The organism is Pseudoalteromonas sp. H103 (assembly GCF_001469205.1).
Taxonomy (GTDB): Bacteria; Pseudomonadota; Gammaproteobacteria; order Enterobacterales; family Alteromonadaceae; genus Pseudoalteromonas; species Pseudoalteromonas carrageenovora.
In genome coordinates this window covers 461,372-519,042 of record NZ_LOFG01000001.1, presented here as the reverse complement: position 1 = coordinate 519,042, position 57,671 = coordinate 461,372, and the positions used below count along the sequence as shown (strand labels likewise).

The following is a 57,671-nucleotide window of genomic DNA, read 5'->3' as shown; positions in this document are numbered from 1 at the left end:
CCTACTCTTTTTTACTAACGCTGTCTGATGATAACTATAATTATGTTTTAGGTATTTTGGGATTAACCTTTACCGCTATCATGATAGCTTCATCTTATAAGTCCGCCACATTTACACAAAGCGCAATAAAGTTAAAAAATCAAAATAGAGAATTACTCGATGAAATGGAGGATAAAGTAGAGCGAAGAACAGAGGAAATCTATCGTTTATCAAACACAGATCCACTTACAAATCTTTTAAACAGAACCGCATTTTTAAAAAATGCAAATAAGCGCTTATGCGAAAACCCAGACGAGCCATTTGCTTTATTATTTGTAGACTTAGACGGGTTTAAGCAAATAAATGATACTTTAGGACATAAAGTAGGTGATAAAGTTTTAAAAGAAGTCGCTCGTAGAATTAGTAACGTATGCGATCAGCAACTCTACAAATGCAGATGGGGTGGAGATGAATTTTTAATTTTGACTCAATACCAAGATACACCACAGTTAGTCGAATTTGCTAATAATGTACTTCAAAGCATTGGTGCCGAACATGAAAAATACAAATACCAAAAGTGGGTATCTGCAACAATTGGTATAGCTATGTACCCTGAACATGGCGATAGCCTCAATACTTTAATTCGTTCTGCTGATATTTCTATGTACCATCAAAAACGCATAGCAAAAGGTAGCGTCAATATATATAACGACTCCCTTAAACTCAAACAAGAACGAGAAAACCTATTAAGTTACCGATTAGCGAGTGCAATAAAAGAAAATAGTTTAAGGCTCGTTTTCCAACCCATTGTTGATAGTAGAACAAATAAAGTTACGTCATTTGAGTCGCTATTACGCTGGCAACTTGATGGAGAAAATATTTTTCCCGACGAGTTTATAGCAATTGCGGAACAATACGGTTTAATTACCGAACTAGGGCTTTGGGTAATACAGCAAGCATGTGTGCAGGCTCAAAAGTTTAACCACTTAGAACCTCACATTGCAGTGAGTGTCAATGTATCAGTCATTCAACTCCAAGACCCTGAATTTGTGACTAAAGTTGTTAATATAGTAAACATTTATGACGTAGAGCCTAAAAATTTACATATTGAAATTACTGAATCTGTATTTGCAGAAGACAAACTCACGTTTTTAACCGCTGTAAAAGCACTACAAAAGCAAGGTTTTTGTATCTCAATTGATGATTTTGGCACTGGGTATTCATCGCTTTCTAGCATGTTAGATATAGGTGTAGATATAGTAAAAATAGATAGAAGCTTTATTCAGAATATGGATAAACGTGGTTTGAGCATTATTCATGCGATAGTTCAGATGGCCTCTTCGCTCGATTTTATGGTGGTTGCAGAAGGCGTAGAAACAATAGAGCAATCCAATACGCTTACGGATATTGGCGTATCTCACTTACAAGGTTACTACTTTTCAAAGCCTATGGAGCAAGCATTTGTAAACTCATATTTAAATGAGCAAAATAAACTCTGTAGCTAGTTTTTTAAGATCCTGCCTCAAACCCTTACTTATAAACACATTTCATTAAACAAATTATTACAATTACTTACACTGAGGAAACCTTTTATAGCGTAGTCTAATTGCATCTTAATCATTACAGTTTAACTTATTTGTAGTGGTACTAATTTTTGTAAAAGGATTTAACATGCTAAAGCCTCTTTGTTACTCACTCGCCATTTTACTTACACCAGCAAGCGTTTTTGCACAAACAATGGTAATAAAAACAACAGATGAATTGATCACTACCGATTCCCCCACTCTATTCGCTTATAACAAAGAGTCAAAGCAACTAGAGGTAATTAATTTACTAACCTCAAAAAGTCATGAGCTAACTTTACCTAAAAATGCTTTTGGTTTTGATGTAGCCACTATTGCAAATACAACAGATAAACAGGCGCTAGTGTTAACTGAGAGCGGTGTTTATAAAAGTACAGCAGGAGAAGCTGAGCTTTTATTTAATTACAGTTCAGTGATTAGCCAATTGAAAGTAGATAAATTTGAAAAAATAAATTTTGTTTTTGATGCCAATAATGATGGCCTTAGCGATATTTTAATTCCCGACTTAACTAGTAGTACCTTGTATATTCAAAATAATGAGGGAGCATTCAAGCCAAATAGATTTGAACAAGCAGCTGAGTATAATGGACGATTTTCAGAAAAAGGGCTCACTCTTGAGGTTAATATAAACAACCAACCCGTTATTATTGATTTTAATAAAGACGGTGTAAGCGACTTAGTTTTTGCCAGCGACTTTGGTGCTAATGTATTGTTAGCGAATGCACAAGGTTATGCCGATGCCTTAACCCCTATTAATTTTAATATTGAACTAGGCGAACTAAGTAACGGCGAAACGCGAAAAATTAAGCAGCTCTTAGATGTAAACAACGATGGACTTTTAGATTTTACTACTAGGCAATTTAAACCAACACAAGGTATGGACTCACTAGACATTAAGATAGCCCATACTTTATATTTAGGAAATGAAGGCGGCTTTAGCGCAACGCCTATCAACTTATTTGAAACACAGGGCCCGAGCGAGTTATTGCTAAAAACAGACTTTAATAACGATGGCTTAATTGATTTACAAAAAATGGATTTAGATATTGGTTTAGGCACTATTGCATCAATGGCTATGGGCGGTGGTAGCACAGATGTTGATGTAGAGATGAATTTATACAAACAGCAAAGTGATGGCTCATTTGCAAGTAAGTCAGGCATAGAGCTCGATTTAGAAATGGAAGTAGGTATGAATGGAGGTGAGTCATCACCAGCGCTCTATTTAGGAGATATAAACGGCGATAGCCAAATAGACGCTGTGTACAAGTACAGTAAAAAAACACTGCATATTTATTATGGAGAACAAGGCTCTTTACTTAATAAAAAACGTAAAAAACTAAAATTAACACTTCCCAAAAATAATAAAGATATTTTGCTGGTTGATATAAACCAAGATGGTAAAAAAGATTTTGTATTTAAATTTACAGAAAAAGATGGCACCAGCAAAATCAAAACACAATTAAATTAAACATTTTAAAAAGCCAACAAAAAAAGCTCGGCAATGTTAAACACATTAACCGAGCTTTGGACTTAAGACCTAAGGATAAACAGTCAGCTTTACCTCAAGTTATAACACCTAAGCAGTTACATTCAGCAATGAATCGCCTTCACTTAAACCAAATTTTTCTTGTACTGAAGACAAGATAGACTCTTTATCTTCATCAGATAGCTGGCTTGAATATTCAGTAAGTAACTCATCTAAGTAACTTACTACTTCGTCAGTATCAACAGACTCTAATGAGTTTTGTGGCGGTGGCGGCGGGCGTTGCCCTTCAGGTCGTCCTGCATCACCAATGCTTTTAGCATCAAATTCAAGCTCACTCATTAAATCGGCAAGCTCTTTTGTAGGCGAAATACCTTGCTCTTCAAATGCAGCTTGAATACTTTGCGCATCTTCTGCACTTAAGTTTTCTGGATCAAACTCAGCAAGTGTTTCTTTTACAAAGTCAGTTTGTTTAGTGGTTAAAGCACTCACTTGGCTACTTTGTTGAGTCATAAAACTCGATGAACTACCAATACTGTTGATCATCTTAAATCTCCTTTAACGACTACGACGTGGTGGCTTATGTTCACTTAATTCTTGTTCGCTAATTTCGCCATTTCCATCAGCGTCTATTTCATCGAAAATAGTTTGCGCATCACCTTGTGGTGGCGCGCTTTCACTAAATTCAGCAAGGCTTATAACACCATCGCCATCTGTATCTATACTTGAAAAGTCAGGTTTAGGTGGTGGGTTATCACCGCCTCTAGCGGCCACATTGGCAGAAAAAGCCACTGATAATAATGTAACAGCTGCAAAGATTGAAAAATTCTTCATAGTGGTAACCTTGCGTAAAATATTAATTAGGGTGTATTTATATATTACGCTTGAAAATAGCAAACAATGTGCAAACAATAAGGAAGTGAAAATAAACTCGGTTTTTATCATGTTATTTTTACCTTAGTCATAATTTCGGTTATTGTGCACAGTATAAAAACAGCTAGCGTATACTGTTAATACACATTACAAATATTTAAGGACTCTTTAAATTACATGTTTAACCTTCCAATTTTTCTAGTAGTACAACTGTGAAAATACCTAAACGCCTACAACCTCTTGTTGATGATGGTTTAATCGACGAAGTGATCAGCCGCTTAATGAGTGGTAAAGAAGCCGATGTATTTGTAGTACGTAGTAGTGGTGAAATTCGCTGCGCTAAAGTTTACAAAGATGCTGTTAAGCGTAGCTTTAAAAAAGCAGCCCAATATCAAGAAGGCCGCAAAGTAAGAGGCGGACGGAAAGCTCGTGCAATGGGTAAACGTTCAAGCTATGGCCGTCAATTAGAAGAAGAGATTTGGCAAAATGCTGAGGTAGACGCCCTTTCACGTTTATCACGAGCTGGCGTAAGAGTTCCCGACACTTATTATTGTATTGATGGCGTACTGTTAATGGAGCTTGTGTGTGATGAAGATGGTGATGTAGCTCCGCAATTAGGTCATGTAACGCTTACCCAAGAGCAAGCTATAGAGCAATATAAAATGATGATTCATTACATCAAACTTATGCTCTGCACGGGTATTATTCATGGTGACTTATCTGAGTTTAACGTGCTTGTAGATACTAATGGACCAGTAATAATTGACCTACCTCAAGCCGTCAACGCTGCAGCTAATAACAGTGCTCAAGCTATGTTTACTCGCGATGTAAACAATATGCGCCGTTACTACGGTGAATTTGCGCCGAGTTTATTAAAAACGCAATACGCTAAAGAAATGTGGGCTTTATTTGAAGAAGCAAGCCTAACGCCAAATACAACCTTAAGTGGTGAATTTGAAGACAGCACCGAAGCTGCTGACGTAGATGCTATTCTTGATGAAATTCAAGCGGCCGAATATGAAGAGTTCGACCGTTTAGAGCGCATTAAAAACGCTGACGAAGAATAAAAACACCCAATACTTACCTATTGAGGATGTACAAAGCGATACCCCACCCCATAAACCGACTGAATCACACTGTCGGTTTGGGTTACTTCATCAAGCTTTTTGCGTAACTTTTTAATGTGGCTGTCTATAGTTCGATGACTCACAATACGTTGGTCTGCATACATAGTATCCATTAAGCTATCACGCGAAAAAATACGATTTGGGTTATTAAATAAAGGTTTAAATAACTGAAACTCAAAATTTGTAAGCTCTATACTGGTTGCTTTGTATTGAACACTGTAAGTACTTTCATCTAGCTTCATTGTTGATGAGCTAATATCTGTAATGCTTGTTAAGCGCCTTAAAATAGCTTTTACACGCGCCACCAGCTCAGCATAGCTAAACGGTTTGCATATATAGTCATCGGCTCCTAATTCTAGGCCGAGTAGACGATCTATTTCCTCTACTTTTGCCGATACCATAATAATAGGCACATTAGAGAACTTTCTTATCGCTTTACACAGCTCAATACCACTTTGCCCAGGTAACATTATATCGAGTAATATTAAGCTTGGTCGGTTGTGCTCAAGCCAAGGTAGCACCTCATTACCGTGATTAATGATGTGTGTTGCGTAATGATGACTTGTTAAAAAGTCGCTCATTAAGTGTGCTAACTTTATTTCATCTTCAACAATAAGTATTTGATCTTCCATACTGTCCTCTAAACCTTTACTAAAGGCAGGCGAATAATAATCGCTAAACCACCTAAACTTGCTTTTTCAGCCGCTATTTCACCCTGATGGCCTTTAACAATATGCTGGCAAATTGATAAGCCCAAACCAGAGCCACCTTCTTGTCGATTTCGAGCGCTGTCAACGCGGTATAAGTACTCAAATAAGTGCGATAAGTGCGTTTTATCAACCCCTACGCCATTGTCTTCTATCGTCATTTCTAAATAAAGCTTGTTTTTAATCTCCATATTACGAGCAGTTAAGGAGATAGTTGAGCACTGTGCGTAGTGCACTGCATTCATTAAAATATTATCAAGCAACTGTAATATACGTGTTTTATCTGCTTCAACAATGGCATGCTTGGAGCTATTTAATAAATAAAAATTTATTTTATGTTGCTCAAATAGTACTTGGTATTTTTGCTCAATAGAATTTAATAATAAACCAATATCAGTTGGTTGTTTGGTGTAGTGCATACCACCTAACTCAGCACTATTTAACATATGTAAATCGTCAATTAAGCGTTTTAAATGCAGCGCCTCGTCGTTCGCAGAACTTATATTTTTATTATTTGGTTCGCGTATTCCAAGTAACATAGCTTCAAGCTCACCAAGTAAAATACTCATTGGCGTTCTAAGTTCGTGAGAAATATTAGCAAGCCAACGTTTACGTACTTGCTCGTCTTTGGCAAGCGTAAAGGCAAGCGTATTAAAGTCTTCACTAAGCTGGCCTAATTCGTCTTTTCGCTCAAGCGAAAGCTTCGTACTGTATTGCCCCTTAGTAAGCTTGTGCATGCCATTAGCAATCTGCTTTACTGGGCCAACTAAATGCCTCGATAATAAAAAAGACAACAATAAAGTAAGTAGCCCAGCAGTAAGTGCTATAAGCCACAGGTAATTAGTTTGCTGCTTTAAAAAATCGAGTTCATAGCCATCCGCTAAGCTTTTTCTTTTTGATACACCTAAATAGGCGATTGTTTCGCCATTTAAAACAACAGGTGTATTTATATATCTTAAGTCGTCAAAAAGCTTACCAAAGATACGCTGCTTATTCTTATCAAGTAATACGTAATGCGCTGCATACTCTGGTGGTGGGCGATGATCTCTTTGCCCCATATGCTGAGATGGTCTAGGCCTTCGCTCTCCCCTGTTAGACTGCCTAGCAGGCATGTCTGGTAAACTGGGTAAAAACTGGCTTGATTGGAGTTGAGACTCAACCAGTCTTAAGAAGCGTTGATCGTCTCCTATTATTTTTTTCCATGAAGCATTACGTTCATATTGTTTTGCTAATTGCGCCGCAAGTGGCTCTAGTGCCTTTAGTTCTTTTGCATTAACAAAATCAATAACACCTTGGCCGATACTGTACTGAATAAGTACAACTAACCCCGCAATAATGCTAAAAGTAAAGCTAAATAATATTAAAAAAAGTTTATTATGGATTTTCATTAATGCGTGTTTTCAACCTTGCTGGGAAAGCTTTCAAATCGGTATGTTATAAAGTCTTTGGTTTGATCGTTAACATACAACGTAGCAACTATTTTTTTGCCTTTAGCGGTCCAGTACATATGACCATGATTATTCAAAGTAACAGATACTGTATTTATGCCACTTTTAAATAAGTTAGCAGGTAAATGCAATGCATGTCCGTATACTCGCTGTATTTTAACGCCATTGATATACAGATGGGCATGCCCTTGTAAAAAACCACTACTTGGGTTTGTAGTTGCGCTCATCATTTGTTGCATACTCATTGTATCAGCTGGCGGAACAGATAAATCATAACGCTGCGTGTTTAATACTAAGTTATAACCCGACATACTATCTTTTAATAACGTAAGGCTCAGCGCCGGTATAAGAGCATTATTTGGCACAGCTATAGGCATATGACTATGATCCATCATTTCCTGCTGCGCATAAAGCTTAACGCTAAATAGCATAGTAGAAATAAGGATCAATGCGTATTGAACATAAGGCATATCGACTCCTTAAACGCCTGGCGGCGGCCCCATCGTTTCGCCAGTATCACAGCGACCAATTGAATTATCTGCTAATTGCCCCTTAAAACGCGGCCCTATTTGATAAGGGAAAGCAGGCTGTAATTTACCATCGCTGTCTAGCGTGAGTGTTATATGGTAGTGATAACCCTTACCATCGTTAGTATCGTGGCCGTTATGCTCATCTAATTGAGCACCTGTTACTGTTTTTTGTGCATAGTAATAATCCTCAAAATAGTAACCATCATCAGCATTAAGAGTGTTCCCTGAAAGTGTCGTTACTTCTTCACCTATACCAGGGCCTGCTTCACTTACTTGAGTGCCTTGGCTAATGTCGTACTGGTCAACTAATATACAGCTACGTTCACCTTCACTACCACAGCCTCCTTCGCTTGTTGCAGCGCCATAGTCACGTATTTCCCAGCCACTCACAGCAAGTTGCCCATCACTTTCGTAAGGGCCATAAAGAGGATAGCCATCAGCAGCAAAACCATAAATAGGAGAATGTGCATCGCCATCATCTTCTAATAAACCAGCCAAGCAACTTGTGTAAAAATGATGATGGTATTCACCATTTGCGGCATGCCCACCACATATATCTACATCGTATTGCTCTGCAATTGGAGCCAGCGTATACCACACATTATCACCATAACTCATACCATCGCCCCAGTTAAATATACTGGTACCATTTACCATTAAGCCAACTGTGCCTAAGCCTGTTTCACATGTGTCGGTGCCTGACAAATCAGTAGGGGTAACCGGGAAATAGGCCTCTACACTTTGCTCTGTAGGGCAGCTCGGACCTGGCGGCCAGTAACCTGCGCCACCTGTATCATTACAGTTTTGAGTGCTACTTATATAACCGATGTCTTCACCGAATAAAACAGTTTGTCCAGCAACAGCTGAGGTAACCCCATTATAAAAGTCGCTTGTTGCGCGCGGGCGATTGTTTAATGCATCAACCTGTTCTTGTGTGAGGGTAATATCGTACTTTGGAATATCAGTTGTTTGCACGTACATGTATTCAACATCTGTGCTTTCTTGTGTAATAGTAACAAGTTCGGCCGACTGCACATCTTCAACCACAGCACCATTATTTTGTATGTAAGTAGACGTTGTATCGTTGTTAATTATCCAACTTGCAAGCTTTACATCTGTATTTGATAAAGCTACAGAGGATGCAACAACGTTAATTGTAACAGTGTCAATCACAGCGCTGTTTACGCTATCGTCAGCGCTTAATTCAAACACTAACGACTCGTCAGTTAGTACTTCTGGCGCTGTAAATTCGCTCGTTAATGTTGTACTTGATGTAAGCGTAACAGTGGTACCTGATGTTTGCGACCAAGTTACAGATACGTCGTCATCGTCTTCAACGCTTGCATTTAAATAAACGGTATCGCCTGCGTAAACTGTTTGATCAATACCCGCATCTACGCTTGGTACACTGTTACTAACAGTATCGCTGTCTGTGGTTGTATTTGTTGATTCGCTATTACATGCTGTTAATGCAATACACAGTGCACTTAAGCCAAATAATTTTGTGATGTTTGAGGTGTTTTTCTTATAAAGCGCTTTCACTATTTGAACCTTTTACATTTACGTTTAATAAATAAACTTAACAAGTAAAAGTGCAAACAATGTGCACAAATTATAAAATATTAAACGCCCATATTATGATGGACGTTTAAGAACAAATTTATCTCTTGTGGTTGCGTAATAATCTCCGCCCATACGACCTACTGAATCTAAATTAGTAGGATCTATATAGCCATCAACCAATGTTTCATCTTCAACGCAAATACCAACAATATCTAACAGTATCATTTGCCCGCCACCGGGTTCGCTTGAAAATGTAATCACTTCTCTAAGTTTACATTCGTAGCGTACTTTTGAATCGGCAACACCTGGGACGGCAACCATTTCACTCGCTACCTTAGTAATATTAGCCGCATCAAATTCACTCACATCACTGGCGTAGTTTGCGCAGCTTTGATTCATTTTTTCAACCTGAGCATGGCTTACAATATTAACTACACACTCTTTAGTAGCTAATACATTCGCTAAAGTATCTTTAATTGCTTTATCTCGAGGATTTACCTGCGTAACACTCAGTACTGGCGGGTTACAGCTCGCTACAGTAAAAAAAGAATATGGCGCCACGTTTGCCACTCCATCTTCATTTAATGTACTTACCCATGCAATAGGACGTGGACTAATCCCCCCCACTAGGTAAGAGTAAACATTCAAATCTTTATTTTTAGTTAAATCTAAAAACATATTTTTCCTTTTTAATATTTAAAGCTAAATCGTAATTTTAATATCTTGCGTATAAGTACTTACAAACTTTTGCTGGTTTAATTATTAATACTAAAGCTTAAGCTGATTTAACCACAGCATGAGTTAGAAACCTAGCAAACCTAAATTAGTAATGAGTTAATTTTATTATTTAAAGTTATAAGCAAATACATGCCTGAAAAAATAAACATAGTGTGGTTTAAACGCGATTTACGCTTATCAGATCACCTTCCACTAAAACATGCCTTTAATAGCGATATACCGACGCTACTTATTTATAACTTTGAGCCGCTTATGCTTGAGGATGCGCATTATAACGAGCGGCATTGGCGCTTTGTTTATCAATCAATCACACAAATAAACAGCCAACTAAAGCGCTTTAACGCAACGCTTTATATTTTTAGCCAAGACATGCTTACTCTTTTAAATGCGCTTAATCGAACGTATCAAATAATAAACTTATACAGCCATCAAGAAATTGGCTTAAATAATACCTTTGAGCGAGATAAAGCCGTTGCTGCGTGGTGTAAGGAGCAACAGGTACACTGGCAAGAATCACAAACGGGTGCTGTTATTCGTGGCAAAAAAAATCGAAGTAATTGGAACGAACGCTGGCAACAAACAATGCAGGCCCCTGTCGCTATTCCTAATTGGAAAAACATAAAAACCATTACACTTAATAACTACCAAACACCCAAATTGCCCAACAGCTACACGCAAAGCGATGACAACTTTCAAGTAGGCGGCTCATTACACGCCCATAGTGTATTACACAGTTTTTTTGCAGAGCGCGGTAAGGGGTATCAAAAAGGAATATCTAGCCCAAGTTTAAGCCGTACTCATTGCTCTAGGCTTTCACCTTATTTGGCGTGGGGAAATATTAGCCTTAAACAGGTGTACCAAATGGCTATTGATGAATACCATTCAAAACACCCTGATAAAAAAGGCTGGAAGCGCCCCCTTGCTGCTTTTGTATCGCGATTGCATTGGCATTGCCACTTTATGCAAAAATTTGAAAGTGAATGCACTATGGAGTTTAGCGCATTAAACCCAGGCTACCATGAGTTTCCCTACAGAGATGACGCTAATGTAAAAAGCGATATTGAGCGCTGGGCACAAGGCCAAACGGGTATTCCTATTATTGATGCCTGTATGCGCTGCTTAAAAGCAACGGGTTATGTTAATTTTAGAATGCGCGCTATGTTAGTAAGCTTTGTAACACATCATTTAAATATAAGTTGGCAGCAGGCAAGTTTGCCACTGGCAAATTACTTTTTAGATTTTGAACCTGGTATTCACTACCCGCAAATACAAATGCAGGCGTCGGTAACGGGTATTAATACCATTAGACATTACAACCCGATTAAGCAGTCTGAAGATCAAGACCCAACCGGCGTCTTTATAAAAAAATGGTGCCCCGAACTTGAAAAATTGCCAATAGAATATTTACACGAGCCTTGGCAACAAACACCAATGGAAGCATTATTTAACGACTTCAAATTAGGAGAAGATTATCCAGAACCCATGCTCAATTTAAGCGATGCTTCAAAGCAAGCTCGCGAACGCTTATGGCAATACCGCGAGCGAGCAGACGTTAAGCGTGCTATTCCTAATATATTAAAAAGACACGTAGGGCTTACTCGCACAGTAAAACAAAAAGCAAAGAGTGCTCAACATGGCGCATAAAAAGTTACATCTGCCACAAAAAATATGCCCTGTTTGTAATAAGCCATTTGTATGGCGTAAAAAATGGCAACGCGATTGGGATAACGTTATTTACTGCTCAGAGCGCTGCAAGCGAAATAAAAATTAAACCATAAAGGTTTGCTCGACTTTAACCCTATAGACATCAACGCGTGTGCCCTAACTCCCTATTTTGAGTAAAACAAGTCTCAGCTCCAAAAAGCCAATAAGTTCTAACTGGCGTTTATATTGCAGTGTTTAGCGTAACTCGGCTTTTAGCGCTTTATTTTAAGTGTTTTATGTAAATAACGCTTAATGAGCCTGAAAAGCTTACACGCAAAGCAAGGAGAAGACGATGACGATTAAAAAAACGGCAAACTCAACGTGGTCTGGTGATATTAAAACAGGCAAAGGCAGTATTTCTACGCAAAGTGGCGCACTTAATAAACAACCGTATGGCTTTAATACCCGCTTTGAAGATCAGCCAGGGTCAAACCCTGAGGAGTTAGTAGGTGCGGCGCACAGTGCCTGTTTTAGCATGGCGCTGTCGCTTTCATTAGGTGACGCTGGTTTTACAGCCGATAAAATTGATACCAAAGCAACAGTAAGCCTGGATGAAGTAGATGATGGCTTTGCTGTGACTCATATCGCTCTTGAGGTAAACGCACGTATTAAAGATATTGCTAACGAGCAATTTCAGGCATTGTGTGAGCAAACTAAGGAAGGCTGCCCTATTTCAAAGCTGCTTAATACAGAAATTTCACTTAACGCGACACTTGAGAGCGCCTCATAAACCGCTAATACTTAAACACTAAAATTAAGAAGCTTAAGCCAAGTAAATTATTACTTGGCTTAACATTCATTACCCACACCTTTTTGAACTGGTTAAATCTAACAAATCTTTAAGCAGCGCAATCCCCATACCCAACGCAGGCCATACTACCCATAAATTATTTGGCGATGTAATTAAGTTTATCGCGGTCAAAAATACCAAAGCCACAAAGTAACGTTTTAAATTATCAAAAAATGCTGGTGTATTCATGTTTGCTCTCCTCTTTAAATGTAAGGTTATTATTGCCTTAATTTTTAAGCCTGAAAGGTGCCATTTGTCATCAGTTAATATGACATTAGTCATCAATTTACACGTAAATTTGCAATCATTTATTACGTACATAAATATAAAAACCAATACTTTAATAGGTTTGTGTTAGGATCCTATCTCAACTAACCTTAAAGAAATTAATATAAGAGGATGTGCTAAATGAATGAAAAATCAAATGATTGCGAAAAAATCACATGTAGCAACTGTGCTGAAGCAAACAACCTAGAATTTGATTTTTCAATGGCTTTTCAACCTATTATAAATTGTAATACTAGCCTAGTTTATGGCTATGAGGCACTGGTTAGAGGTTTAAATGGTGAGTCTGCTTATTCTATTATCTCAAAGGTGAACGAAGAAAATAGATATGCATTCGATCAACTTTGTCGTATTAAAGCCATAAAACTTGCTTCAGAACTAGGCATAAATTCAATGCTTAGTATTAACTTTTTACCCAATGCTATTTATAAGCCAGAGCGATGTATACGTACCACTTTAGAAGCGGCTAAAAAATATAACTTTCCCATACAAAACATCATGTTTGAATTCACTGAGGTAGAAAAGATAGACGATACCGCGCATATTAAACGTGTGGTTGATTACTATCAGTCTCTTGGGTTTAAAACCGCAACTGATGACTTTGGTGCGGGTTACTCTGGCTTAAACTTACTTGCCGACTTTCAAACAGATATTATTAAGCTAGATATGGCGCTAATACGCGATATTAACCGCGATACAAAACGCCAATTAATAGTAACTCATTGCTTAAACATGTTTCGTGATTTAAATATTACAGCCCTAGCTGAAGGTATAGAAACAGTAGAAGAATACGTGTGGCTTAAACACGCGGGGGTTGAGCTGATGCAAGGCTATTTATTTGCAAAGCCTGGCTTTGAGTGCTTACCTAATGTGAATCTTGATTTTTAAGGTAGAGAATAATCGCACATCTTAAATTTATACTAAGCATGATTAATGTCGCTTATTGTAAAGCGACATTAACCATTAACTCTAACCTATTGCTTACCTGACCATGCCTGCACTAATTGAGTTAATTGCTGCTTTACATCATTACTAGTGATAGCCTGATTTAAGGTTTCAGATAAAACTTTAATTTCATCCTGATTACTATTTTGTGCAATAACCTCACCTAACTGCTGCCCAAGGATGGTAATTGTTTGATTAACATTATTAGCGCTAAGTGTTTTATTAAGTTCGCTTAACTGAGAATGTGCGCTACTTTTTTCAATTACACTAATTAGCTCTGCAACACTGCTCTTATCTGGCGCTTGGTGTAATAAACTTTGAAGTGTTTCATTAAGTACATTAAAGCTCTGACGGTTATCTAAATTGGCCAAGTTTTCGCCAACCGTGCCAATTGATGCATTGTAGTCATAACTTAAATTACTTTTACTAAGTTTATTTGCAATACCCTCTAAAGCCTCATGCAAATACCCCATTTGCTCAACAGCCATCATTACCGGGCTACCGGCACCATCAAGCTTATTTAATCTAACAAAGTCACCTTTAATTTGCTCATACCGCGCTTGCTCATGCTCTGTAGAAGTGCCTCGCAGTTGAGCTAATTTAAGTAGGTTCTCTTCAGAACCTTTACTGAGTGTTTGAGCCTCACCTCGGTAATGATCACAAATTAAGTTTTCGAGTTCTTCGTCATTCATAGCCGCAACGACTTTTTCAGCCATTTTATTCATATTACGGTAACTACCTTGCAGCTTGAACGGCGGCTCTGTACGGTAGTTGTTATCTTGAGCAGCTGAAGCAATATATTGCGCATTTACTTTTAATACGGTGTCTCTAATAGTAATCAGTTTATTAATTACTGCTTTAATTTCGTTGGCCTCAGCCTGTGAGTAGCCATATTCAAGCCCGTTTAACGGTATATCTTCACCTTGGCAAATACGCACAAATTTGTATAAGTCGTCCATATTTCTGTTTGCCAGCGGTGCAAGCACGGAGTTAGACGTAAGGGCGTTTTCTATAAAGCTCATTGCAAACTCTTGCTCGCACCCTGCCAACGTATCACCTAAGTTATAAATATCGGCCCTGTTAGCAAGCATATCTGGTATTTTAAAGCTCTCACCCGATTCGGTATAGGGGTTACCCGCCATAACCACAGCAAACTTTTTACCGCGTAAATCATACGTTTTACTTTTGCCATTCCACACACCATCAATTCGGCGCGAGCCATCACATAGCGAAATAAACTTTTGTAAAAACTCAGGGTTAGTATGCTGAATATCATCTAAATAAAGCATTACGTTATTGCCCATTTCAAAGCTTTGATTGATTTTAGCAATCTCTTTTTCGGCAGTTGCGTTAATGGCTTGAGATGGGTCTAGCGATACTTGGTCGTGCCCTATTGATGGGCAATTTACTTTTACAAATGTTAATCCTAGGCGGTTAGCTACATATTCTACAAGTGTTGTTTTACCATACCCTGGCGGTGATATAAGCAATAGCATACCCATTAAATCGGTACGTTTATTTTTACCCGCTGAGCCAATTTGTTTTGCTAAGTTATCGCCAATAATTGGAAAATACACTTTGTTAATAAGCTGGTTTCGTACAAATGAGCTCAAAGGCCGCGCTTTAAATTCATCTAATTGTAAGCGCTCTTTTTGCTCAGCTAAAATTTCACTACGTAGAGAATGGTATTGCTCAAAGGCGGGGACTTGTTCAGTAATATACTCTCGCGTGCGTGCATAAAACGACGCATAATCAACTTGAAGTGTTTGCTCACTTATTTGCTTATGCTGCCCCATTAATCCACTAACAGTGTTATCGGTATTTACATCTAAAACGCTGTATTTGAAAGAAGTAGAGGCTGTTAAATGAAGGTAATTCGCAGCTTCAGCTTGAACTTCAGCGCTAATATTACTGTGTTGTAAACAATAGGCATTTAGCCAACTTAAATAAAGTAGACCGCGCTCATCTGTGCTGTTTAGAGTGGTATTAGCTTGGGTCAGCTCTTTGCTAAACCCCTTACTATTTGCATCACTATTAAACTGCTCGGCGAGGTTTTTAGCTTGCTGAGATACTATAAACAGAGGTTCATCTGCACTTTTTTGCTGCGCCAATTGCTTAATTAAATATGCTGCGCTGAGCTCACTTGATAAATCACTAAAGTGCACAAGCATACGAGGTATCGTATTTAAAAACTCGCTGATATATTCACTCAGTTGAGATGTTAAAGCGCTAATAAAGTTAATTGCGCCAAAGTGCGTTTCCATCAACAATGCATTTTTTGCTTGGTGATAAAAAGTAGCTAACTGCTCTGCTGACAATTGCGCGCTGTAAAGCTGCGCAACTACCCTACAACTCACTGGGTAAATGAGTAAATCGAGGGTGCTTTTTTGATTAAGTAAAGACTCTATTATTGCACTAGCGTCATGATCGTGAATGCCCTTTTCGTAACCTTCTTGGTAACGGGGCTCTGCAAATTTTTGCACTACATTTAAAAGCGTACCGTTGTCTTTAGCTTGCTGTAATTGTATAAATGTAAGTGCATGCTCACTATTTTCGCAGGCTAATAAAATTTGCGCAGCTAAATATTCACCACGATAAATAGTGCTGTTTTCAGACACAAGCGCTTGCTGCCATAAGTGACGGCTTTGCGCTAATGTTTCAACACTTTTTGCATCGGTAATTGGCTCAAAATAATCGGTACCCGTTAAATGCAGCATTAGCTGCTCATCGCGAGGCAGTAGGGTTAAATCAAGTAATTGCTTATTAACACTAAATGCGTGTTTACCTATACTTACCGTATTACCGCCATCGGTAAATATATCTTGTTTATCACGTAATGAGCGAATGCCCTGATCTTTGCTTGCTTTTAGTTTTGACTGAATATCATCGGCACGTATTTCGTCGCCAATATCTTTTAACTCTTGCGTAAGTGCACGTAACTTACTGATCATCGGATCAGCTGCAAAGTAGGTGTTTAACGCATCTAACTCAGTGAAGCTTTGCGAACGTCGATTAACGCCTTGTAAAATACGCTCTGCGGCATTTGCTAAATTAAGCGCACGTCGCTGACGCGCATCAATTAAGCTTTGCTTATGTGCTTCAAAGCTTTCGTAGACGTCATCGCGCTTGGCTATTATTTCGCTGAGGTATTCATCAAAATCGCTAAATTGCGACTCGAGCTCTTCTAGCTGTATTAGCAAACGCGATAATTGATCGTCACACGCTTCTGGGGTTTTTGCATTATTTAATGCGTTAGTAATACTTTGTGAAAATAGTTTAAAACGAGCGGCAAACTCAGCTTTAGCCTCAACGCTGCCTAAGCTTTTTTGACGTATTTCTATGCCTGCTTTTGCCCTATTAACTAACGCATACACACCGCTAATATCTTCTAAAATTTGGGTGCGAATACGGCTATCGTCTATGTCTAAATCAAGCATAGTGTGGTTAAGTAAATCAAGTTCCACACTTTGTTTATCAAGCTCGGCAATATAGGTTTTAAGTTCGGTTACGCTTTCACTCTTAGCGCTTAGCTCTTCGAGTTCTTTTAATTTTTTATGATACGGCTCAAGTGCTGTTGATTGCTGTAAAAAAGCAGCAGTAGCTTGGCTTACACCGCTCAAATGCTCATCTACATCAGCTTGTAACTGGTTGAGCGCATCTGTGTCTATGTACTTAATATCTTCAAGGCTGATTATTTGCCCTTTTAGTACTTTTAACGCGTCTATTGCCGTAACAAATTCAGACACTGCTTTAAAGCTATCGGGGCGAACCTCTCGTGTTACTTCTGTGTACTGTTTAGTTATATCTGCAAGTGCTTGCTTAGCTTTGTTCTGTATTTCAGTTACTTTTTCAAATTCATCAAGTACTTGTTCTGCCGTTTCGTAAATACTGTGCAAGCTTTGCGCTATGTCAGCAAACTCACTTTCGTTGAGCCAATGGTAGCGATCAAATATATTTCGGCTCAGCGAAATCATATCTTCGTAGTGAAACAAACTTGGGCTTTGTTCGTTAATAGCTTTGCATACGCTATATAAATCTGAAATACCGCGTACTAAATCGGGGTTACCAATTTTTCCAAAAAAACTCGTTAAAGCAGGTACATTGGCGGCAAACTCAGCAGATACAAATGGGCTTTGCCATATTTGAATTGGGTGTACGCGCTCAGCTTGTTCGTTATCGGCTTTGAAGGTTAACGCTATACCATCGTTGTAAATACCATAACCGTGACAGTAAATTGGGTTTTGTAAGTTTTTATCAATAATGTTGTAGGCAAATAAAGCATAGCGTCCTTCGCTTGGCTCATAAAATACATACAATACATCTTCGCCATTAGGCGATTTAACTTGCCGATGAAATTCTAAATCATCAATTTGCTCTTCAAATGAGCGAGCCTGTCCCGACTGCAAATAGTAACCACCGGGGAAAATAATACCGTGGTCTTCGGGTAAGGTAACACAAGCGCTACCAATGGCATCTTGACGCGTAACCTGCACAGTGCGGCTGTTAAAAATAAAATAGCGCCACTGTTTTTCACGGTATGGCAAAACTTTAAGTAAAATCAAGTCACCCACTTGCGCGTATTCAACCTCGCTATCAGCAAGCGATTGGTTTTTATCTTCAACGGGTTCTTGATGAATGCCTTCGCCGGTTTCGGTGCTGTTTTCTATTTTTATGGTGAGCGTGCCACCAATAGTTTCAACAAATACGGTATCAGCAATATTTATATGACCGTGACGCCCTTCAACATGATCACTGCGGTCTGTTTGTTGCCATTCAAAATCATAATCGTGTGCGTGCTTAATATCACGCTCACCACGGTTATCTATATAATTAATGGTATTATCTGGGTGTATTTCCCACCTAAACACTCGCACATCAGAGAGCTTTTCACCAATCTGAAACAGCGCAAATAACTTACCGCTTTGCTGATATAGGTGCTGTAGCTTGGTTTGCTTGTAGTAAGTATAAAGCTCTTCAAAATCTCTAATAAAACGGGTATCGGTTAAAAATAAGGTTTTTTCTGGGTATGGCTCAATTTCAAAGTGATCCTCTTGCTGAACCAATTTGTGCACACTAAATACATCATCAATTGAGGTTTCTTTTTTCAGACCCAAAAACACGTTGTAAGCAAAAATAACTTTGTCGCCCACAATAACAATATCGCGTGGCGTACAGTTTTGCTCAGTTCGCGCACGCACGCGCCCTTTAACCTGAAGCTCGGTACTACCAAACTCGCTAATACGCTGCGTATTAACGTTATCTGTTTGTGTTTTGAGTGTTGCGCCAAAGTTATTTAAGCGACGCTTAATTAAATCGTACGATCCCTGCTCTAAAGCATGTTGTGTTGAGTCCGTCATTAAACCTTTCCTGCAGTTTTACTTTTTGTATGTGTGATCAAAAAAGCCGTAAAGTTAACTATTACGGCTATAGATTGAGAGGGAGTTAGTCTTGCGGGTTGAGTTTAATTTTTTCGTCAAGCGCGCTGCCCATATTGCCCCCTAGCATACTTAGTAACTGGCTTTTTTCTGCAGCTGTGGTGTTACTCAATTGCTTTAGTAATTTACTCATATTAAGGTTTTTCATGGTTTCAGCTGAGCCGTTAGCACCTGCCAATACCCCTTTTAAATCCTCAATTAAATTACGATCCCCATTTAAGTGATCTTTAAATACAGTTTGTACCGTTTTACTTTCATCCACCAAACCATCTATTGATTTGCCTAAGCTAATAGCACTCATAAACTGGTTAAAGAACTGACCATCGCCACCCATAATATTAATATCGGCATCGCCTAGTGCTTTACTCATCACTTGAGCTTGATGCTCGGCAATATCTTTACTTGCTGCAATTTTGGCCATTACTAGTTCTTTTTGTTGATTTAATTGCAGTGTAAAGCTCTCATAGTCACGCGCATCTTGATCCATCGCATTAAGTGCTTGGAGTTTTTCTTCAAGACCTTTGGCCTCGGCAAGCATTTTGCGCTCAAGGTTAATTGCTTCAGCTTCACCTTGTTTCTCATTCGCATCAGCCATGGCTGTTTGTACTTGTGCTTGAGATAGCCCTATTTCACGGTTACCTTGCGCTTCTGCTTCTAATTTTTGACGCAACACTTTAGCATCCACTTCACCTTGCATTGCGTTTGCTTGTGCTTTAGCAGTGATAACATCAGCTTCAGCTAAGCCCTGTGCAGCGGTTTCTACTTGGTGTGCCTGGGCAAGTATCTTTTTAGACTCAGCTTGCTGATTAGCAATGCGCAGCTCTGCATTAGCCATTGTTTCAAGTTCACGAGCTTTAAATTCAGCGGCTTGATCTTGCGCTTTAGCGGCTTCAATATCTTTAACTAATGCTTCTTCTGCTTCCGCTTTTGCACGAATAATAATGGCGTCTTTTTCACGTTCTGCACCCGCTAAAACCTGCACATCTTTAATACGTTCTTGCTCTTCAGCTACCGACTTTTCTACTATTACGCGATCGCGCACTACATCAGCAATTTCTTTACGTTCTATTTCAAGTGCTTTTTCTTTATTAATACGTAAAATTTCAGTTTCTCTTTCTCGTTCAATAACTTCTATTTCACGAGAGCGTAAAACTTTTTCTTCTTCAATACCCAGTACTCGCAGTCGGTTTTGCTCTGCAATATCAAGCTCACGTTGCTTGTTTTGCTCGCTAATTCCAATTGATTCTTCAGATTGAATTCGAGCCTGTTCTGATTTTAAACGCTCTTCGTGGCGTACTTTTTCAGCTTCTGCGTGTTCACGCGCTTTAACGGTTTCAATTTCACGAACTTGACGCGACATCGCATCTTGTTTTTGGCGTTCTATTTCAAGTGATTTCTCAGTGGCTTCTTGGTTTTGAATTTCTACTTTTGCGCGCTCATCACATTTTAATTGATTGGTTAATACATTTTGCGCTGCCGTCATTTCGGTAATACGACGGATCCCCTCGGCATCAAGAATATTTTGTGAATCAAGCTTTTCAATTGACGTTTGCTCTAGGTAATCAATGGCAACATCTTCAAGCGTGTAGCCAGATAAGTCTTGCCCTATCACTTCTTTAATGTTGTCTCTAAATTCGTTTCGGTGAGTAAATAACTCAACAAAATCCATTCGCTTACCAACCGTTTTAAGTGCTTCTGAAAACTTAGCTTCAAATAATTCTTGCAGCGTTTCATGCTCTGAAGCACGTGCACAACCCACATGTTTAGCTACACGCAAAATATCGTCTTTATTTTCGTTAACACGAATGTAAAAAGTGATTGCAATATCGGCGCGTATATTGTCTTTACAAATCAAGCCGCCCTTATCTTTACGCTCAAGTACCATGCGTTTAGTCGAGATATCCATTACTTCCATTTTATGGATAACAGGGTAAACAATGCCGCCTGTTGTGGTTACATCAGGCTCATTTTTCATTTTATTAATAATGAGTGCTTGGCCCTGTTCAACTTTGCGATAGAACTTGCCAATCATTAACAAAATAGCAAAAATGACCGCTATCGCTATACCTACAAACGTTAATATAGGTAGTAAGTTATCTAAAAATTCCATGTTATGTCCTAACGTAATTATCGATTTATTATGTGTTATTTACAGCAAAAAACGGCGTTGTGTTACCAAGGTTTAGCAGTAACAATATAACAATGCTGCTCTTTTATATGCTCAAGTAATACAACCGTATCGCCTGTGCTATAGGGGTGTTCGTCGTGTGATCTTATTTGAATTAATTGCTCAGTACCTTGAAAATTAATTCTTCCTTGCCCAAATGTAGGTGTCACTTTGCCAGTAACAACCGTGCATTCAAGACCCAATAAGTCGCTACTTCGGGAGGTTTCTACACTTGAAAAAAAGCCTTGTAATGGCTTTGAAATAATAATGGCGATAGGTAAAGCTATAATTACGCTTACTACTAACATCACTAAGCCAAAAATATAAAATAAAATGCCATCGCCAAGTAGGTAAGCAAAAAACTTGTGTGCATAAATATTAATTAACCAGCTCAGCATAACTACTAAGCTAATTGATACTGTGATAGGGATACTGCCAAAGCCAAAACTCGATAATAGCCCAGTGCTGTTTGTGTTTGATGAATTAGCTTCTACATCTAAATCAGACTCAAACATGTCGATATCAGCAAAACCCAGTAAGGTGATCGCCCAAAACAAGACAACAACTAAAAGCAAGGCCGTGAATATAATGGTAGGGAACGTAAACGCTAAATTTAAAAATTCCATATTACAGCTATCCATTTGTATTAATACATATATATACAATAAGATTTTTACCACTTTGAAGAGGGTTTGTTAAGTTTTTTATAACAATTACCCCCTGTTTTTATAAACAATTGTAAACAAACCATCTCCCACTTTACTACTTGTATTGAGTGATTAAGCATCAACACTTTCTTACAATCGTTTAATTGCCATGCAAAGTCCCCTCACTATAATACCTTTTCTGGATACAACTATTTAACTTTATAAGAAAGGATACTTATGCGCTACTTAATGCCACTCTCTTTGCTTGCACTTAGCTGTGCAGCATCAGTAAACGCTGAACAATCAGCGTCAAAGCAATGGTTTAATACAATTAACTACGCAAAAATTGATTCACGCTATTACAGCGATAATGTGTACGGATTATCTACGCATTATTATTTTGAAGAGCAACAAAGCTCGGGAGTGTGGGATGATTATGGCTACCTAGATACAGATAGTAACATAGGCTTAAATTACTTTAATTCAGATGGTTATAGCCAAAAAGGAATATTTGGAGAAGGCTTTTACGGTAATGCTTTTGCAACCATAGAGCTGCCTAATATTGGCGATACTGATACCTACTCACTTGGTTTAGGTTACTTATTTGCTGATTCGTTAAAGGTATCTGCACGCATGGTAGATTATGAATATGGTGATACGGTTTATCTATTTAAAGCGCAATATAATCATCAAATTAATGACACCGATTACATTGGCTTTACGGTTGAAACTGATGATGAAATAGAATCATGGGACTTATCATCACGTTACTTTGCTCACCTTTACGATGATAGCTACTTTACTATAAATATTGACTACCTAGATGCTGGCGATGACCCTTTCTTTAATGTGCTGGCAAATTATTACTTTAATAAACATGTAGCTGTGGGTATTGGCTTAAGCGACTCAGATTTAGTTGTTGAGGGTAAATACTTTATTAACGATAGCTACTATTTTAGCGCTAATTACACTGATAAAAATAGCTATGACATATACAACCTTAGTTTTGTAGCCCAGTTTTAATAAACACAAAAAAGCTGCCTTGCTGAAGTCACTTCAGTTAAACAAGGCGGCTTTTATATTAAAAAATCTTTAGCTTACATATTGCCTAGCTCAATCATCATCGCGGTATACATGCGTAAATTAAGCTCCAATTGCTCAAGTGTAATAAATTCATGCTCTGAGTGGCCTGTATAACGTTTACCCGGCATTGAAGGGCCAAACGATACGGCATTATCAAATAATTTTGCGTTAGTGCCTCCGCCAATTGATACAAAGTCAGCTTGTTCGTCACCTGTAAAATGTTTAAAAATATCGAGCAGCTTTTGTGCGTGCGGTGCGTTATCTAACAGCATAGGTGTACCAATAATGGTTTCAACTTTAGTAAGCGTTACGTTATTTGCAGTTTCCCATTCATTGATAGCGCTATTTATTTGTTGTTTAAGTACGCTTTCATCTTTACCAACTGGGCGGCGGGCGTTAATGGCTAATGTTAGTGCATTACCATCGCGTTCAATTACAGTAGGAGCTACGCTCATTGGGCCCATAAATTCGTGCTCGTAGGCAATATCACCAAATTGCTTACCATGAATATCTAAGCCAATTAACTGGTTTACAAATTTTATAAGCTGGCCATCGCTATTATTTTCAAGTGCGATGTCTTTAAATAACTCACTCAAGTGTGTAATAGCATTAACGCCCGACTCTGGCTCTGATGAATGCGCAGACATGCCTTTTACACTTATTATTAAGCCTTCACCTTGCTCTTCAAAATTAAACTCAACGTCACTAAGCGTTTTAGCTTTCGCTTTTAATGAATCAATTACAGCAGCGCTTGCATTGTGAAGTACTAAGCTTGCATCTTCTGGTATTTGGCTTTTAAACGCCCCACCAGCAACATCACTTACATAGACGCCTGTTTGTTTTGAAGTAGCGTTAAAGGTTGGTGCAATTAAGCTCCAGCCTTTTTCAGCAACAACCACGGGGTATGATGCATCAATGGTTACTGCATACTTTGGTTGCTCATAGGTTTTCATAAATTCAGTAAGTGGGCCCCAGTCAGACTCCTCGGCAAGGTAAATCATCAGCTCTATGCGGTTATCAAGCTCTATGCCTTTATCTTTAATTGCTTTCATGGCGTAAAGCGCAGTGACTATGGCACCTTTGTCGTCTTCGGTACCGCGCCCTACTAATTTGCCAGGCTCTGAGGTATCAATAATAAATGGGCTTTGCTTCCACTTACTCGCATTAGCTGGCTGAACATCACCGTGTGTTACTACTGTTACTTTGTCTGCTTGTTTACCCATACCAATAAGCACGGTATAACCTAGGTCTTGGTAATCAAACCCAAGCTCTGCGGCTTTCATTTTTAATACAGATTTAAAGTTAATAAAGTCTGGGTTTTGTGGTGCGGGTATTGAGTCTTTATTTACTGTAGGAAAAGCCACTAAGTTAGTTAGCGTATGTACTTGAGCATTTTGGTAGGTGTTTACAGCGTAATCAGCAACACTATCAATATTTTTATGTAACTGTGCATGCGCGCTAAACGCAAATAAAAGAGCACTGGCTAAAGCTAACTTTTTCAAAACTTATTCCATTTAATTAATAACTAAGAGCTTTAATTATAGCGCCCACACAGCATTTCAAACAGTGCTTTGCGATGGACTCACAACTTATAAGCGTAAAATATTTATATAGCGGGTTTAGTGTAGATAGCAGTATAATGCGCGACTTAAATTTATTTAGCTTAAAGGTTTTAGCTGTGAACCGTCGTAAAAAAATCGTCACTAAATTTCAAAAGAAAGATAAACGCGCTAATGCCAAATTACATAAAAGCGGCAAACCTGCTTATGTATCTAAAGCACAGCGCGAAAAGTTAGCTTTAGAAGCCGAGCAATCTCCTTGTGCCGATGAGCAAAGCACGACTACTGATTAATATTTAGCGTTAAGCCACAACACAGTGATGGCTTAACTGTTCAATAATTATTATATGTGCCTAAAAAGCATAACTTGCACTGATATTAAATGAGCGCCCCTGCCCAGCTAATTGAGTAAACCCCGTGCTACTGTCTTGTTTTAGTGCAGCAATACTTACTCCTCCTAATGGCAACTCGTAAAACTCATCAAATAAGTTAGTTACTTCAGCACTAAGCGTTAGTGCATTAAAGGTGGCTTTAGAGCTTAAATTCACTAAATTATAGCTGTGCGTTTGGTTTTCAAGGCGGTTAAAGTCAACACGTGATTTTGTATCTACCCACTCCCACGACAGCGCATTTTCAAATAATCCTATTTGCTGGCTTAATGTTAGCTTTGTATGCAATGGCTTAATTTGATATAGCGGCTGGTTAGTATCGTCGCGCTTACCACGGGTACTTGTAACGTTTGCTGTTAATACCCATTCGCCAAACGGTTTAGATTGATAAAGCGACTTACTTACATCGATTTTGGCACCATATAATGTGGCGTCAACATTACTAAACTGCAAAATGTTACGTGATGTGTTTGCTAACCCATAACTATTAAAACTACGTACAATATTTGCGTCAATGTAGTCGTTTACATCGGTGTACCACACATTAGCACTTACACGCCAAGCATCATCTTTAGCTGTTTTTGAATACGTTGCACTAATGGTATTTGCGGTTTCTACATCAAGCTCTGGGTTACCAATATAGCCATTTGCATCGCCGTACCAGCCAATCATAGTGGTGGCCATATTACTTACACCCCAGCTGTAGCGCTCATATAAATTGGGTGCACGGTTTTTGCGAGCAAGGCCTAATTGCAGCTCGTCATATAGTGTAATTTGGTAATTAGCTAATAAATTAACATCAATAATGGTGTCCGTTTTATTTCTATCGGCATTATTAAAGTCATTTGCCGCCATCGCATTATTAGCAGTGCTCATTGAGCTCATATTGCCCATATCCATCATACTCATGCCATCGTTATAGGCCTGTACTTCATCAACTTGCGTATTGACACGCTCAACCCTAACTCCAGTATTTAGCCACAGTTTTTTATTAATTTGGCTTTCATATTCTGCAAATAGAGCAATGCGCTCACGCTTACCATTATTGATGTTTACATAGTCATTTGGCCCCATCATGGTTGAGCCTTCAATAGCCGGCCACCAATCATCAATGCGGTAGTTATAGTATTCTTGACCAAGCAGTAATGTGCTATTTTTATCTAGATTAATGCGCCATTTAAGCTGCGTGCTTATATCTTGCGAGTCTGTTTCCATGGGCATCATGCCGGTTTTTTCTTTACTAAAAAAGCCCATTTCGTGTTTAACGCTGTGCCAGTTAACCTGCCCTTCAAACTCGCTATTTTCAAAACTGTGCTTATATTGGGCAATAGCGCCGTAACTGGTGTTATCAGTCATATCCATATACTGATTTGCAAACCCTTGGTACGGAATTTTTTGATGTGTAAGCTTTATAACTAATTGCTGTTTATCATCGCGCATAGCTGCGGTTAAACTGTGGTTTTGAGCACGGTACAATGTGTCAAGCACTACATCGCCGTTACCATTTTTATAACTATCTGCATCGCTAAAAGAGCCTTGGTAGTTAAAACTAAACGTATCACTTGCTAAACGTGCTCCCACGCCTAGCTTTCGGCCATTATCAATACTACTGTATTTTGCCGATACATAACCTGAGTGCCACGCTAAATCGCTACTTTCGCCGTACTGTGGTGAAATAGAATTAACGCTTATTACACCAGCAATGTTATCGCCACCTGCGCTTATTGGTGAAACTCCAGCAACAACCTTGTAAGACGTTATTTGATTTGCAGATATGTAAGAAAGAGGCGAGTTCATATGATTAGCGCACGCTGCTGTTACATCTGCGCCATCAACAAGTACTTTTACCCTATCGCCCATTAAACCATTTAAAATAGGCAAGTTAGAGACCCCGCCCGCAGCAGAAAAATCAACACCTAAATTACTAAGTAATGACTCTGAAGAGCCAAGTGATAAATGTTTATTTTGCGCATGCCCGTGCACTTCAATAACTTCTAAGTCGTTATCATCAGCGAGCACCGTAGGCGATAAAAAGCCGCTAATTAGTAGCGCTAAAGGAGAGAGTAAATAAGTAGATTGAATGTTTTTTTTGTGATTCATTTATAATTTATGCCACTGTTATGTATGGCATAAATTATATAATGCGAAAGCGCTATTAAAGCGCGACATAATGTCGCACTTTGTTAAGTAACCAGATGTAACTAACTATTAAGCTGTGCTACGGTTTGCGAAACAACTTCTGCACCGCGCTCAATTTCTTTAATCACCTCAGAAACATTAGAAATTAACTCTCTACCTTGTTCAGACGAGTCTGACACTGAGGTAATCTGCTTAGAAATATCGTTTGTTAGCTCTTGATTGTTTTTAACCACAGTCGCAATTTCGTTAGTTGATTTACTTGTACTTGCTGCAAGCTGCCTTACTTCGTCTGCAACCACAGCAAAGCCCCTACCATACTCACCTGCGCGAGCCGCTTCAATGGCGGCATTAAGTGCTAATAAATTGGTTTGATCGGCAATACTGCTAATGGTCGATACAATCGAGCCAATAACCGCTGATTGCTCATTTAGGTTTTTAATTAAATCTACCGACTTAAGCACTTGGCTTACAATTGCATCTGAGTTAGTAATGGCACTTTGTAGTATTTCAGAGCCTTGCTTAGCCGTTTCTACCGTTGCCACTGCAGACTCATGTGCAATTGCTGCTGCATCACTTACTGCAGTGTTGTCGTTTATACGGGCCGTTATATCAGACGCAAACTTAATAATTTTAACAACATTACCTTTGCTATCTAATATGGGGTTATAGGTTGCTTCTAGCCAAATTTCTGAACCATCAGAGGTAATGCGTTTAAATTTTCCAGACTTAAACTGACCTTGTGCTAGCTCGTTCCAAAACCGTGGGTTTTTCTCATAAAATAATGAGGTACAAAACATCTTATGATGCTGCCCTACAATATCCTTTAAGCTGTAGCCAATTGTTGATAAAAAGTTTTGATTGGCGGTTATAATATTTCCTTCGGGCGTAAATTCTATGGTTGCTAAAGCTTTATCAAGTGCCTTTGCTATCGCTTCTTGCGCCTGCCTTTGTATATAGTTTGCAGTAATATCTGAAGCTATTTTTATAACCTTTGTGACAACACCATTTTCTTCTACAGGAAAATATGTGGCTTCTAACCAAAGCTTATCGCCGTTGGCTTTAAAACGTAAAAAAGAACCGGAAGTCGATTTACCTTGTTGTAGGTTCTGCCAAAATTGACTGTATGCATTTGAGTTTGCATATTCAGGTTCACAAAACATTCTATGATGCTCACCTACAATCTGCTCTTTACTATAACCAATAGTCTCTAAAAATAGTTTATTAGCGTCTAAAATTATTCCTTCAGGTGAAAATTCAATATATGCAACGTGCTTGTTAATTGCTGACAAGATCGATTGCTTTTGAATTAATTGAAGCTCCAGCTCTTCAATTTTTGTATTCTTTTGAGAAATACCAAACATGTAAAAACCTTAAGAAATAAATTAAAAGTAATAAAGTGACATGCAAATGTAACTACATTGTAAATATAGGCTTAAAATAGATGATAACCTAATATTTAAAGTTCTTATAGCTTCATGCTTTATAAATAGTTTTTTTACTTTTAAGATTATTGGCAGTTATTTATTCTAATTAACATTTAAAAAACCCTGTAAAACCATTAACTTTATGCATGACTCAATACTCTTTTTAAATTAAAATACCCACCTCACTGAACATCTACTCTCACACCAAAATTTAAGTTTATACACGGCACTCCCCTATTCGAAGTTTGCTGTGCTGTTCTATTTTAAAATTATACCTAAGGGATCATTCATGAGCGCAGATGTCACGTCGCCACCTAGCCAATTAAACCGAACTGCTATTTTAGTGGTATTAGCATTAGGCACATTTATTTTAGGCTTATCAGAATTTTCAATGATGCCGATGCTGCCATTAATTAGCGAAACGTTTGGCTCTACACCTTCGCAAACTGGTTATGCTATTAGTGCCTACGCTATTGGTGTTGTTATCGGTGCTCCAATTTTAATGCTTACTACAGCTAATATGCGTAAACGAAAAGCACTGCTAATATTTTTAAGCTTAATGTGCATATCTAACGGTTTAAGCGCCCTTGCGACCTCTTTAGAACAATTAGTTATTTTTAGATTTTTAAGTGGCTTACCTCATGGAGCTTACTTTGGTGCTGCAATATTGCTAGCGTCTGATATTGCACCGCAAGGCAAACGTGCCAGCTTTATGTCTAAGGTATTTATGGGGTTAACTATCGCTACAATAGTCGGTGTGCCTATTGTTACTTTAGTTGGGCAAAACCTTAGCTGGCGCTATTGTTTAGCGGGTGCTGCTGTTTTAGCATTTATCGCCTTTATTTTTGTTTATAAAGTGGTGCCTAATATTGATAACGCTAAGCCTTCTAACTTATTAAACGAATTTGGCGTGCTAAAAAACAAACTTGTTTGGTCAATTTTAGGTATTGTTATTATTGGTTTTGGCGGTGTTTTTTGCATATATACTTACATTGCCGACACTATCTTAGATGTAACTAAAACAGCGCCTTACACTATATCTATCGCGATGGTAATGTTTGGTATTGGCTGTACATTAGGTAATTACATATTAGGTAAGGCCGCCGATAAATCAGCAATTAAAACCACGGGCTTTGCCCTTATATGCACTATTGTTTTTGCTTTTGCCTACGTTAGTGCAAGCCATAATATATGGATGCTTTATGCCGTAATATTTTTTATTGGCTGTAGTGTAGGTTTAGCCACATTAATTCAATCATTATTAATGGATGTATCACCTGATGGCCACGCTATGATTGGTGCGCTAGTGCAATGTGCATTTAATGTTGCCAATGCGATTGGCCCTTGGGTTGGTGGTATGGCTATTGCTCAAGGTGCAGCGCCTAACGAAACAGGTTATGTAGCGGCTATTTTGTTTATAGGTGGGTTTTTTATGTGGCTATTAAGCTACATACAATTAAATAAAAAGCAGCAAGTAGCACAAACGTGCTAAACACATTTCAAAATAAGACACTCTCAAACATAAAAAGAGCCGCTAAGTAGCGGCTCTTTTTCAGTTACACATTATGCACTGAGTGATTCCATATCAATGACAAACCGATAACGTACATCTGATTTTTCCATACGTTCGTAGGCTGTATTAATTTCGTCTATGTTGATCATTTCGCACTCTGGTAGCACGTTATTCTCGCCACAAAAATCAAGCATTTGCTGCGTTTCTGCTATGCCACCAATGAGCGACCCAGCAACTTGGCGACGCCCCATTAATAATGGTACGGTATTTAATTCTTCAACCGGGCCAATTTGACCAACAATAATTAGAGCACCATCTATATCAAGTAGCACAGTGTAAATAGAGAGATCGTGCTTAACTGGCACTGTATCTATAATTACATCAAATGCAGACTGCGACTTTTTCATTTCATCATCGTTTGTTGAAACTAAATAATGTTGTGCACCTAGCTCTACCGCATCTTCTTTTTTAGATTCACTGCGGCCTATTACCGTTACTGTAGCGCCCATAGCTACTGCATTTTTAACTGCCATATGCCCTAAACCACCAAGACCTATAACAGCAACACGGCTGCCTTTTTTAACGCCCCACTTATGCAAAGGAGAATACGTAGTAATACCTGCACATAATAGAGGTGCGACGCGCGAAAGCTCTAAGCTTTTTGGTACAGACAGCACAAATTCTTCTCGTACAACCACATGTTTTGAGTAGCCGCCTTGGGTCATATCGCCGGTTTCTCTATCTTTACCTGCGTAGGTGCCAACCATGCCCTCTCGGCAAAATTGCTCTTCATTATTATCGCACTGATCGCAACTTTGGCATGAGTCAACCATACACCCTACCGCAACGGTGTCGCCTTGCTTATATTTTTTAACGTCGCTTCCAACCGACTTAACCTTACCTACAATTTCGTGTCCGGGTACAAGTGGGTAACGACTACCGCCCCAATCATTTCGTACGGCGTGTAAATCTGAATGGCACACACCACAGTATAAAATTTCAATTTCTACATCGTTATTGCGTAAATCGCGGCGCTCAAACGCAAACTCTGTCAGTTCAGAACCTTGGCTTTTTGCTGCATATCCTACTGTTTTCATAATAACTCCATAGTTTGTAAAAATTTAAGTCAAGTTCACATTAACGTACAAGCCGTGAATTTAAACTGACCAAAAAAAAGCCCAACAATGTTGGGCTTTAATTTATATACGCTCTACTATTTTACTTTTCGAGTAAGGTATTTATTTCGTCAATGATTGCATGAATACGCTGTGCATTTTTACCTAAATCACTACGTCCAACACGCGATTTACTGCGAATATCTACAAAACGCTGATCGGCATCATCTGTAATACGAATAACCACATCATCTTTAAACCCAAACCAAGTAGTTGTATCGGTAGCTTCTACAATACCCGTTGCCGAGTTTGTATTAACCAAAGCAAAACCTAAATTTTTAACTGCTTGCTCACTTGCCGCTAGCAAATCAGCTTTTGATTGTGCAAAGTTCAGTGTTTTAAGCTCAGGGTACGCTTTACGCTGTTGCGCAGCCGTTTCTTCGCCAGCATAAGCTATAGGGTTAGGCGCATCGGCTCTAAGTGGAGCAACCGCTACAAACTTTGGTGGATTAACTAGGTCTGTCGAAATATCATGAATCGCAGGTACGCTTTTAGCTTTATTCATCATATTAAGCGGCATTGCAATGGCGACTGCAGAAAATACAAAAGCAATTAAACCACTGCTTAGCGTTAACGTTTTACGCATAAATATAGCTTGTAATATTAGCAGCACTAATGCGGCACCACCCGCGTACACACCAAACCTAAAACCGGTAAAGGCAGTGCCAAGCTCAACAAGTCCAAACTTATATAAAGGCCCTGGCAATATAACTAACAAAAACGCAATTAAGCTTACTAAACTCACTAAAACTTTCATTTTAAGATTCCTTTACTGTGTGTAATTTTTATTTTAAATAATCTAACGAGTACACTATACCGCCAAGCACTGCGTTTAGATTACTATTAGCGACCAATTACACAAAAAAGTCCAACGTTGTGTTATTAAAGTTACTTAAATTAGGAAATATATCAACAAGCTCAGAACTAGGAACGCCAAACCACTGCGCTAACGTTGCAAAGTATTGCTCGTTTGCTACTTGTGGTATTAAACGCCCGCCCCCCGTATCTTGTGGGCCATCAAGTTGTTGAGTGAGTAACTCGCCGTAAATATTTTGTCCTTTTACAGCCCCGCCCATCACTATTTGATTCCCAGCCCAGCCGTGGTCTGTACCATCTCCGTTAGAAGTAAGCGTACGACCAAAATCGGACATAGTAAATGTGGTTACCTTATCGCTCATACCAAGCTCATTCATTGCGCTATTAAATTCATTTAAGCCACTAGCCAGTGTATTTAATAATGCTGGGTGTGTTGTTAACTGATCATCATGCGTATCAAACCCGCCCATAGACACAAAAAACACTTGGCGTTGTGTGCTTAATTTAGCTTGAACACTGATTGTTTTAGCCACTGCTGCAAGTTGCTCACTAAAGCTGGTTTCGCTAAATGAAGTAATAAACTCTGGTGCATCTTCTAATGCATTATTCATACTTTGCGTATTGTTAATGGCACTATTTAAACCATTTGCGTAGGCAGTGCCTAGCACATGGTTAGTATTACCTAATATACGGTTCATTATACTCGTTACATGTTCAGTACGAGGCTGGTATCCACCAAAGGCATTAATAGTACTAATACCACTTTTGTTAAGTGCAAACGCATTAGTACTCGTGCCTGTTTGCCATAAATTTGTGCCATCAAGTGAAATATTAGCAGCAAATTCATCATGAACAGCTAAGCGCTCTAAAAGTCGTGCGCCCCAGCCTGTGTTTAGCGACTCTCTTTCACGTCCATACATCCACGATGCTTGTTGGTCATTGTGCGAAAATAAATGCTGAGGAAGTGGCACTGCTTTGTTTTTATAATCATCTAGCGACGTTGGAGTTAATAAAGTACCTACGCCACCTACAAAGGCTAAATTTTGCGATTCAAACACACTTTGTATAGGCGCCAGCGATGGGTGAATACCTACTCCACCTGCAAATTGGTTTTTAATACTCAGCTCAATTGGGCTCGCTACTGCTAGGTTTTGTCTACTTTGCTCGTACAGATTACGTTGCTCTCCCTCAAGCGGTACCAGCATATTTAATGAGTCATTCCCACCATATAAATACACACACACGAGCGCTTTGTAATCACCTAACTCAATAGCATTAGTAGCACCTGTTAATGCTTGTAATTGTAGGCTCGTTAAAGCAGCCGCCGACACACTGCCTTTTAAACATAACGACAAAAAATCTCTTCTATTAATGCTCATTATGCGCTCCTAATACTGCACGTTAAATTCAGGTGAAATAGCAATCATGTATAACAAATACGATACCCGCTCTCGGTATTGCTCTTCATTAAAATAAGCGTCTAGGTCAAGTAAAGCTTGGCGAGTGTTATCGCTCATAGAACCTGCAAAATATAAGGTGTTGTACTGGGCTAACAATTCACTTATTCCTTGCTGTTGCAAGTAATTCATATCGTTTTGAATATACACATAAATTCGGCTTGAATTTAAATCGCTGTGCGCCTCTGCAGTGCTCCACACTAAGGTTGAAAAAATAGCATTCATAGTACCAATAAGCGTGGCATCATTTGCTATTTGTAACTCGGGCGCCACTAAACTTTCACTTCTTAAAGTAGCTGTTTGGTAATCAGGTCTAAAAAAGTTAAATACCGACGCAGACTGCAATGGCCCTTGCCCATAGCTATCTACTAAGTTCCATGTTTTATAATACCCCTCTAACGATTTAGCATCGAGATTTCGCCAAAATTGAACGGTTTTTAATATTGGCTCTTTAATTTTACCTTGGTAACTTAACACTGAGCCAAAATGGCGAGCTTCATCATCTAAGTATATTGCTTTTATAACTGCACTTAAGTCGCCGCGCACACCTGCACCGTTATCGTTAAACACACTAGCCACACGCTCCACATACTGTGGCGTTGGGTTAGAGGTAATTAGCCGCTGAATTAGCTGCTTAGAAATAAATGGTGCAACATTATCGTGATTAAACAAATTATCGAGCGCTATTTTTAGCGATTCCTCAGGACCATAGCCTTGTGGGATAATTTCATCATTTAAAAGGTTTTTTTGTTCACTAGAGTGATATTCGCTAAATGCCTGCATAGGATTAATATAATCGCGGCTTTTACGTTTAAAGGTTTCGCTTCCTGCAAATGTCCAACCTGTAAATACACGTGCAAAACCTTCTATTTGTGTTTGCCCATACGTTGCTATGGTATTGCCTTGGGCATCAAGCTTAGCGCTGCCATCTAGGTTTAACTCTTCAAGCCCAATCGTAAATAGTTGCATTACTTCGCGTGCGTAGTTTTCATCAGGGCGAATATTAAGTGCTTCGTCGGCTTTTTCGTTACCTAAATGACTAAGGTAAGTGCCCATAATAGGTGAAAGCGTTACATCTTCAAGTAAGTCACGGTAATTACCAAAGGCATGCTTTAGTAATAAATCGTAGTAGGTGATCATCCCCTCAGGCTGAGCGGACAAACCACTATTTTCATCCGAAACAACTAATATTTCGCTTAGTGCAAAGGCAACACGTTGACGTAGCTGATCGTCGCTTTGCATAACGCCTTTCCACCATGCATCAATACGGTTTATGTATCTAAAGCCGTCTTCGCCATCTAACTTAACTAAATAATCGCGATGGTAATTAACTGGTAATGCAATTTGCTTATCAAGCCATTGCTGTTCACTTAAACCTTTTGCACTTTGTATTTCAGCAAGTGTTGGCCCCATGCTTCCTTGGTGCAGCAACCTTGCTGCACTGTAATCACTCATACTGTTACGCGCTGTAAAAGAGACTACTTGTGTGTTGGTTGCCCCCTCGTTATCGGTTGCAGTAACACTAAATGAATAATTAATTGGCTTATAACTAAGTGCAGGTTCAATAGTAATTGTTGCGCTTGTAGCCTCTATGGGTTCGTTAAGTAATACAGTACCCGAGGTTTGCTGCCACACAACACTGCTAATAGTGCCATCTTTATCGCTGGCAGTTGCACTTAGTTCAATGGTTTGGCCTTTGGCTATTTCGTTAGGTATATCAGCAACTGATAAAATTGGGATTTTATTTCCGTTAATGGTTGGCGTATCATCTGAGCCTGAACCACCACAAGCACTAAGTATAAATATTGAGCTTGCGATTAAAGAAATTTTATAATGCATGTAAAGTCGTCGTTATTTGTTAATTATAGTACGTTAAGCTGTACCGAGTTTAATGCAATTATTGAAACACAAAATTTACAATTTGACTCTTTATTTTTTGTAACCGAATCATGAACGCCCCATTAACAATGCAGTTTTAGTGGGGTTTATAGCCAGAGCCTTATTATTTATGAAAACAGAAATTCGCTACCGTTTTGAATCTTCACAAGTTGCTAACAGATTCGTGCATGTACTAAAAGACTGGCCCATAAGCGATGTTAAAACACGCCTATTTAACGGCGGCGACAGTGTAAAAGTAACTTATGAGTATGATGAGAGTGGGTTTGATTATACCTCTGCTGAGCTTGATGATTTAGCCGAGCAACACGATGGTAAAGAGGTTTAACTAATAAAGTGAGTTAATAAGTATTGTCTATATAGCGCCAATGAGATCACAATATCGGCGCACATTTTAAGCCTACTGAGCTTCTACAATAGTAAATGTATTTTGTGACCGCTTAGCTAAATCAAGTACTTCGTAATAATTTAGGCCATCAATTTTTTTACCGATAATAAAATAGTTTATTTCATTAGTCATTGTTGGGTCGCCAACAACATCTTCTGCGCTTTGCACATCAGAAAACTGAATAGCAATTATTGACCCAATAAAAATCATAGAATCTTTAGGTTTCAGTTTTTTTAATACTTTAGTAACCCCCGCTTGGGTAGACTCAGGTGTGGAGCCATCAAATCTAAAGTCATTTTTTGTGCTAACGCATGCACTAAGCATTAATATTGATAATGCGATAAGTAAATGTTTCATATATATCCTTATTTATTATTCGTGATACTTGCGGATCATCGCCACTTTAGCGTTTTCAATTTCGATCACCTCCATCATTACTGAGGTATACTCAATTGGCTGCTTACTTTGTGGGTGAATGCCTTTAGCGTGGTTTTTATAACGAATCGCAAAACCGCTATCGTTAAATATAAAAGTATTGAGTAGCTCACTTTCATACAGGGTATGCGCGCCTAAGTAAAAGCTCATGCCTTTGCGCATTAATTCTTTCCCATCGGCAGTGCGAGAGTCATCAAGCTGATACGGTATGTGCTGATTACCAATATCATCAGTTAACAATGCAAGGTAAGCTTCAAGCTCTTTAGTGCCTGCGTTGGGTGCCTGTGTTGCAACCATTGTGTTGTAGTAATGCTGTGCAAATGCTTTTAAATCAAATGGCTCTTCGGCTCGGGCTGAAAAGGTAGCAACCAATACCAAACCTAATGTTAAAACTAACCTCATTGACTATTCCCTGTAGCTAAAAGTGTTTTATAGGTACATTACCTTAGAAAGTTCAATAATCAAACAAATAACGTTACATAACTGACACCTACATTTTGCTTTTGACTCTATTGGTTGCCACGCTGTTGGCTGGGTCATCTGGCCAAAAATGTTTAGGGTAACGCCCCTTCATCTCTTTTTGTACATCGCGATAACTACTAGCCCAAAAGTGCGCTAGATCTTGCGTAAGTTGTAATGAGCGCTTACCTGGCGATAGTAATTCCATAAGCAGTGGTAGGTTGCCATTTGCAAGCATTGGCGTACTTGTTAAACCATACACTTCTTGCATGCGCACGCTTAACTTTGCGGGGCCATCTAGCTGGTAATTAATTTTTATATTTGAGCCACTAGGTACCGTTAATCTAAGTGGTAATAGCGCTTTTAACGCTGTTTGCTGTGGCCAGTCAAAACAATTTTGCAGTGCTTCAAAGTAGTTAAACTTTTTAAGCTGCTCCAGCGTTTTTATATCTTGTAAGTACACGCCTAACCAATCATCAGCTGTTTCTATAAGTTGCCGCTCGCTAATAGTTGGGAATTTATCAGGCATAAACTGACTTGCTAAACTCATGCGTATTAATAACTGCTGTGCATCGGGTTGTTCATTAAATAATGCAAAACCATGCTTGGTAAATAAATTAAGCCACGCTTTGGCACGCTCGGCTTTATCAAGCTTTTGCTTACTCGGTTGGCTTGTAAGCGTAATAGCGCCGAGCTTTACTTCGTCTTGATGAATAAAGCGCGCGGTTTTTTCATCAAATTCACAGCGGGTGAGCGAAGTAAATAAATGCGGTAAGTAATCTTGTAGCTCAAATGGGCTAAGCGCCGTGGCTGCAAATATACGTGCGCCTTTGTGGCCGCCCATGGTAGCAATAGCAAGGTAGTCATCGTTATGCCAGTAATCGGTGTTTAAATCAGCGCCCGCACCATTGGCAAGTAAGTAGCCATTGCCGCGTTTTTTTGCAATGCGGTCGGGGTAAGCTAATGCCACTAGCAAACCTAAATACTCAGTGTTTAGCTCACTGTTACTGTCGGTTACTTTTAAGCGGCTTTGCCAGTATTTTAACTGCTGTTTAAATACTGGGTGTGGCCTTTGCTGCTGGCTATGTAGCGCTAAGCTTAGCTCGTTGGCGCTGTTTATTCTGCTCTCAAGCAGCGCCACTAAATAAAGTGCTAAACGATAAATACCAGGGAGTTCTGTCTCAAGCGCCTGCGCTTTTAAAAGCATATGCGCTAAGCGAATATCCGCCCCAGAACCCAGCATGTTGCTGCCCAACTTGGTTAGCTTGCCTTTGCCGTCGATAGCTTCAAGCATAGTTAGTAAGCTCATTGCTTGTGTGCATTGCTGCGCTGTTGGCGTATCAAGCAAGGTGAGTTCGCTAATATTTGCGCCCCACTGTTTTGCTTCAAGCATAAGTTGGCTTATGTCTGATGTGAGTATTTCGGGGCTATCGTGGCTATTGCGTCGCTCAAAGGTTTGCTTTGAACCAAGCCTGTACACCACACCTGGCTCTATTCGCCCTGCACGCCCTGCACGCTGCACGGCAGAGGAGCGCGATATACTTTGTGTTGTAAGCTCCGTTACACCTGTTTTTAAGTTAAACGTTGCGGCGCGGCGTTTACCGCTATCAATAACAATACGTATCCCTTCAATGGTTAAACTGGTTTCGGCTACATTGGTGGTAAGCACTATTTTGCGCATACCTTTAGGGGCAGGGGCAATCGCCGCTTGCTGATTAGCTTTATCTTGCTCGCCAAATAACGTGGCAACTAAGCAGTTACTTGGCAAATCATTAAGGGCCTGTTGTACGCGTACTATTTCAAATTGCCCAGGCAAAAACACCAACGCACTACCGCTTTGCTCGTTTAGTGCTTGTTTTATTAAAGAGGGAATAGCATCTAACCAGCGGGTCTCATCTTTTATGGGTATATATACTTCGTCTATGGGGTAACTACGCCCGCTTGATTGTATAACCGGGCAATCAAAAAACTGCGTATAGCGCTCGGTATCAAGGGTGGCCGACATAAGTAGTATGGTTAAATCGTCGCGCAGCGCACTTTGGGTCTCTAAAGCAAAGGCAAGTGAAGTATCGGCTGCAATTGAGCGCTCATGGAATTCATCAAATATCAGTAAATCTATATCGCTTAATTCGGGGTCGTTTTGCAGCATGCGTGTGAGCATGCCTTCGGTGACTATTTCAAGGCGCGTATTGTTACTTACTTTACTCTCGCCGCGTACACGAAGGCCAACACTTTGCCCCACATTTTCGTTTTGGCACTGCGCTAGGTAATTGGCAATATTACGTGCAGCTAAGCGGCGCGGCTCCAGCATTACAATACGTTTAAAATGGCCGTCGCGCATAAGCTGTAGCGGCAACCATGTTGATTTACCTGCACCAGGCGGTGCTTGTAATAACGTTATAGGGTTACTTTGTAATGTAGTTAGAAGTTGTTGATATATGTTTTGAACCGGCAGCACTGCTATTTACCCAAAATTGCTTTGTGCGCATTGTAACAAAAACCAAAAATAAACGCGCCGCTAAAGCTGTGTGGTTATAAAGGGCATCATAATCAGAAATAATTACAGACCGCTCTGTACATTTTTTAAGGACATGCGCGCTATATTAATTACTATTGCCTCAATAAAAACATAACACCATGATTATAAATACAAAATTTAAATTTAACTTATTGGTACACGCCTTGCTCCTTTTATAGTGAACGTTAAATAAATCTAAGTAAGGAGAAACTTATGAACAGCGATCGTATAAAAGGTAATTGGAACGAACTTAAAGGTAAGGCGCAACAAAAATGGGGCGATCTTACTGACGACGATTTAGACAAAATTGAAGGCAGCCGTACAGAGCTAGTGGGTAAAATCCAGCAGCAGTACGGTAAATCTAAAGAAGAAGCAGAGCGTGAAGTTGATGAGTTTGAAAAAACTCACTAATCGCTAACTTCTAAAAAAACCGCCATTTGGCGGTTTTTTTGTTTAACGGCTAAAAAAGGACGTTATTTACGCTTTTAATTGGTTACCTATAGGCAGTTGCCTAATGCGCTTACCACAAGCGGCAAAAATAGCGTTACACAGCGCAGGGGCATAAACCGGTGTTGCGGGCTCTCCTACACCGGCAGGTGGTGCATCGCTTTGTATTATTTCTACTTCTACCTCTAAAGGTGAATCGCTCATACGCGGTACGCGGTAATCATGAAAGTTACTTTGCTGTACTCGGCCTTTATCAAAGGTAATACCATCACTGATTGCAGTGGTAATACCGTAAATAGAGCCACCTTGCGTTTGGTTTTTAACGGTATCGGTATTTACAACCGTACCCGCATCAATAGCCACCCACGATTTAATTACGTTTAAATCGCCTGCATCCGAAACTTCTACCTCTACCACTGTAGCCACATAGGTTAAAAAGCTGCGGTGCGCTGCAATGCCTAACCCGCGCCCTTTTGGAAGTTTTCGACCCCATTTACTTATCTCAGCCACTTTTTCTATAACATGGCGTAATTTACCAATATCTAATGGGTAAACGTCTTTATCTGCGCCATAGTTATCGTACGAGGCATTTTGCTCGGTTACATCTAAAATACGATCAGGGCCTATGGTTTCAAGTAAATAGTCTTTTTGGTCGCGCCCTGCTTTGTGCGCCGCTTCAGCAATAAATGACTGAATAGCAAAAGCATGAAAAATATTTGATACCGAGCGCATCCAACCCACTCTTGTTTTAGCGGGTGCTTCGCCATTTTCTAACTTTAAGTTAGGTGAGTTTATAGGGTTATCGGTAAAGCCTAAACGCAGTTCAAAACCTGCAGGCGATGTTGCCCCTTCTTGAAAGGTAGACATAATTGGCGAAAACGCCGTGCGATGTAAGTAAGCTTCAATATTACCTTTTTCATTGAGTGAAGCTTCAATATGTTGAGCCGATACCGCATGATAAAAACTGTGCTGAATATCATCCTCTCGAGTCCATTGAACGCGAATAGGTTTACCAGTTTTCATTGAAATGTAGGCGGCCTCTGCTGAAAAATCAGGTTTTGATTTACGCCCAAATCCGCCACCTAACATGGTGACATGCACGTTAATTTTACTCTCATCCATACCCAGTAGTGCGGCCACAGTTTTCATATCGGCTTGCGGGTTTTGCGTTGCAGCCCAAATATCTACACTGTCTTTATTGTACATTGCCGTGGCGCAAGGTGGCTCCATGGGTGCTTGAGTTAAGTGCGGCGCGTAATAGTCGGCAACTAATTTATTGCTCGATTTAGCCAATACGCGGGCTGCATCGCCTTTTTCGCGCACATGCGCTTGCGGCTCACTCACTGTTTGTAATAACGACTTTTTAAAGTTTTCTGAATTATAATCGCCGTTTTTACCATCATCCCACACTACTTTTAGTGCTTTACGCGCCTGCCATGCAGCCCAGGTATTTTTAGCAACAATAGCAATGCCGCCTTTTGGCTGAAATTGCGGTGCACCTTTTGGTGCAGGCATTTCAATAACATCAACTACGCCATTTATTGCTTTAACGGCGCTCGCATCAAACGATTTAACCACACCACCAACTACCGGCGGGCGCTCAATAATAGCCACCAGCGCTTTTGGTTCGCGTACATCGGCAGCAAATGTGGCTTTACCGGTTACTAAATCGGTTAAATCTATATGCGCCATACCGGTATTTATATAACGCCATTCTTTGCGTGTTTTAAGTGTTAACTTATCAGGCTCTGGCGGTGTAATACCAAGCGCTAGGTCTATTAAATCTTTATAGGCAAGCGTTTTACCCGAGCTGTGGGTAACCACGTGCTGATTAGCTTTACAGGTTTGTGGCTCAACTTTCCAATATTTAGCAGCTGCGTGCTGCATCATGTAGCGTACACTTGCGCCCATTTCGCGCAGGCGCTGCATGTTGTAGCGAATACTACGCGAGCCATCGGTATTTTGATCCCCGTATTTAGGGTCGCCCTTACCTTGAATAACCACTACTTTATCCCATGCAGCTTCCATTTCGTCTGCCACAATTTGGGCAATAGCGGTACGAATTTGTTGGCCCATTTCAGAGCGATGGCAGGTTATTTCAACCATGCCATCGGGGCGCAGTGCTATAAATAAGTTAGCACGCTTTGCTTGCTCAGAGGGTTGTTCTAACACGCCAGCAAACGCTCGTGGTGCACTGCCTACAAAATAAGTACCTAATACTAATGCGCCTATTGCGCTTGTTTTTAAAAATTGGCGGCGGTTTAGGTCAAAGTACGTATTGTCGTTTTTCATACCTCTTCCCCTTGTTCATTTGGGTCAAAATATTCAACGCCCGCAATGGTTTTAGCCGCCGACTTAATTGCTTTATGAATACGCGGATACGTGCCACAACGACAAATATTGCCCGACATATTACTCACTATTTCATCATCAGTGGGATTAGGGTTAGCAGCTAATAAGCTTGCCGCTTGCATTATTTGCCCGCACTGACAAAACCCACATTGCGGCACTTTATGCTCAACCCAGGCTTTTTGCACGGGGTGGTCGCCTTGCTCGCTTAACCCTTCAATAGAGGTAATATTACGCCCGACTACAGCCGATACCGGTAATACACATGAGCGCTGCGCTACGCCATCAATGTGTATGGTGCAGGCACCACATTGCGCCATACCACAGCCAAATTTAGGCCCGGTTAAATTCAATTCATCTCGAAGATACCAAAGCACCGGCGTTGACGGATCGCCTGTAAACTCATGTTTATTACCATTAACGGTAAGCGTGATCATATTTAACTCCTTGGCAAAGCGCTTTAAAGGAATTCCTTATTGCGCGAGAACGGTTTGAATACTTGCTACTTTTTTAGCCTACCACTTAGGATTGGTTTATTGAAATTTTTATCGGCGAACCGCCAATTTATAGCTGTTATTAAGTAGCAGCTTTATTAGGTATAAATAAGAAGGGTTTGTTGACTCTACTTAGCACTTATAACTCCCTCTTTTAATAACTGCTCATCATTTTTATATACTTCAAGCCAACCAGGTGGCGATGTATCGCAGCCAATTACAGTAACGTGCAATATGTAACTATAACGTCCGTTTTTGAACGTATAACTGTGATTACCACCAGTGCCACTAACAGTCACATCGCCGTTAAATAAAACCATATCTGGCTTATCGATAGTATTTTTATCAATACTCCACACTACATAACGGTAATTTCTATCACCTAAATCATCAACGCGAATATGGTAGCTAGCCGTTTTCCAATCGAGTACTGGCTCTTCAAATGTATTAATACTTGAATGAAGTGATTGCTTGTCTTGTTCAATTAAGCGTTTAGCAAATGCCTGCTCTTTCGATGTTCCGCGATTTATACTGATAATTTTACCGTCGGTATCAACCCATACCACGCCGTTATTTAGCATAATGCCACGCCAACCTACGCTATCCCAATCGGTATTAATATTAGAGCTGCCAATAACGGCAACTAGCTCGTCGTCAAACACTTCATCAAAGCGGTTAATAAACTCAGCTTCATTTTTAATGTCAGGCAATGGATATTGCCTTTTTATAGGGTAGCGAATATGCGCAGCAATCGCAGTTTTATCCTGCGCTTTAAAAGCAGCAATAACAGGTAAAACACTCTCGTGATACTTCTGCTCAAGCGCAAATGTGTTTGACGTGAAAAGTAGAGATATGCAAAGTAAGATGTAATTTAGATACTTCATTAATAGCCTATTAATATGTAACAAATAAAAAGTTTTGAGTGTTATCGTTTAAAGTTAAATGTTTAAGACATTTATAATTTTGAGTTAAAAATCTAAATCCCGACTTTAAACTTTGACTATACATACAAATTGTATAATATAGATGCATTATAGGTACATACTATTTATAGGGAAATAAAATGTTAATATCCGCCAGGGAAGATCTTAGAAGCCGCCAAAAAGAAAAGCAGTTATCTGCAACCTTAAAGTCAAACCAGTATAATCTAGTTCACATGAATGCATCTGAATTTGTTGATTATATTGTTAGCCTAAAAAAGCTTGCTGGGCAAAGTCCTGGTAAAATTATTAATTGGTTTGAGACTGTATTTGAGAAAAATAATATTTCATCTGACTTATGGCCACTTTATAGAGACTGGATAAAAAATAGTTCAGGCCTTATTCCAATTGGGATGGATATAGTTGCAGTTACGGCTATAGCAACAGAAATGAAAAGAAGCGGAAAAGCTTTTGATACTTTTAAAGTAAAAAGTTATTCAGGGAAAAACTATATAATTTTCAAAGGTTATCCAGGTCTAAGACGGCACCTCACTGGAACTCGCTATTTAGCGAACAACCCACAACTTGTATCATTTGGTATAGGTAAACTCGGCGCAAAAAAATCAATTAAAACAGGCTTTTTGGTTAGCATTCTTATATCTGCAGGATTTCATACAGTAGAACAATTAGTTAATGATGAGAAGCTGTGGCACGACTTTATAGGTGGTTTCTCTGTTGATGTTGCTATTGCCGCTACATCATCTAGCATTGCATGGTATGCTGTCTCTTCTATTGTTGGCACAGCTGCTGTTGTTGCTGTAGGTCCGATGATAGCTGTAATAGTGATTGGTACTGCATTAACTTTTTTTGCTTATACTTTTATCGATAGTGATGAGTTATCTGAAAAAATTGCTTCAAGCTTAAGAGTAGCGGAAAAAAACTTAAAAAGTAATATACAAAGAGCACAAAATCAATTGCATGATGCTCAACGCTTGTATGAAGAAAGCCCCATAGAATTTATGCACCGAATTTTCGGTTTACCTTTCTTAAAATGAATTACGATAATTTAATGACATCTGAAAAATTAACTTTAAGCGAAAATATTAAACATGCTTTTTTATTTATACTGTTTTTAATTTTTACCATAGCCTCACCTTTTGCGGCATGGGTTGAGGTATCGTCAGTAATTGAAGCTTTAAACAACAACGCCCTCATTTTTAAAGAACGCAGCTTTAGCCCAAGTTTAATTTTTTGCGTTCCAATGTTTGGGACGCTAACTGTCTTACTCTGGCTAAAAATTAAGAACATTGAAATTAGCCCAAGCCTACTGAATAAGTGGTTCAAACTGTGTGGAATAACTTTATTAGTTATGGTTGTTACCATACCCGTTTACACTAACATTATTGAAAATAAAATTGAGAGTGAAGGTTATAGTATTTGTAATTGGTATGGCCGAGGCTCAATTGGTGCGCCTGATATTTGGGTAAGCTCCCAAAGCTATTGCATTAAAGAAGGCTATAAAGTCAGAGTGGAGCTAATAGATTGGTTAAAACACCAAACGACTAAACCAACTCCAAAAGATGTTACGAATAAAATAAATGAGTTGCTCACTAATAAACTTTAATACAAAAACGAGCCTAATTTGGCTCGTTTTTCTTTTAATGATAGCTGACAGCTAAAAACTAACCGCTTCACTATTCAACCACTTCGCTATGATTCAGGCTCATAACCCAAGTTAGGCGATAGCCACCTTTCGGCCTCTGCGAGTGTCATATTCGTTCGCTTGGCGTAGTCTTCTACCTGATCCTTTTGCACAGCGGCTACGGCGTAGTATTTTGCCTCTGGGTGTGAGAAATACCAGCCCGAAACAGCAGCCCCTGGCCACATGGCGTATGAGCTAGTTAGCTGCATACCAATGCGTTTTTCGGTATCGAGTAACTGCCAAATTTTCTTTTTCTCAGTGTGCTCTGGACACGCTGGGTAACCTGGCGCTGGACGGATACCTTGGTAGTTTTCGCGAATTAGCTCATCGTTACCCAGGTTTTCATCGGGTGCATAACCCCAATACTCTTTACGCACTTGTTCGTGCAGGTATTCGGCAAAGGCTTCTGCGAGCCTATCGGCAACCGCTTTTACCATTATTTTATTGTAGTCGTCTTGCTGTGCGTCAAACGCATTGGCTAAATCGTCTTCTTCTAAACCGCCCGTTACTGCAAACGCACCAAAGTAATCAGGTGTGCCTTTTGGCGCAATGTAGTCAGCCAAACAATAGTTAGCAAAGTCGGTTTTTTCGGTTTGCTGGCGTAAATGGCACGAGGTGTTTAACAGTTCTTTACGGGTTTCGTCGGTGTAAATTTCTATGTCATCGCCCACGCGGTTTGCAGGGAATAAACCTATTACACCCAATGGCTGTAAACTGCCTGCTTTTTCAAGGTCGTCGAGCATGTCGTTAGCGTCTTTAAATAAGCTGCGTGCTTGTTCACCAACGACTTCGTCGTCCATTATGCGCGGGTATTTACCAGCGATTGACCACGTCATAAAGTATGGGGTCCAATCTATATATTTACGCAACGTGGCGATTGATACATTTTTAAACTCAGTCACGCCCAGCTTTTTAGGCACGGGTGGCGTGTAGTTATCCCAATCAAGCTTGGCTGCGTTATCGCGGGCACGCTGTATGGTAACTGGTTTTGAACGTGGCTTTTTGCGCGCTTGTTGCTCGCGTACTTTTACGTACTCAGCTTTTGTTTTTTCTAAAAAGGCTGGTTTTAGCTCTTTAGATAACAAGCTCGATACCACGCCTACCGCACGGCTGGCGTTATTTACGTACACGACGCCTTTGTCGTACTGTGGCTCAATTTTAACGGCAGTATGCGCTTTAGAGGTCGTTGCGCCGCCAATCATTAGTGGGAGCTCAAAACCTCTACGAGTCATTTCTTTGGCTACGTGTACCATTTCGTCAAGCGATGGGGTAATTAAACCCGAAAGGCCGATTATGTCGGCTTTTTCGTCAATAGCGGTTTGCAGTATTTTTTCGGCAGGTACCATTACGCCTAAATCAATTACTTCGTAGTTATTACATTGCAGTACTACGCCTACAATGTTTTTACCTATGTCGTGCACATCGCCCTTTACGGTGGCCATAACTACTTTACCATTAGTGGCGCCTTCTTCTTTTTCAGCTTCTATGTATGGGTCTAGGTAGGCCACTGCTCGCTTCATTACACGGGCTGATTTAACAACTTGCGGTAAAAACATTTTACCTGCGCCAAATAAATCCCCTACTACGTTCATGCCATCCATGAGTGGCCCTTCAATCACGTGGATAGGTTTATCGGCAGCAGCGCGGCACTCTTCCGTGTCTTCATCTATAAAGGTGGTTATACCTTTAACAAGGGCGTGCTCTAAGCGTTTTTCAACAGGCCATGTACGCCACTCTAAATCTTCTACGCGTTCGGCTTGTGCCATACCCGAAAACTTAGGCGCTATTTCTACAAGGCGTTCACCTGCACCTGGGTCGGTGTTTAGTATTACGTCTTCTACGGCTTTACGAAGTTCTTCTGGGATGTCGTCGTAAACAGCAAGCTGGCCTGCGTTTACAATGCCCATATCCATGCCTGCTTTTATCGCGTGGTATAAAAACACCGAGTGAATGGCTTCACGCACGGGGTTATTGCCCCTAAACGAAAACGATACATTAGACACCCCGCCCGACACTTTACAGTGCGGTAAGTTTTGCTTAATGCGGCGTGTGCCTTCAATAAATTCTACTGCGTAGTTGTCGTGCTCTTCTATACCGGTGGCTACGGCAAATATATTAGGGTCAAATATAATATCTTCCGGCGGGAAGCCAATCTCTTCTACTAATATTTTGTAGCTGCGCGCACATATTTCGTATTTTCTATCTGCGGTGTCGGCTTGTCCGTCGGTATCAAACGCCATAACAACAGCAGCTGCGCCAAAGCGTTTAATAATTTTAGCTTGGCGTTTAAACGGCTCTTCGCCCTCTTTAAGCGATATTGAGTTAACAATAGCCTTGCCTTGAATACACTTTAAGCCTGCTTCTATTACTTCCCATTTAGAGGAGTCGACCATAATAGGTACTTTAGAAATATCAGGCTCTGAGGCAATTAAGTTTAAAAACTTAACCATGGCCGCTTTTGAGTCCAACATGGCTTCGTCCATGTTTATATCAATAACTTGGGCGCCATTTTCTACTTGCTCGCGGGCTACGGTAAGCGCTGCTTCATAGTCTTCTTCCATGATTAAGCGTTTAAACATGGCAGAGCCAGTTACGTTGGTACGCTCGCCAACATTGGTAAATACTGCAATTTGCTGTGTCATATTGGCTCCTAGTTTAAGTTACAGGCTTCAAGACCTGATAAACGCATGCGTACTTCAAGTTCTGGTAATGCGCGAGGCTTTACCCCTTCAAGTCCTTTGGCAAATGCACGAATATGTGCAGGCGTTGTACCACAGCAACCACCAACAATATTTATAAAGCCCGATTTTCCCCAATCTATAATTTCGACTGCCATATCGCCCGCTTCTAGGTCGTACTCACCAAATTCGTTAGGTAAACCGGCATTGGGGTGCACTGAGGTAAATGTTTCGCAAACACGCGAAAGCTCTTCTACGTATTGGCGAAGTAAGTCTGGCCCTAGGGCGCAGTTAAGGCCAATCGAAATAGGTTTTATATGGCGAATAGAGTTATAAAATGCTTCGGTTGTTTGCCCGGAAAGAGTACGCCCTGAGGCATCGGTAATCGTGCCCGAGATCATTACAGGTAATGTGCGCCCTGCTTGCTCAAATGCTTCTTCTACTGCGAATGAGGCTGCTTTTGCATTGAGGGTGTCAAATATGGTTTCGATAAGTATTAAATCAGCGCCGCCTTCCATTAATGCAAGAGTAGACTCAACATAGGCAGTAACTAGCTTATCAAACGTTACGTTACGGTAACCCGGATCGTTTACATCTGGCGAGATAGAACAGGTTTTAGATGTTGGCCCTAAAACACCCGCTACATAGCGTGGTTTTTCTGGATTTTTAGCAGTGAACTCGTCACATATTGAGCGCGCAAGTTTGGCCGACTCTAAGTTTACCTCACGGCTTATACTTGCCATGTCGTAATCTTCCATCGAAATGGTGGTTGAGTTAAAAGTATTGGTTTCAATAATATCTGCACCGGCGACTAAAAAGCTGCGGTGTATATCGGCAATTAACTCGGGTTTGGTAAGACTTAATAAATCGTTATTGCCTTTTATTAGCACGTGCCAGTCTTTAAAGCGCTCACCTCGGTAGTCTTCTTCTTCAAGCTTGTGAGTTTGGATCATGGTGCCCATTGCACCATCTAAAATTAAAATACGCTGTTTTAGCGCAGCGCTTAATTCGCTTTGCTTATTTTTTTTTGGCACGTTATTCGGCATAGTTGTTAGTCCTCACATCTTGGCTAACTAAATTAATATCATAAGGTGTAGTTTGGTACACGTAGTAATTTAACCAGTTCGAAAAAAGCAAAAAGGCATGGCTTTGCCACGTTTTTGACGGCTTTTTACTTGCATCGTTATCTGGAAAATAGTTTTCGGGTTTTGGTGCATCTGGGCTTTTTTGTAAATCGCGTTCGTACTCAGCTTTTAATGTGTCGGCATCGTATTCTGGGTGGCCGGTTATAAACACTTGGCTGCCCGACTTATTTTTCATTAAGTAAGCGCCTACTTTTTCGGAGCCTGCCAATACCACTATATCTTCGCAGGCATTAATTTTATTTATATCAATGTGGCCATAACGTGAGTGCGGCACTAAAAAGGTGTCGTCGAAGCCACGAGTTAATGCACCGTGATCAAAATAACACTGGTGGGTAAACACGCCACATAGTTTATCTTCTTTCAAATCACGCTTTAAGTTGTAACGATGATACAGCGCTGCATGCGCCGCCCAGCACGAAAACAACGTAGAGGTAACGTGCTGCTCTGCCCAATCAATAATAACTTTTAGCTCGTCCCAGTAGGCTACATCGTCGTATTCTAGGTGTGCTAGTGGTGCGCCAGTTACTAATAAGGCATCGTAGTTATTGTCTTTTACTTCTGAAAAATAACGGTAAAAAGTATCTAGGTGCTCTTCTGAGTTGCTACTGCTGCGGTGCGTATCTAGGCGCAATAGCTCTACATTTACTTGCAGGGGCGAATTTGCAAGCAAACGAATAAACTGTACTTCGGTTTCTACTTTATTAGGCATTAAATTTAAAATAGCCAAACGCATTGGACGTATTTCTTGCGTTTTTGCACGACTTTTTGGCATTACAAACACGTTTTCTTCGCGTAAACGGGCAATAGCCGGTAGTTCGTCTTTAACTGTAATTGGCATCCTTTAAGCTCCTGCTCATAAAAACCGAGAATTAATACGCTCTCATTATGAACAGAACGCCAAAAATATCAACCTCTAGATGTATAGATGTCTAAATGAAATTTATTCATGATTTTCTAAGAATTACTAAAATGAGGGGGGGAATGCATTTATATTGAAGTACTTTGTTTAAGTGTATTAAGGTAGCGCTACTAAAACCAGTAGCACTATTTCAATTAAAAACGATAATTTACAGATAAACTAAGAGCGTAAATATCGCCATCATCTGTATCAAAATATTGGTATTCAGCGCTTATTTGCCAGCGTTGAGATAACCTATAGTCAATACCAGTGCCGTACGTTACACCGCCCTCATCATAGTTTTGCTCAGTGATTAATGAAGTATTTACATCTGAATCTGTATCAATTATTGATTCTGCAAGATTTCTTAAGTCGCCTTCATTGTAACTTAATTTATTTCTGCCATAGCCACCAAATAAAAATACATCAGCGCGAGATGAAATTGGGTAATTAGCTTTTACAAATATACTTGTTTGCAAATCAAGACTTGAATCAATTTGGCTCTGAACGGGTTCTGAGGTAAGCGAACCGTCCTGCGGGTTTTGAGTATAAACAATTCCGTTTAAAGGGGTTGATTCATCATTTAATCCAAATCCTACACGCCCTTCTAATGCAAAGTATCGCGAAAACTGATATCCAAATCGGCCGTAGAGCGTTGTAAACTGTATGCTATCACTCTCGTATACATCAATTTGCGTAGACCCTATCCCTACTCCTTGGTAATAGCCATTTACGTGGAGTATGTCTGCTTGGCTCGAAAATGAGTATAAACCCAAAAGTAATGCCCCTAACTTTGTAACTGTTTTCATGTTCATTCCTTTAAACCTTTGTAATATTTAATTATGCGATGTTTTACAACGACTATGAGTGTTCTGCCTGTATAATTTGCTTATACTTTACAGCTTGTAAATATACTGTACCACTTTTGTTAAAAATGAAATGTATTTGAACAATATAAAACAATAGATTACAGAATTTTACACAATAGAAATCCTGTAATAGTAATGTTTTAAATGGGCAATAAAATAAAGTGTCGTTTAGATTAGCGTATTGTTCTATACGGCATTCGTTGACTGTTTAACCCCTCAACAACTACAATACAACATTGAAATTTTTATTATTATTTGAAGGCTTTCCTCCATGGTTTTACCTGATAAGTTTATTTTCTCGATGAGTCGAGTATCTAAAGTTGTGCCACCTAAGCGCACAATTTTAAAAGATATTTCGTTGCACTTTTTCCCGGGTGCTAAAATTGGTGTGCTTGGTTTAAATGGCTCTGGTAAATCGTCATTACTACGTATTATGGCGGGTGTTGATGAAGAGTTTGAAGGTGAAGCCCGCCCTCAACCAGGTACTAAAATTGGTTACTTACCGCAAGAACCAGTGCTGGACGAAAGCAAAACAGTTCGCGAAATTGTTGAAGAAGCCGTCGGCGAAGTCAAACACGCCCTTAACCGCCTTGACGAAGTGTACAACGAGTACGCAATGGAAGACGCTGACTTTGACGCACTTGCTAAAGAACAAGGTGAGCTTGAAGCCATCATCCAAGCGCATGATGGTCACAACATCGATAATGTTTTAGAGCGCGCTGCTGATGCACTTCGCCTACCAGAATGGGATGCTAAAATTGAGCACCTTTCAGGTGGTGAGCGTCGCCGTGTTGCTATTTGTCGTTTATTACTTGAAAAGCCAGATATGCTTATTCTCGATGAGCCTACTAACCACTTAGATGCTGAGTCGGTTGCATGGCTTGAGCGCTTCTTACATGATTACGAAGGCACTGTTGTGGCAGTAACGCATGACCGTTACTTCCTTGATAATGTAGCTGGCTGGATATTAGAGCTTGACCGTGGTGAAGGTATTCCGTGGGAAGGTAATTACTCTTCTTGGCTTGAACAAAAAGATGCACGTTTACAACAAGAGCAAAAATCTGAAAAAGCACGCCAAAAATCAATTGCTCAAGAACTTGAGTGGGTTCGCTCAAATCCTAAAGGTCGCCAAGCTAAGTCTAAAGCACGCATGGCGCAGTTTAGCGAGCTACAACAATCAGATTACCAAAAACGTAACGAAACTAACGAGTTGTTTATTCCACCTGGTCCGCGTTTAGGCGACCAAGTGCTTGAAGTTAGCAATATTCGTAAGAGCTTTGGCGATCGCGTACTCATTGACGATTTAAGCTTTAGCATGCCAAAAGGCGCTATTGTGGGCATTATTGGTGCCAATGGTGCAGGTAAATCTACACTGTTTAAAATGCTAAGCGGTGAAGAGCAGCCAGACAGTGGTGATATTAGCATTGGTGAAACTGTAGAATTAGCAACGGTTGATCAGTTCCGTGGCAACATGGACGAAAGCAAAACAGTATTTGAAGAAATATCTGATGGTCAAGATGTGCTAAAAATTGGTAACTTTGAGTTCCCAAGCCGTGCATACGTTAGCCGTTTTAACTTTAAAGGTAACGACCAGCAAAAGTTTGTAAAAGACTTATCGGGTGGTGAGCGTAACCGTTTACACCTTGCTAAACTTTTAAAAGCTGGTGGTAACGTGGTGCTACTGGATGAGCCAACCAATGACCTAGACGTTGAAACACTACGCGCGCTTGAGAACGCTATTTTAGAGTTCCCAGGCTGTGTAATGTGTATATCACATGACCGTTGGTTCCTTGACCGTATTGCAACGCATATTTTAGATTACCGCGACGAAGGCCAAATTAATTTCTTCGATGGTAACTACACTGAATACGAAGAGTGGCTTAAAAAGACCCTTGGCGCAGAAGCTGCACAACCTAAGCGTATTAAGTACAAAAAAATTGGTTAATCGATAACGATATTACAAGCCCTGCATTTATGCGGGGCTTTTTTATGTCATTTTTTATCTGTTTGGCTTATTTCCCGCTATGCTTGATTTATATAATAACTATAAGGATAAATTAAGCTATGCAAAATCGTCGTCAGTTTTCTCGTGTGTTGTTTTCAACCACTGCACTACTTGAGTTTGATAACCATAAATACCCGTGTAAGTTGCTTGATGTTTCGCTTCATGGTGCACTAATTACAAAGTGCGATGCCTTTAACGGCACTAAAAATAGTGAAGCAACGCTACGTTTTACCCTTGAACAAAGCAATATAGAAATAAAAATGGACGTAGTAATGTGCCATATAGAAGAGGATCATATTGGCTTAAAGTGTCATCATATTGATATAGATAGCATCACTTATTTAAAGCGCTTAGTAGAGCTAAATTTAGCTGATGACGAGCTACTACATCGTGAACTTGCATTACTTATTCATGAGCCACAATAGACTCAAATACATAAGTTGATTACCATAGCGCAAACTTTTTAAACTGTGTAGTTATGCGCTTAAATCCACATTTACCTTTGGTATATCATTCTAATTACTCATTTAACTTTGATCCTAAACATCGTTTTGTTATGAGTAAATTTGCGCAATTATACAAACACGTAGCAGAGCTAGGCTTAATTGGCCCTAACCTAATAGCGCCTACACTTGGCACCCCAGAGCCACTAGAACTTGTACACTGCGAAAACTACATTCAGGATTTATGGCATAATCGCCTAGACGAAAAAGCCATGCGCCGCATTGGCTTACCTTGGTCGCAACCGCTAATGAACCGTACATTCACTGCTCCCCAAGGTACATTACGCACTGCTCGCTTAGCATTAGAGCATGGTTTGGCGTGCCATTTAGCTGGGGGCACTCACCATGCGCATAGCGATTTTGGCTCAGGTTTTTGTATGGTTAACGACTTAGCCTTTACCGCACAAACGTTAATACAAAGCGGTGAAGTGACCAACGTGCTCATTTTTGATTTAGACGTACACCAAGGCGATGGCACAGCTGCAATGCTTGCGCATCAGCCCTATGCGTATACCTGCTCTATACACTGCGAAAAAAACTTCCCGTTTAGAAAATCCCCTAGTGATTTAGACATTGGCCTTGCTAATAATATGCAAGACACTGAATACTTAGGCATTGTGGACGACACCCTACAGTTTTTATTAAAAGAGCTAAACCCCGATTTAGTGCTTTACGATGCAGGTGTAGATATTTGGCAAGACGACGGCTTAGGTAAACTAGATATAACGTGGGAGGGTATTAAAAAGCGTGACCATTTAGTATTTAAGCGCTGCCTTGAACACAACATCCCCGTAGCCAGTGTTATTGGCGGTGGTTACGACAGGAACCACGAACGTTTAGCACAGCGCCACGGTATTGTTATTGAACAAGCAGCCCGTTTTTAGTTATATTTTTAACTGACTCGGTGTAATGCCGGTCCAGCGCTTAAAAGCGCGGCGAAAATTAGGAATATCATAAAATGCTAAACGCTCTGCGACTTGTTCATTGCCTTGCTGACGTACACCAAGTAAATACAGTGCTTTAAGTTTATTTTGCTCATCTTGTAATTGCGAATAACTCACACCATGTTGTTTTAATTTACGTTTGAACGTAGCTGGGCTCATTGCAAAATACTCTGCGCTATTAGCAAGGCTATTATTTTTATCCCGATAAATACGTTGGCAAACAGCTTCAACAAAAGACTGCGATACATTCTTATGTAACTCACTTTGTGCAATAGATTGCTGCCACCGCAATGCACTCGACTCTGAATTTGCACACTTAAGCAGTTGTTTATCAAAGTGCCAACGAGTATAGGGTTGCTCAAACCGTACCCGTAAACCTAAATGCTGTTCATACTCTTGAATATGCCGTGGGCGTTTACAGGTAAAGTCAAAATAACAGTGCGGATAGTGACTACTGACCCTTTTTAGTAAACTAATAAACGCTGCACTGTATATTTCAAAACAATAACTCTTTAACGATTCATCCATACCGATACTTGGCTGCAAGTACAGATAAAAATCTTCTTGAAATATATGCCCACGAGTAAAAAATAAAGGGGCTAACGTGGCGCGAATTTGTTGCAATTGTTTTAACGCAGCACCAAGCGTCGGGCTTAAGCGAACACTTTGCATTGTAGGGCTAACATCATTAACCAATTGATGACCAAGTAAAAATCCACTGTCGTTACTTTTCATTAAGGTTTTAAACTGACAAATTAATGCTAATAGCTGCGACAAACTAAAGCACTGTGATAAATCATATAAGTCTTGCTCAAAAATACCCGTACCACGCAGTAACTTATGCAAGGGGATCCCTCGCCCTTGAGCAAGCTCCACCAGCGCAGTGATAATCCCCTCGGCGCTTAGATATTTATCATCTAAGCTAATATACTGCTGCACCTACAAGCTCCTTTTGTTGTTGTAGTTGTTGATGTAATTGGCTGGTTTGCTGCACTGGATCTTGCTCTAAATCCATAGCCATTGTGGCGGTTAGAATATGCTGAAATTGTGCACCTTTGCTTTTTGCGACTTTAAACGCACAATGATTAAGCGCCGCTTTCATTTGCGCTAATAATTCTTTTGCTTGGCTTCGGCTGGTACTCGGCATAAGCACAATAAAGCAGTCACCTGCATAGCGGCATAACACATCATTCAAACGGCAGTTCATTACTAATAAGTCACTAATTTCTCTTAGTAACCTATCGCCTTCACTAAAGCCAAACTGCTCGTTAAACTTTGCAAAGTCTCGAATGTCAATAATGCCTAAGATGGCTGCTTGTTGTTCACTTTGGCGTTGCTGTATTAGCGAGTGGAAGTAATTAATCCGGTATAACCCTGTTATAGGGCAGACTTTTTCATGCTCTCTTAAATGTGCTTCACGACGACGCAATTGACGATTTAAAACAAACTGTTCTTGATGCCAATAATAAAGCCCAGCGCTTGTAAGCGACATACCAAACGGCGCTGGCAGTGATTCAAACCAGGAGAGCCATAATTGTGAAGGTTGTTTTAACCATTCATCGAGTAAATCGAGCGTGGCTGAGAACATAAACAAACCTAAACCTAGCACTAGTAAGGTGGTTACTTTGCCTGGCGGGCGTGAGATAAGTAAAGCGGTTATCCAGCTTAGGGTCATCAGTACAATACCGCCTTCACCAACAATATCGAGCCACGCAATTTCTTGCCATTGCTTAAGTTCGCCAAAGTAAGCGCATATTGTAACGGCAATGACCAAGAACAAAATAATCGTATTGGTTAATTTTACATGGCTGGTAAATAGGTTATATCGCATGATATTGAATCTTCTTAAACTTGGTTTGACCCATATGCTAGCGCGGGATCATTTTATACGTCAGGGTCATTTTGGCTCATTGATATGACATTCAGATTAAAGTTTATAAAAAAATTATCTCGCAACAGCCATTATCAGTGACTTGTAGCGCTGTTTTAAAAGCTCAAATGAAGAGTCTTAAGCCAATAAATTAAGAATTTATCGCGGATTAACTTTAAAACTGTCACATTAGCGTCATTAACTTTTTTTAGTTTGCTCACCAAACCAAGGACAATCGGAGCAAATCAATGAAACAATTTAAATTAAATGCTGTTGTAGCGGCATTAGCACTGAGCCAATTTAGCGTTAGCGTGAATGCACAAGAACAAACATCACCAAGAGAGCCTGAAGTAAAAGTCTCTGAAGAGCTTGTTGTATATGGTGAGATTGGTTATCGCAATCGCTCACAAGAACTAGCCCCAACGCTTGAATACTCTCAAGAATACTTTCAACGCTTTGAACCACTCACCGCAGGTGATGCACTGAAGCGTGTCCCTAGTGTTACATTTTTATCAGACGTACTTGAATCTGACGGCGCACGTATGCGCGGTTTGAGCCCTGCTTACACAAAAGTACTGATCAATGGCGAAGAAGTTCCAGGCGCTGGCGCTGATCGCTCATTTTTTGTTGACCGTATTCCAGCAGAATTAATCGAGCGTGTAGAAATAATTCGTTCATCAAGTGCCAACCGCTCCGCCGATGCAATTGCGGGAACCCTTAACATTGTACTTCGCGATGGCTACAGCTTAGACGGCGGTTACATTCGTGCAGGAGGCTTACGCTATGATGATGGTGAACTAAAAGAAAGCTTTGCGGGCGTTTACGGTACTGAGTTTGCAGGTGGACGTTTACTATTAGGCGCTAATTTTCAAGGTCGTTATAACCCAAAACAAAAATCAAGCATACGTTATGGTGATAGCCCTGAAAATAATCCTAATTACGCAACTGATGATTTTGATAACCGTGAAGATCAATCTGATACCCGTGATGGCGATGACACATCATTAAATGCCAGCTTTGAAAAGGTATTTGATAACGGTGGTAAGTTTGATATTAGCGCCATGTGGGTTGATACAGACCGTACCGAAGACGAACGTTCTTTTGAATACGACGACCCTACTGCAACCTCAGGCTCTATTGTTGAAGGCGGTAATTTACTCTCGGATAACGCAAACGTTTCGATCATTGACCAAACCAACTACAACATAAATTCTGGCTATGAATTATCACTACTCGGCGGTACCAGCAAATTTAAAGTAGGCTATGCAAGCTTTAAAGAATCAGTTTACGAGCAAGAAGTTGAGCTCGATACATCTGAGCTCCCAATGGTTTTTGAGGAAGCAGAAGAAACTGTTGATATTGACGATAAAGAATGGTCATTACAATGGCAACATAGCTTACTGCTAGGTGACTCAAAAGAAGTTCAGTTTGGTGCTTTTGTTCAAGGAAAAGAGCGCGACACAGCAATTTTAGAAGCTGAAGATGAGAGTGAGCAAACACTTACTGGCTGGGATCAATTTAACCAGACACCTATGTCACTCGCTGTATTCAATAACGAATTTGAAGCTGTTGACGGTGGCGTAAATACCCTC

47 protein-coding genes and 1 pseudogene (2 of these 48 running past the window's edge) are annotated in these 57,671 nt (G+C 39.9%); 18 read left to right on the top strand and 30 right to left on the bottom strand.

The window, feature by feature from the left end; genetic code table 11:
* Together ATS74_RS02345 and ATS74_RS02340 are read left to right on the top strand one after the other, a co-directional pair.
* Positions 1–1,484, top strand: partial view of a putative bifunctional diguanylate cyclase/phosphodiesterase gene (locus tag ATS74_RS02345; protein WP_058547325.1) — the 3' portion only. Its footprint begins 457 nt before the window's first position; only the last 1,484 of its 1,941 coding nucleotides appear in the window; the start codon falls outside the window, past its left edge; its stop codon occupies positions 1,482–1,484.
* Between the two features lie 166 nt (positions 1,485–1,650).
* The gene (locus ATS74_RS02340; protein WP_058547324.1) at positions 1,651–3,030 is read left to right on the top strand and encodes an FG-GAP repeat domain-containing protein; all 1,380 of its coding nucleotides are present in this window, start codon (positions 1,651–1,653) and stop codon (positions 3,028–3,030) included.
* A 108-nt stretch (positions 3,031–3,138) separates the two neighbouring features.
* Here ATS74_RS02340 and ATS74_RS02335 read toward each other — a convergent pair whose 3' ends face one another.
* Both ATS74_RS02335 and ATS74_RS02330 read right to left on the bottom strand, forming a co-directional pair.
* Positions 3,139–3,591: a hypothetical protein gene (locus ATS74_RS02335; protein ID WP_058547323.1), complete on the bottom strand. Its 453-nt coding sequence runs from the start codon at positions 3,589–3,591 to the stop codon at positions 3,139–3,141.
* Positions 3,592–3,603: 12 nt separating this feature from the next.
* Positions 3,604–3,879, bottom strand: a complete 276-nt coding sequence (locus tag ATS74_RS02330; protein ID WP_058547322.1) for an EF-hand domain-containing protein — start codon at positions 3,877–3,879, stop codon at positions 3,604–3,606.
* 251 nt (positions 3,880–4,130) lie between these two features.
* Between ATS74_RS02330 and ATS74_RS02325 the strand changes: the two genes are divergently transcribed.
* Complete coding sequence (locus tag ATS74_RS02325; RefSeq protein WP_058547321.1) at positions 4,131–4,985, top strand: PA4780 family RIO1-like protein kinase; 855 nt, start codon at positions 4,131–4,133, stop codon at positions 4,983–4,985.
* Positions 4,986–5,002: 17 nt separating this feature from the next.
* Here the strand turns inward: ATS74_RS02325 and ATS74_RS02320 are convergent, their stop codons facing one another.
* From ATS74_RS02320 to ATS74_RS02300, 5 genes and pseudogenes are all read right to left on the bottom strand, one after another.
* Positions 5,003–5,677, bottom strand: coding sequence for a response regulator (locus ATS74_RS02320; protein WP_058547320.1), 675 nt, complete (start codon positions 5,675–5,677; stop codon positions 5,003–5,005).
* Between the two features lie 8 nt (positions 5,678–5,685).
* Entirely contained in the window at positions 5,686–7,140 is a 1,455-nt protein-coding gene (locus ATS74_RS02315) for an ATP-binding protein (RefSeq protein ID WP_058547319.1), read from the bottom strand.
* The gene (locus tag ATS74_RS02310) at positions 7,140–7,670 is read right to left on the bottom strand and encodes a hypothetical protein (protein WP_058547318.1); all 531 of its coding nucleotides are present in this window, start codon (positions 7,668–7,670) and stop codon (positions 7,140–7,142) included. Before ATS74_RS02310 ends, ATS74_RS02315 begins: the two co-directional genes overlap by 1 nt.
* A 9-nt stretch (positions 7,671–7,679) precedes the next feature.
* Positions 7,680–9,332: pseudogene (locus tag ATS74_RS02305) on the bottom strand (YHYH protein).
* 33 nt (positions 9,333–9,365) lie between these two features.
* Complete coding sequence (locus ATS74_RS02300) at positions 9,366–9,971, bottom strand: flavin reductase family protein (protein ID WP_058547316.1); 606 nt, start codon at positions 9,969–9,971, stop codon at positions 9,366–9,368.
* A gap of 189 nt (positions 9,972–10,160) precedes the next feature.
* Between ATS74_RS02300 and ATS74_RS02295 the strand changes: the two genes are divergently transcribed.
* The 3 genes from ATS74_RS02295 to ATS74_RS02290 all read left to right on the top strand — a co-directional run bounded on the left by ATS74_RS02295 (position 10,161) and on the right by ATS74_RS02290 (position 12,465).
* Positions 10,161–11,675, top strand: coding sequence for a cryptochrome/deoxyribodipyrimidine photo-lyase family protein (locus ATS74_RS02295; protein ID WP_058547315.1), 1,515 nt, complete (start codon positions 10,161–10,163; stop codon positions 11,673–11,675).
* Positions 11,665–11,802 carry a DUF2256 domain-containing protein gene (locus ATS74_RS19615; RefSeq protein ID WP_082660547.1) on the top strand — a complete coding sequence of 46 codons (138 nt, stop codon included), beginning with the start codon at positions 11,665–11,667 and terminating at the stop codon, positions 11,800–11,802. Before ATS74_RS02295 ends, ATS74_RS19615 begins: the two co-directional genes overlap by 11 nt.
* Positions 11,803–12,027: 225 nt before the next feature.
* A complete protein-coding gene (locus tag ATS74_RS02290; protein WP_058547314.1) occupies positions 12,028–12,465 on the top strand; it encodes an OsmC family protein in 438 nt (145 codons plus the stop codon).
* Positions 12,466–12,534: 69 nt separating this feature from the next.
* Here ATS74_RS02290 and ATS74_RS02285 read toward each other — a convergent pair whose 3' ends face one another.
* Positions 12,535–12,714, bottom strand: coding sequence for a 2TM domain-containing protein (locus ATS74_RS02285; RefSeq protein ID WP_058547313.1), 180 nt, complete (start codon positions 12,712–12,714; stop codon positions 12,535–12,537).
* A gap of 219 nt (positions 12,715–12,933) precedes the next feature.
* On the opposite strand from ATS74_RS02285, the gene ATS74_RS02280 reads away from it, so the two are divergent.
* A complete protein-coding gene (locus ATS74_RS02280; protein WP_058547312.1) occupies positions 12,934–13,698 on the top strand; it encodes an EAL domain-containing protein in 765 nt (254 codons plus the stop codon).
* Positions 13,699–13,784: 86 nt separating this feature from the next.
* On the opposite strand, the gene ATS74_RS02275 is transcribed toward ATS74_RS02280, so the two are convergent.
* The 3 genes from ATS74_RS02275 to ATS74_RS02265 all read right to left on the bottom strand — a co-directional run bounded on the left by ATS74_RS02275 (position 13,785) and on the right by ATS74_RS02265 (position 21,983).
* Positions 13,785–19,112 (bottom strand): DNA repair ATPase, encoded by a 5,328-nt coding sequence (locus tag ATS74_RS02275; RefSeq protein ID WP_058547311.1) that lies wholly within the window; start codon positions 19,110–19,112, stop codon positions 13,785–13,787.
* Between the two features lie 85 nt (positions 19,113–19,197).
* Positions 19,198–21,300 (bottom strand): flotillin family protein, encoded by a 2,103-nt coding sequence (locus ATS74_RS02270; protein ID WP_058547310.1) that lies wholly within the window; start codon positions 21,298–21,300, stop codon positions 19,198–19,200.
* Positions 21,301–21,362: 62 nt separating this feature from the next.
* Positions 21,363–21,983, bottom strand: a complete 621-nt coding sequence (locus tag ATS74_RS02265; RefSeq protein WP_058547309.1) for an OB-fold-containig protein — start codon at positions 21,981–21,983, stop codon at positions 21,363–21,365.
* A 258-nt stretch (positions 21,984–22,241) separates the two neighbouring features.
* Between ATS74_RS02265 and ATS74_RS02260 the strand changes: the two genes are divergently transcribed.
* Positions 22,242–23,027, top strand: coding sequence for a putative porin (locus ATS74_RS02260; protein WP_058547308.1), 786 nt, complete (start codon positions 22,242–22,244; stop codon positions 23,025–23,027).
* Between the two features lie 74 nt (positions 23,028–23,101).
* On the opposite strand, the gene ATS74_RS02255 is transcribed toward ATS74_RS02260, so the two are convergent.
* Positions 23,102–24,589: a dipeptidase gene (locus tag ATS74_RS02255; protein WP_058547307.1), complete on the bottom strand. Its 1,488-nt coding sequence runs from the start codon at positions 24,587–24,589 to the stop codon at positions 23,102–23,104.
* Between the two features lie 176 nt (positions 24,590–24,765).
* Between ATS74_RS02255 and ATS74_RS19610 the strand changes: the two genes are divergently transcribed.
* A complete protein-coding gene (locus ATS74_RS19610) occupies positions 24,766–24,939 on the top strand; it encodes a DUF2986 domain-containing protein (RefSeq protein WP_082660550.1) in 174 nt (57 codons plus the stop codon).
* A gap of 60 nt (positions 24,940–24,999) precedes the next feature.
* On the opposite strand, the gene ATS74_RS02245 is transcribed toward ATS74_RS19610, so the two are convergent.
* Both ATS74_RS02245 and ATS74_RS20195 read right to left on the bottom strand, forming a co-directional pair.
* Entirely contained in the window at positions 25,000–27,135 is a 2,136-nt protein-coding gene (locus ATS74_RS02245) for a TonB-dependent receptor (RefSeq protein ID WP_058547305.1), read from the bottom strand.
* 101 nt (positions 27,136–27,236) lie between these two features.
* Complete coding sequence (locus ATS74_RS20195; RefSeq protein ID WP_058547304.1) at positions 27,237–28,535, bottom strand: methyl-accepting chemotaxis protein; 1,299 nt, start codon at positions 28,533–28,535, stop codon at positions 27,237–27,239.
* 352 nt (positions 28,536–28,887) lie between these two features.
* On the opposite strand from ATS74_RS20195, the gene ATS74_RS02235 reads away from it, so the two are divergent.
* The gene (locus tag ATS74_RS02235; RefSeq protein ID WP_058547303.1) at positions 28,888–30,090 is read left to right on the top strand and encodes an MFS transporter; all 1,203 of its coding nucleotides are present in this window, start codon (positions 28,888–28,890) and stop codon (positions 30,088–30,090) included.
* A 71-nt stretch (positions 30,091–30,161) separates the two neighbouring features.
* Here ATS74_RS02235 and ATS74_RS02230 read toward each other — a convergent pair whose 3' ends face one another.
* The 4 genes from ATS74_RS02230 to ATS74_RS02215 all read right to left on the bottom strand — a co-directional run bounded on the left by ATS74_RS02230 (position 30,162) and on the right by ATS74_RS02215 (position 35,398).
* On the bottom strand, positions 30,162–31,208 hold the full coding sequence (locus tag ATS74_RS02230; RefSeq protein WP_058547302.1) for an NAD(P)-dependent alcohol dehydrogenase: 1,047 nt from the start codon (positions 31,206–31,208) through the stop codon (positions 30,162–30,164).
* Between the two features lie 121 nt (positions 31,209–31,329).
* Entirely contained in the window at positions 31,330–32,043 is a 714-nt protein-coding gene (locus ATS74_RS02225; RefSeq protein WP_058547301.1) for a DUF1499 domain-containing protein, read from the bottom strand.
* A 97-nt stretch (positions 32,044–32,140) separates the two neighbouring features.
* Positions 32,141–33,481, bottom strand: coding sequence for a DUF1501 domain-containing protein (locus ATS74_RS02220; RefSeq protein WP_058547300.1), 1,341 nt, complete (start codon positions 33,479–33,481; stop codon positions 32,141–32,143).
* A gap of 9 nt (positions 33,482–33,490) precedes the next feature.
* Positions 33,491–35,398 carry a DUF1800 domain-containing protein gene (locus ATS74_RS02215; RefSeq protein ID WP_058547299.1) on the bottom strand — a complete coding sequence of 636 codons (1,908 nt, stop codon included), beginning with the start codon at positions 35,396–35,398 and terminating at the stop codon, positions 33,491–33,493.
* A gap of 169 nt (positions 35,399–35,567) precedes the next feature.
* Between ATS74_RS02215 and ATS74_RS02210 the strand changes: the two genes are divergently transcribed.
* Entirely contained in the window at positions 35,568–35,783 is a 216-nt protein-coding gene (locus ATS74_RS02210; protein ID WP_058547298.1) for a hypothetical protein, read from the top strand.
* A gap of 72 nt (positions 35,784–35,855) precedes the next feature.
* Here the strand turns inward: ATS74_RS02210 and ATS74_RS02205 are convergent, their stop codons facing one another.
* From ATS74_RS02205 to hrpB, 3 genes are all read right to left on the bottom strand, one after another.
* On the bottom strand, positions 35,856–36,200 hold the full coding sequence (locus ATS74_RS02205; protein WP_058547297.1) for a hypothetical protein: 345 nt from the start codon (positions 36,198–36,200) through the stop codon (positions 35,856–35,858).
* A 15-nt stretch (positions 36,201–36,215) separates the two neighbouring features.
* Entirely contained in the window at positions 36,216–36,680 is a 465-nt protein-coding gene (locus ATS74_RS02200; RefSeq protein WP_058547296.1) for a hypothetical protein, read from the bottom strand.
* Positions 36,681–36,768: 88 nt separating this feature from the next.
* Entirely contained in the window at positions 36,769–39,195 is a 2,427-nt protein-coding gene (hrpB, locus tag ATS74_RS02195; RefSeq protein ID WP_058547295.1) for an ATP-dependent helicase HrpB, read from the bottom strand.
* A 273-nt stretch (positions 39,196–39,468) separates the two neighbouring features.
* On the opposite strand from hrpB, the gene ATS74_RS02190 reads away from it, so the two are divergent.
* The gene (locus ATS74_RS02190; RefSeq protein WP_058547294.1) at positions 39,469–39,666 is read left to right on the top strand and encodes a CsbD family protein; all 198 of its coding nucleotides are present in this window, start codon (positions 39,469–39,471) and stop codon (positions 39,664–39,666) included.
* Between the two features lie 66 nt (positions 39,667–39,732).
* Here the strand turns inward: ATS74_RS02190 and ATS74_RS02185 are convergent, their stop codons facing one another.
* The 3 genes from ATS74_RS02185 to ATS74_RS02175 form a co-directional block, all read right to left on the bottom strand.
* Complete coding sequence (locus tag ATS74_RS02185) at positions 39,733–41,994, bottom strand: xanthine dehydrogenase family protein molybdopterin-binding subunit (protein ID WP_058547293.1); 2,262 nt, start codon at positions 41,992–41,994, stop codon at positions 39,733–39,735.
* Complete coding sequence (locus ATS74_RS02180; RefSeq protein WP_006791476.1) at positions 41,991–42,488, bottom strand: (2Fe-2S)-binding protein; 498 nt, start codon at positions 42,486–42,488, stop codon at positions 41,991–41,993. Before ATS74_RS02180 ends, ATS74_RS02185 begins: the two co-directional genes overlap by 4 nt.
* Positions 42,489–42,673: 185 nt before the next feature.
* Positions 42,674–43,429, bottom strand: coding sequence for a hypothetical protein (locus ATS74_RS02175; RefSeq protein ID WP_058547292.1), 756 nt, complete (start codon positions 43,427–43,429; stop codon positions 42,674–42,676).
* 179 nt (positions 43,430–43,608) lie between these two features.
* Between ATS74_RS02175 and ATS74_RS02170 the strand changes: the two genes are divergently transcribed.
* Positions 43,609–44,520 (top strand): hypothetical protein, encoded by a 912-nt coding sequence (locus tag ATS74_RS02170; protein WP_024596762.1) that lies wholly within the window; start codon positions 43,609–43,611, stop codon positions 44,518–44,520.
* A gap of 14 nt (positions 44,521–44,534) precedes the next feature.
* Positions 44,535–45,089: a hypothetical protein gene (locus tag ATS74_RS02165; RefSeq protein ID WP_152996101.1), complete on the top strand. Its 555-nt coding sequence runs from the start codon at positions 44,535–44,537 to the stop codon at positions 45,087–45,089.
* A gap of 86 nt (positions 45,090–45,175) precedes the next feature.
* Here the strand turns inward: ATS74_RS02165 and metH are convergent, their stop codons facing one another.
* The 4 genes from metH to ATS74_RS02145 all read right to left on the bottom strand — a co-directional run bounded on the left by metH (position 45,176) and on the right by ATS74_RS02145 (position 50,697).
* A complete protein-coding gene (metH, locus tag ATS74_RS02160; protein WP_058547290.1) occupies positions 45,176–47,809 on the bottom strand; it encodes a methionine synthase in 2,634 nt (877 codons plus the stop codon).
* Positions 47,810–47,817: 8 nt separating this feature from the next.
* Entirely contained in the window at positions 47,818–48,891 is a 1,074-nt protein-coding gene (locus ATS74_RS02155) for a homocysteine S-methyltransferase family protein (RefSeq protein ID WP_058547289.1), read from the bottom strand.
* Positions 48,881–49,828: a homoserine O-succinyltransferase gene (locus ATS74_RS02150; protein ID WP_058547288.1), complete on the bottom strand. Its 948-nt coding sequence runs from the start codon at positions 49,826–49,828 to the stop codon at positions 48,881–48,883. Before ATS74_RS02150 ends, ATS74_RS02155 begins: the two co-directional genes overlap by 11 nt.
* A gap of 215 nt (positions 49,829–50,043) precedes the next feature.
* Complete coding sequence (locus ATS74_RS02145) at positions 50,044–50,697, bottom strand: porin family protein (RefSeq protein ID WP_058547287.1); 654 nt, start codon at positions 50,695–50,697, stop codon at positions 50,044–50,046.
* A 331-nt stretch (positions 50,698–51,028) separates the two neighbouring features.
* Here ATS74_RS02145 and ettA point away from each other — a divergent pair, with 331 nt between their 5' ends.
* The 3 genes from ettA to ATS74_RS02130 all read left to right on the top strand — a co-directional run bounded on the left by ettA (position 51,029) and on the right by ATS74_RS02130 (position 54,149).
* Entirely contained in the window at positions 51,029–52,702 is a 1,674-nt protein-coding gene (gene ettA, locus ATS74_RS02140) for an energy-dependent translational throttle protein EttA (RefSeq protein WP_058547286.1), read from the top strand.
* 119 nt (positions 52,703–52,821) lie between these two features.
* Positions 52,822–53,187 carry a PilZ domain-containing protein gene (locus tag ATS74_RS02135; protein ID WP_058547285.1) on the top strand — a complete coding sequence of 122 codons (366 nt, stop codon included), beginning with the start codon at positions 52,822–52,824 and terminating at the stop codon, positions 53,185–53,187.
* A 53-nt stretch (positions 53,188–53,240) separates the two neighbouring features.
* The gene (locus ATS74_RS02130) at positions 53,241–54,149 is read left to right on the top strand and encodes a histone deacetylase family protein (RefSeq protein ID WP_058547284.1); all 909 of its coding nucleotides are present in this window, start codon (positions 53,241–53,243) and stop codon (positions 54,147–54,149) included.
* Here the strand turns inward: ATS74_RS02130 and ATS74_RS02125 are convergent, their stop codons facing one another.
* Together ATS74_RS02125 and ATS74_RS02120 are read right to left on the bottom strand one after the other, a co-directional pair.
* The gene (locus tag ATS74_RS02125) at positions 54,150–55,148 is read right to left on the bottom strand and encodes an AraC family transcriptional regulator ligand-binding domain-containing protein (protein ID WP_058547283.1); all 999 of its coding nucleotides are present in this window, start codon (positions 55,146–55,148) and stop codon (positions 54,150–54,152) included.
* Positions 55,132–56,040: a GGDEF domain-containing protein gene (locus ATS74_RS02120; protein WP_058547282.1), complete on the bottom strand. Its 909-nt coding sequence runs from the start codon at positions 56,038–56,040 to the stop codon at positions 55,132–55,134. The genes ATS74_RS02125 and ATS74_RS02120 overlap by 17 nt, the downstream gene beginning before the upstream one ends.
* 287 nt (positions 56,041–56,327) lie before the next feature.
* Between ATS74_RS02120 and ATS74_RS02115 the strand changes: the two genes are divergently transcribed.
* Positions 56,328–57,671: the 5' portion of a TonB-dependent receptor plug domain-containing protein gene (locus ATS74_RS02115; RefSeq protein ID WP_058547281.1), read on the top strand. It continues 963 nt past the right edge of the window; 1,344 of the gene's 2,307 nt are visible here — the first part of the coding sequence; it begins with the start codon at positions 56,328–56,330; its stop codon lies off the right edge, out of view.

Coding starts and splice junctions, on each gene's coding strand:
- ATS74_RS02210 (WP_058547298.1), top strand. CDS start 35,568: ATGAAAACAGAAATTCGCTACCGTTTTGAATCTTCACAAGTTGCTAAC.
- ATS74_RS02170 (WP_024596762.1), top strand. CDS start 43,609: ATGTTAATATCCGCCAGGGAAGATCTTAGAAGCCGCCAAAAAGAAAAG.
- ATS74_RS02135 (WP_058547285.1), top strand. CDS start 52,822: ATGCAAAATCGTCGTCAGTTTTCTCGTGTGTTGTTTTCAACCACTGCA.
- ATS74_RS02150 (WP_058547288.1), bottom strand. CDS start 49,828: ATGCCAATTACAGTTAAAGACGAACTACCGGCTATTGCCCGTTTACGC.
- ATS74_RS02175 (WP_058547292.1), bottom strand. CDS start 43,429: ATGAAGTATCTAAATTACATCTTACTTTGCATATCTCTACTTTTCACG.
- ettA (WP_058547286.1), top strand. CDS start 51,029: ATGGTTTTACCTGATAAGTTTATTTTCTCGATGAGTCGAGTATCTAAA.
- ATS74_RS02200 (WP_058547296.1), bottom strand. CDS start 36,680: ATGAGGTTAGTTTTAACATTAGGTTTGGTATTGGTTGCTACCTTTTCA.
- ATS74_RS02270 (WP_058547310.1), bottom strand. CDS start 21,300: ATGGAATTTTTAGATAACTTACTACCTATATTAACGTTTGTAGGTATA.
- ATS74_RS02185 (WP_058547293.1), bottom strand. CDS start 41,994: ATGAAAAACGACAATACGTACTTTGACCTAAACCGCCGCCAATTTTTA.
- ATS74_RS02265 (WP_058547309.1), bottom strand. CDS start 21,983: ATGGAATTTTTAAATTTAGCGTTTACGTTCCCTACCATTATATTCACG.
- ATS74_RS02340 (WP_058547324.1), top strand. CDS start 1,651: ATGCTAAAGCCTCTTTGTTACTCACTCGCCATTTTACTTACACCAGCA.
- ATS74_RS19615 (WP_082660547.1), top strand. CDS start 11,665: ATGGCGCATAAAAAGTTACATCTGCCACAAAAAATATGCCCTGTTTGT.
- ATS74_RS02330 (WP_058547322.1), bottom strand. CDS start 3,879: ATGAAGAATTTTTCAATCTTTGCAGCTGTTACATTATTATCAGTGGCT.
- ATS74_RS02130 (WP_058547284.1), top strand. CDS start 53,241: ATGCGCTTAAATCCACATTTACCTTTGGTATATCATTCTAATTACTCA.
- ATS74_RS02310 (WP_058547318.1), bottom strand. CDS start 7,670: ATGCCTTATGTTCAATACGCATTGATCCTTATTTCTACTATGCTATTT.
- ATS74_RS02220 (WP_058547300.1), bottom strand. CDS start 33,481: ATGAGCATTAATAGAAGAGATTTTTTGTCGTTATGTTTAAAAGGCAGT.
- ATS74_RS02295 (WP_058547315.1), top strand. CDS start 10,161: ATGCCTGAAAAAATAAACATAGTGTGGTTTAAACGCGATTTACGCTTA.
- ATS74_RS02290 (WP_058547314.1), top strand. CDS start 12,028: ATGACGATTAAAAAAACGGCAAACTCAACGTGGTCTGGTGATATTAAA.
- ATS74_RS02275 (WP_058547311.1), bottom strand. CDS start 19,112: ATGACGGACTCAACACAACATGCTTTAGAGCAGGGATCGTACGATTTA.
- ATS74_RS02165 (WP_152996101.1), top strand. CDS start 44,535: ATGACATCTGAAAAATTAACTTTAAGCGAAAATATTAAACATGCTTTT.
- ATS74_RS02190 (WP_058547294.1), top strand. CDS start 39,469: ATGAACAGCGATCGTATAAAAGGTAATTGGAACGAACTTAAAGGTAAG.
- ATS74_RS20195 (WP_058547304.1), bottom strand. CDS start 28,535: ATGTTTGGTATTTCTCAAAAGAATACAAAAATTGAAGAGCTGGAGCTT.
- ATS74_RS02215 (WP_058547299.1), bottom strand. CDS start 35,398: ATGCATTATAAAATTTCTTTAATCGCAAGCTCAATATTTATACTTAGT.
- metH (WP_058547290.1), bottom strand. CDS start 47,809: ATGACACAGCAAATTGCAGTATTTACCAATGTTGGCGAGCGTACCAAC.
- ATS74_RS02320 (WP_058547320.1), bottom strand. CDS start 5,677: ATGGAAGATCAAATACTTATTGTTGAAGATGAAATAAAGTTAGCACAC.
- ATS74_RS02205 (WP_058547297.1), bottom strand. CDS start 36,200: ATGAAACATTTACTTATCGCATTATCAATATTAATGCTTAGTGCATGC.
- ATS74_RS02245 (WP_058547305.1), bottom strand. CDS start 27,135: ATGAATCACAAAAAAAACATTCAATCTACTTATTTACTCTCTCCTTTA.
- ATS74_RS02235 (WP_058547303.1), top strand. CDS start 28,888: ATGAGCGCAGATGTCACGTCGCCACCTAGCCAATTAAACCGAACTGCT.
- ATS74_RS02280 (WP_058547312.1), top strand. CDS start 12,934: ATGAATGAAAAATCAAATGATTGCGAAAAAATCACATGTAGCAACTGT.
- ATS74_RS02155 (WP_058547289.1), bottom strand. CDS start 48,891: ATGCCGAATAACGTGCCAAAAAAAAATAAGCAAAGCGAATTAAGCGCT.
- ATS74_RS02335 (WP_058547323.1), bottom strand. CDS start 3,591: ATGATCAACAGTATTGGTAGTTCATCGAGTTTTATGACTCAACAAAGT.
- ATS74_RS02260 (WP_058547308.1), top strand. CDS start 22,242: ATGCGCTACTTAATGCCACTCTCTTTGCTTGCACTTAGCTGTGCAGCA.
- ATS74_RS02145 (WP_058547287.1), bottom strand. CDS start 50,697: ATGAAAACAGTTACAAAGTTAGGGGCATTACTTTTGGGTTTATACTCA.
- ATS74_RS02225 (WP_058547301.1), bottom strand. CDS start 32,043: ATGAAAGTTTTAGTGAGTTTAGTAAGCTTAATTGCGTTTTTGTTAGTT.
- ATS74_RS02180 (WP_006791476.1), bottom strand. CDS start 42,488: ATGATCACGCTTACCGTTAATGGTAATAAACATGAGTTTACAGGCGAT.
- ATS74_RS02285 (WP_058547313.1), bottom strand. CDS start 12,714: ATGAATACACCAGCATTTTTTGATAATTTAAAACGTTACTTTGTGGCT.
- ATS74_RS02120 (WP_058547282.1), bottom strand. CDS start 56,040: ATGCGATATAACCTATTTACCAGCCATGTAAAATTAACCAATACGATT.
- ATS74_RS02315 (WP_058547319.1), bottom strand. CDS start 7,140: ATGAAAATCCATAATAAACTTTTTTTAATATTATTTAGCTTTACTTTT.
- ATS74_RS02230 (WP_058547302.1), bottom strand. CDS start 31,208: ATGAAAACAGTAGGATATGCAGCAAAAAGCCAAGGTTCTGAACTGACA.
- ATS74_RS02300 (WP_058547316.1), bottom strand. CDS start 9,971: ATGTTTTTAGATTTAACTAAAAATAAAGATTTGAATGTTTACTCTTAC.